The organism is Geomonas sp. RF6 (assembly GCF_021044625.1).
Lineage (GTDB): Bacteria > Desulfobacterota > Desulfuromonadia > Geobacterales > Geobacteraceae > RF6.
Genome location: NZ_CP087999.1, coordinates 897065 through 954735, shown reverse-complemented (window position 1 = coordinate 954735; position 57671 = coordinate 897065). Strand labels below are relative to the sequence as shown.

At 59.1% G+C, this 57671-nt stretch carries 40 protein-coding genes and 1 pseudogene; 22 read left to right on the top strand and 19 right to left on the bottom strand.

The window, feature by feature from the left end:
* Window positions 1–585: 585 nt before the first annotated feature.
* The 5 genes from LPW11_RS04070 to LPW11_RS04050 all read left to right on the top strand — a co-directional run bounded on the left by LPW11_RS04070 (window position 586) and on the right by LPW11_RS04050 (window position 8981).
* Entirely contained in the window at window positions 586–888 is a 303-nt protein-coding gene (locus tag LPW11_RS04070; protein ID WP_230996857.1) for a hypothetical protein, read from the top strand.
* A gap of 735 nt (window positions 889–1623) precedes the next feature.
* Window positions 1624–3786: a S41 family peptidase gene (locus tag LPW11_RS04065; RefSeq protein WP_230996856.1), complete on the top strand. Its 2163-nt coding sequence runs from the start codon at window positions 1624–1626 to the stop codon at window positions 3784–3786.
* Window positions 3787–3813: 27 nt separating this feature from the next.
* On the top strand, window positions 3814–6366 hold the full coding sequence (locus tag LPW11_RS04060; protein WP_230996855.1) for a hypothetical protein: 2553 nt from the start codon (window positions 3814–3816) through the stop codon (window positions 6364–6366).
* Window positions 6363–6833, top strand: coding sequence for a hypothetical protein (locus tag LPW11_RS04055; protein ID WP_230996854.1), 471 nt, complete (start codon window positions 6363–6365; stop codon window positions 6831–6833). The genes LPW11_RS04060 and LPW11_RS04055 overlap by 4 nt, the downstream gene beginning before the upstream one ends.
* A 45-nt stretch (window positions 6834–6878) precedes the next feature.
* The gene (locus tag LPW11_RS04050) at window positions 6879–8981 is read left to right on the top strand and encodes a WD40 repeat domain-containing protein (protein ID WP_230996853.1); all 2103 of its coding nucleotides are present in this window, start codon (window positions 6879–6881) and stop codon (window positions 8979–8981) included.
* Window positions 8982–9526: 545 nt separating this feature from the next.
* On the opposite strand, the gene LPW11_RS04045 is transcribed toward LPW11_RS04050, so the two are convergent.
* From LPW11_RS04045 to LPW11_RS04030, 4 genes and pseudogenes are all read right to left on the bottom strand, one after another.
* Window positions 9527–10006, bottom strand: a complete 480-nt coding sequence (locus LPW11_RS04045; RefSeq protein ID WP_230996852.1) for a YbjN domain-containing protein — start codon at window positions 10004–10006, stop codon at window positions 9527–9529.
* 230 nt (window positions 10007–10236) lie between these two features.
* Window positions 10237–10935: pseudogene (gene istB, locus LPW11_RS04040) on the bottom strand (IS21-like element helper ATPase IstB); the annotation flags it as partial.
* Between the two features lie 21 nt (window positions 10936–10956).
* The gene (gene istA / locus LPW11_RS04035; RefSeq protein ID WP_230996850.1) at window positions 10957–12477 is read right to left on the bottom strand and encodes an IS21 family transposase; all 1521 of its coding nucleotides are present in this window, start codon (window positions 12475–12477) and stop codon (window positions 10957–10959) included.
* Between the two features lie 693 nt (window positions 12478–13170).
* Window positions 13171–14916 carry an MORN repeat-containing protein gene (locus tag LPW11_RS04030; RefSeq protein ID WP_230996849.1) on the bottom strand — a complete coding sequence of 582 codons (1746 nt, stop codon included), beginning with the start codon at window positions 14914–14916 and terminating at the stop codon, window positions 13171–13173.
* A 759-nt stretch (window positions 14917–15675) separates the two neighbouring features.
* Here LPW11_RS04030 and LPW11_RS04025 point away from each other — a divergent pair.
* Window positions 15676–16020 carry a group II intron maturase-specific domain-containing protein gene (locus LPW11_RS04025; protein ID WP_331001595.1) on the top strand — a complete coding sequence of 115 codons (345 nt, stop codon included), beginning with the start codon at window positions 15676–15678 and terminating at the stop codon, window positions 16018–16020.
* A gap of 184 nt (window positions 16021–16204) precedes the next feature.
* Here the strand turns inward: LPW11_RS04025 and LPW11_RS04020 are convergent, their stop codons facing one another.
* The 9 genes from LPW11_RS04020 to shc all read right to left on the bottom strand — a co-directional run bounded on the left by LPW11_RS04020 (window position 16205) and on the right by shc (window position 29022).
* A complete protein-coding gene (locus LPW11_RS04020) occupies window positions 16205–17143 on the bottom strand; it encodes a hypothetical protein (protein ID WP_230996847.1) in 939 nt (312 codons plus the stop codon).
* A 188-nt stretch (window positions 17144–17331) separates the two neighbouring features.
* Window positions 17332–17583 carry a hypothetical protein gene (locus LPW11_RS04015; RefSeq protein WP_230996846.1) on the bottom strand — a complete coding sequence of 84 codons (252 nt, stop codon included), beginning with the start codon at window positions 17581–17583 and terminating at the stop codon, window positions 17332–17334.
* Between the two features lie 72 nt (window positions 17584–17655).
* Window positions 17656–18108 carry an ATP-dependent DNA ligase gene (locus LPW11_RS22470; protein WP_442899815.1) on the bottom strand — a complete coding sequence of 151 codons (453 nt, stop codon included), beginning with the start codon at window positions 18106–18108 and terminating at the stop codon, window positions 17656–17658.
* Window positions 18109–18628: 520 nt separating this feature from the next.
* Complete coding sequence (locus LPW11_RS04005; protein ID WP_230996844.1) at window positions 18629–19114, bottom strand: hypothetical protein; 486 nt, start codon at window positions 19112–19114, stop codon at window positions 18629–18631.
* Window positions 19115–21199: 2085 nt separating this feature from the next.
* Window positions 21200–22453, bottom strand: a complete 1254-nt coding sequence (locus LPW11_RS04000; protein ID WP_230996843.1) for an integrase family protein — start codon at window positions 22451–22453, stop codon at window positions 21200–21202.
* A 192-nt stretch (window positions 22454–22645) separates the two neighbouring features.
* Window positions 22646–23644 (bottom strand): adenosyl-hopene transferase HpnH, encoded by a 999-nt coding sequence (hpnH, locus tag LPW11_RS03995; protein WP_230996842.1) that lies wholly within the window; start codon window positions 23642–23644, stop codon window positions 22646–22648.
* A 155-nt stretch (window positions 23645–23799) separates the two neighbouring features.
* The gene (gene dxs, locus LPW11_RS03990) at window positions 23800–25707 is read right to left on the bottom strand and encodes a 1-deoxy-D-xylulose-5-phosphate synthase (protein ID WP_230996841.1); all 1908 of its coding nucleotides are present in this window, start codon (window positions 25705–25707) and stop codon (window positions 23800–23802) included.
* A 257-nt stretch (window positions 25708–25964) separates the two neighbouring features.
* On the bottom strand, window positions 25965–26951 hold the full coding sequence (gene hpnA / locus LPW11_RS03985) for a hopanoid-associated sugar epimerase (RefSeq protein WP_230996840.1): 987 nt from the start codon (window positions 26949–26951) through the stop codon (window positions 25965–25967).
* A gap of 22 nt (window positions 26952–26973) precedes the next feature.
* On the bottom strand, window positions 26974–29022 hold the full coding sequence (shc, locus tag LPW11_RS03980; protein WP_230996839.1) for a squalene--hopene cyclase: 2049 nt from the start codon (window positions 29020–29022) through the stop codon (window positions 26974–26976).
* A 222-nt stretch (window positions 29023–29244) separates the two neighbouring features.
* On the opposite strand from shc, the gene LPW11_RS03975 reads away from it, so the two are divergent.
* The 3 genes from LPW11_RS03975 (at window position 29245) to hpnI (ending at window position 33816) form a co-directional block, all read left to right on the top strand.
* Complete coding sequence (locus LPW11_RS03975; RefSeq protein WP_230996838.1) at window positions 29245–31902, top strand: MMPL family transporter; 2658 nt, start codon at window positions 29245–29247, stop codon at window positions 31900–31902.
* A 46-nt stretch (window positions 31903–31948) separates the two neighbouring features.
* Complete coding sequence (locus tag LPW11_RS03970; RefSeq protein WP_230996837.1) at window positions 31949–32491, top strand: tRNA (mnm(5)s(2)U34)-methyltransferase; 543 nt, start codon at window positions 31949–31951, stop codon at window positions 32489–32491.
* 185 nt (window positions 32492–32676) lie between these two features.
* Window positions 32677–33816, top strand: a complete 1140-nt coding sequence (gene hpnI, locus LPW11_RS03965; protein ID WP_230996836.1) for a bacteriohopanetetrol glucosamine biosynthesis glycosyltransferase HpnI — start codon at window positions 32677–32679, stop codon at window positions 33814–33816.
* 307 nt (window positions 33817–34123) lie between these two features.
* On the opposite strand, the gene LPW11_RS03960 is transcribed toward hpnI, so the two are convergent.
* From LPW11_RS03960 to LPW11_RS03950, 3 genes are read right to left on the bottom strand one after another with little or no spacing between them, the layout of a single operon-like run.
* Window positions 34124–34336, bottom strand: a complete 213-nt coding sequence (locus LPW11_RS03960; protein WP_230996835.1) for a DUF2905 domain-containing protein — start codon at window positions 34334–34336, stop codon at window positions 34124–34126.
* Between the two features lie 15 nt (window positions 34337–34351).
* The gene (locus tag LPW11_RS03955; RefSeq protein WP_230996834.1) at window positions 34352–34882 is read right to left on the bottom strand and encodes an epoxyqueuosine reductase QueH; all 531 of its coding nucleotides are present in this window, start codon (window positions 34880–34882) and stop codon (window positions 34352–34354) included.
* 12 nt (window positions 34883–34894) lie between these two features.
* Complete coding sequence (locus LPW11_RS03950) at window positions 34895–36721, bottom strand: hypothetical protein (protein WP_230996833.1); 1827 nt, start codon at window positions 36719–36721, stop codon at window positions 34895–34897.
* Window positions 36722–36985: 264 nt separating this feature from the next.
* Between LPW11_RS03950 and LPW11_RS03945 the strand changes: the two genes are divergently transcribed.
* The 13 genes from LPW11_RS03945 to LPW11_RS03885 all read left to right on the top strand — a co-directional run bounded on the left by LPW11_RS03945 (window position 36986) and on the right by LPW11_RS03885 (window position 53135).
* Complete coding sequence (locus LPW11_RS03945) at window positions 36986–38269, top strand: porin (RefSeq protein ID WP_230996832.1); 1284 nt, start codon at window positions 36986–36988, stop codon at window positions 38267–38269.
* Window positions 38270–38361: 92 nt separating this feature from the next.
* Window positions 38362–38721: a cytochrome C gene (locus tag LPW11_RS03940; protein WP_230996831.1), complete on the top strand. Its 360-nt coding sequence runs from the start codon at window positions 38362–38364 to the stop codon at window positions 38719–38721.
* Entirely contained in the window at window positions 38722–40914 is a 2193-nt protein-coding gene (locus LPW11_RS03935; protein WP_230996830.1) for a methyl-accepting chemotaxis protein, read from the top strand. It begins immediately after the preceding gene.
* 230 nt (window positions 40915–41144) lie between these two features.
* The gene (trpA, locus tag LPW11_RS03930) at window positions 41145–41942 is read left to right on the top strand and encodes a tryptophan synthase subunit alpha (protein ID WP_230996829.1); all 798 of its coding nucleotides are present in this window, start codon (window positions 41145–41147) and stop codon (window positions 41940–41942) included.
* Window positions 41943–42137: 195 nt separating this feature from the next.
* Window positions 42138–42986 carry an acetyl-CoA carboxylase, carboxyltransferase subunit beta gene (gene accD / locus LPW11_RS03925; protein ID WP_230996828.1) on the top strand — a complete coding sequence of 283 codons (849 nt, stop codon included), beginning with the start codon at window positions 42138–42140 and terminating at the stop codon, window positions 42984–42986.
* A 60-nt stretch (window positions 42987–43046) separates the two neighbouring features.
* On the top strand, window positions 43047–43670 hold the full coding sequence (locus LPW11_RS03920; protein WP_230996827.1) for a LysE family translocator: 624 nt from the start codon (window positions 43047–43049) through the stop codon (window positions 43668–43670).
* A gap of 260 nt (window positions 43671–43930) precedes the next feature.
* Window positions 43931–45466 carry a sensor histidine kinase gene (locus tag LPW11_RS03915; RefSeq protein WP_230996826.1) on the top strand — a complete coding sequence of 512 codons (1536 nt, stop codon included), beginning with the start codon at window positions 43931–43933 and terminating at the stop codon, window positions 45464–45466.
* Window positions 45467–45522: 56 nt separating this feature from the next.
* Window positions 45523–46797, top strand: coding sequence for a bifunctional folylpolyglutamate synthase/dihydrofolate synthase (locus tag LPW11_RS03910; RefSeq protein ID WP_230996825.1), 1275 nt, complete (start codon window positions 45523–45525; stop codon window positions 46795–46797).
* 2 nt (window positions 46798–46799) lie between these two features.
* A complete protein-coding gene (locus tag LPW11_RS03905; protein WP_230996824.1) occupies window positions 46800–49031 on the top strand; it encodes an LPS-assembly protein LptD in 2232 nt (743 codons plus the stop codon).
* 182 nt (window positions 49032–49213) lie between these two features.
* On the top strand, window positions 49214–50290 hold the full coding sequence (gene rfbB / locus LPW11_RS03900) for a dTDP-glucose 4,6-dehydratase (protein WP_230996823.1): 1077 nt from the start codon (window positions 49214–49216) through the stop codon (window positions 50288–50290).
* Between the two features lie 203 nt (window positions 50291–50493).
* Window positions 50494–51324, top strand: coding sequence for a dTDP-4-dehydrorhamnose reductase (gene rfbD / locus LPW11_RS03895; protein WP_230996822.1), 831 nt, complete (start codon window positions 50494–50496; stop codon window positions 51322–51324).
* A 209-nt stretch (window positions 51325–51533) separates the two neighbouring features.
* Complete coding sequence (locus tag LPW11_RS03890) at window positions 51534–51899, top strand: cupin domain-containing protein (RefSeq protein ID WP_230996821.1); 366 nt, start codon at window positions 51534–51536, stop codon at window positions 51897–51899.
* 162 nt (window positions 51900–52061) lie between these two features.
* On the top strand, window positions 52062–53135 hold the full coding sequence (locus tag LPW11_RS03885; protein ID WP_230996820.1) for a mannose-1-phosphate guanylyltransferase: 1074 nt from the start codon (window positions 52062–52064) through the stop codon (window positions 53133–53135).
* A 270-nt stretch (window positions 53136–53405) separates the two neighbouring features.
* On the opposite strand, the gene ahcY is transcribed toward LPW11_RS03885, so the two are convergent.
* From ahcY to LPW11_RS03870, 3 genes are all read right to left on the bottom strand, one after another.
* Window positions 53406–54803, bottom strand: a complete 1398-nt coding sequence (gene ahcY, locus LPW11_RS03880) for an adenosylhomocysteinase (protein ID WP_230996819.1) — start codon at window positions 54801–54803, stop codon at window positions 53406–53408.
* A 4-nt stretch (window positions 54804–54807) separates the two neighbouring features.
* Entirely contained in the window at window positions 54808–55761 is a 954-nt protein-coding gene (locus tag LPW11_RS03875; protein WP_230996818.1) for an ArsR/SmtB family transcription factor, read from the bottom strand.
* Between the two features lie 122 nt (window positions 55762–55883).
* A complete protein-coding gene (locus LPW11_RS03870) occupies window positions 55884–57467 on the bottom strand; it encodes a putative bifunctional diguanylate cyclase/phosphodiesterase (protein WP_230996817.1) in 1584 nt (527 codons plus the stop codon).
* Between the last annotated feature and the right edge of the window lie 204 nt (window positions 57468–57671).

Genomic DNA, 57671 nt, shown 5'->3' with positions numbered 1-57671 from the left:
ACCTGACGACAACGTCGTTGCCAATCCCCTCTTTTCCGACAAGACCTGGAGCACGGGCCTCATCCCGTCCACCGATCTATACCAGTGCTTCAAGTGGGGAGATCTACCCGCGAAGCAGGGGGGACTTCGCCTACCTGCTGCACATCATCGGCTCCATGAAGAGCAACGGCAAAGGTGGGTGCATCCTGCCGCATTGAGTGCTCTATCGCGGGAATGTGGATGGGGGGACTCGTCAGCAACTGGTGCGGACTGGTTACCCGCAAATGAAGTTAGGAATATGCAGCCTGGCCGGATGTGGCCGGACACGGTATGAATTGTGCTCACTGGTTACCTTCTTCTTCCCACAATGCTGCAGGTTTTGCACCACTCTGGATGCCCGAGATGATGTCTGGAAAGGAAAATATCATAATACTCGCTTTACAAGAAGAAACTAAGGATGGTAAAGTCCCGCTCCCGTAATGTGGTGTTTTGAAGTTTCATGCCCTTGGATAAAGTATGTGTCTATGGCAGGCATCAAAGCCGAAGGCTCCGTCTGTACCCACGCCTTGCATCCACAGGAGCCAACAAAGGAAAGGAGATCGAAAGTTGAAAAGAACAATCGTTTCTGTTGCGTGTCTGCTCAGCCTGCTGTCAATGAGTGCGCCGGTATTTGCTGAGTGCGGATGGAGTGAAGGCGACTACATCCAGGAAGAAGGAAAATACCTCATGGCCGATTCGTGCACTATCTACGGCACAATAGAATTCGTGAACAAGGCATGCAACAAGGTTAAGGTAAATGTCAGCAAGATAACTAACGCTTTCGGAATGCGGGTTGATGCTACCTGCCGTTATGACTTAGGAGAGGCATCTGTTCATGACGTGGTGTGGATGAACGTAAAGCCGAAATAGGCACTCAACTACCTTAAATCACGAAATGGATCATAGGCTTTTTCTTTATCAAAAAAGCCTATGATCCATTTCGCTCTCACCCGCAAGAGCGCTGCTAGATGGCCGACGAAGCATTGGCAGGAATGCACAAATTTTTTAAGCATCGCTGCAGGCTTCTGTCCAGAATCCTCCAACACGCAAAGCACAAGCACCTGTTATCGCAAGAGTACTTCACCGTTGACGGCATGCCTGATCGTCTGTAAATATGCAAAAAAGGTAAACTATAACACACGTTCGTTTCTCCTGGTGTACAGGCCTTCATTATGACTCCATCGTTCTTGGGTTTGGTAACGGCAGAGATCAGGAATAGTTGACTCGTATTACTCAGGCCGTGAGGTGCAGGAGTTAAGCTATAGCGAACCTTAGGATGTCAGGGCTTGGGATCGTTGCTGTTAGGACGGTTCATGGCTCTGTTCCACGGCTACGGATTCAACTGCTCTACTAGGGGCACTTCAAACCGTCCTGGGCGAATGGTTCTTTAGTCCTGGAGGCAATGGTCTTCTTGGGTTCGTTTGTAGCTGCGATAAGCTCAGCTGTGATTTATAATTTGGAACGATCAGTCGTCATCATAGTGGTAAAAGTCACAAAGCTTTGATGAAGCAGAAAGATAGAAATGAACACAATGGGTCCAGGATCTTCTGTCGGGAACTTGTCTATCTCAGCCAACGCTGATCGTGGCACCGGGAGAGGGATCCAATGCTGATAATCCTCTCTGCACTTAGCATCATCTCTACCTTCTGGCTGATGTGGCACCCGATTTATCCGTCAGAACTTGGCATCCTGGCGGCCGGCTCGCTTACGGCGCTTATGGCCGCCATGACAATGCACTGGGGGTGGCGCCGCGGCAGCAATGCCGTTACCATACCCCTTCTGTGTTCGCTCTTTTGTACCGGAATGGCAGTCGCATTTGGCGGGCTTTTTGATCATTTCGAAGTGGTGCTGGCAGATTCGCAGGGAAGCAGCTTTTACGGAGGAATGCTTCTGGGAGAGGCGGTGGCTCTCACCATGTGCCATCGGGCCATGGGCAGAAGCCGCGAAGTAAAACAGCCTGATTTCCCTTTTTGGGAGTGCATAGCGGGGGGGGTACTTTTTGGAACCTGTCTCGCCGCCGGTATGCCACGCCTAACATCCTCCCCCTCCGTGGAGACGTTAGGCGTGGCATCGATGCTCTTCCTTACTGTGCTCGTCTTCTGTCTTCTGTTGAGCGGAGATGGTCTGAAACAGATCGCCCCGCAGAGATACATGCTTTTTCGCTGGTCGATCATTTGCCTTGGAGCTGTTGTGCTCCGATGTTCCTCGATCTCCCCAGTAGATCTTTTGGTTTATCCGTTGTGGTCGACCTTTTCCATCATCATCGCTTGCCGCTTCCTTCGATCGCATGGATGGTTTTCTACGGGGTCTTCATTCGCCTCTATTATTCTCTCCATCGGCTTTCTGGAAGCGTATGCCTCCATCCCCCTGGCTATTGCAACTATTGCTTCCCTCTCCCCAGTGCTATCCGACGCGATCCAGCGAGACCTGAATGACCAACTCAGCCTCCTCACTGGGGTTGTACTGGCACTTTTTTTCATACAAGGACTTGTACGCTTGAAACGGGCGAAACGCCCGACTTTTAGGCTTGTATCGCTGCGGCCGTCATGGAATGTGGTTTCGCATCGACTGCTTGATTCGACACAAGTTGCCGCGGTGCTATTTGCCGGGCTACTACTCCTGGTCTTCAGGACCGCCCCTGCGAAGGATATTCAACTCACACAAACGCTGGCCCCTGCGGCATCACTTCTACCGTCTTCGGAGCGGTTATTAACGGCGCTGGCGTTCAAGGATTACTACCTCTGGAGTGAGAAGGTCCGGCTATCTCCGGGCATCATCTTGTCCGCTGCCAATTCCAATGCTGTCATCAACCGCCTGCGGGCACCTCTTGACCATTACAGTTACTCAGAATCAGCTGCAGAGGCCTACGACGACAAGTTCAAGGGAGAGTATCAGGGATTCGGTTTCCACTGGGTGAAACAGGGCGATAACTGGTGTGTCGGCGAGGTGCATCCCGGGTCGCCTGCAGAAAAGGCCGGAGTCCTCAGGGGGGACAAGGTAGTAACGGTAAATGGGCACTCGGTCGGAGTGAAAGAGCATCCCGGTGATTACTTTAAGCGGGGAAGGCAGGAGATGGTCTTCTCCCGCGGTCGTGGGACCTTCACGGCCGCCCTTGCTCGCGGGAAGGTGACTTCTCGCCGCCCGACATACTTCTTCTTTAAAGATCATGGCAAACGAATCGGGTACCTGCGTTTTGACAATTTTTATCCGTGCTTCGCACCAGAGGTTCTACGGTTTCAGCGTGAGGCTGAAAAGAGCGGTGCTCGTCAGCTGATAATTGATCTTCGCTACAATGGCGGCGGGAGTGTTTTCCAGGCGGCAGAACTGGCCTCCTGGTTGATAGGGAGCAGGCACAAGGGTGAGGTGGTGATGCGTATGGTCCCTCCCGTCAAGTATGCACGAATGGGAGAAACGTATAGAGTTCCCAAGAGCACTCTGTATCCGGGTGCGAAACGGGTGGCGTATATAACCAGTGAAGAGAGTTGTTCCGCTTCCGAATCCCTGATCTACGCAACTGCACCATACCTGCCTGTAACGGTGATTGGAGAGAAGACCTGTGGAAAGCCATGGTTCATGAGTGAGGTCCGCCTTGGTGATAAAACCCTCGACATCCTGTCAGGCGAGGTTGAGAACTCCAGGGGCATGCTGATCCCCATTACCGGCATCCGTCCCGATATATCCGTCAAAGAGGATTTGACTGTGCCCGCTGCGTCTCCCGGCGATCCCCTCTTCCATGCGGCCGTCAAGGCTGTAGCAGCTCCAATGTGATTTTTTGATATAGGAAGAGGAATCCCCATGAATGTACGACTTGCATCCCGGCGCACCCTTTTCCAGGTCCTCGCTATGATACTGTGCAGCGGATCTCCAGCTCTGTCCACTGACACCTCTGAACCACGCATCGTCACCTGGGACTTAGGCACCTACTACAACGGATGCGCAGGAACCGCAAAACTGGACAACGGTGCACGTTTCGTGACTGCCGGCGGCGACCGGGTGATTCGCATTCACAACAGCGCCACAGGCAAGGTCGAGCGGACGATAACCGCCTATGCTGACAATGGGGATGGTGGCGATTTCTGGTCCATAACCGCCTCTCCGGACGGGAAACAGATCATCGCTGGGGTCAACTTCGGTGGGGTGGGGGAGATCATTGTTGATCGTCTGTTGCACAAGGATAAGGCCACAGTCGGCGCCGCGGTGTTCGACCGTGAGAGCGGCAAATTGCTTCGCCAATTGGACGGCCACCGGATGCCGGCTTCCCGCGCCTTCTTCACGCGTGACAATCGCTACCTCATTACTGCTTCGCAAGAGGTACTGGCGTGGGATCAGGGCACAGTGGCGGGGAACGGTGAACCGAAGGTGGTGATTCCCTCTTTGAGCAAGGAGGTGCGGGAGAGCCGCCTCATCTGGGCCGCCCCCGCGGGAAATAACACTCAGTCCCGCATCCTGATGTCTCTTATCGACAACAGGCAGACCATCAATCTGCTGGAGATCCCCACAGGGCGATATCTTGCCTCAACGCGGCTACCGAGCAAAGCCGTAAATGTTGAGACCACCGAGGACCGTGTGGCGTTTGCTCTCGAGCAGGGCGGAATCTTTCTTGTCGATGCCGATTTGAGACAGGTAGCGACCCTCGCCCCTGATACCAAATTCTTTGATGTCTCCTTTTCCCCTGACGCGCAGCATATCTTGGCCTGTGTTGGCGAAAAGCCGTATGGGTGTTTCGCGGGCCGGCGATCTGCCGGATACGCTTTGGACCCGAGCAAGGTCACCATCGCGACGAAGGAACCGGTCCGAGCCTCCTTTCTGAGCGCGCAGCGTGTCCTTCTGGTATCGGCGGATGGTGAAATGCACATCCATGACCTTGCAAGCGGCAAGGACGAAGTGGACATCATTCCCCGAGCTCCAGTCTACATGGGCGCGGGGTTCTCGGGTTCATCCGTCGTACTCGGTTCCGACACGACAGAGTGCAGCCGCGCCGTCGACCTTGTCACAGGCGGCGTGTCAAAGTGCTCGAGCGGACAGATCATCGGCGCCGCGCTTCCCTCCACATGGAAGGAATACCGGCTCAAGCGCGTGAGCAATTCCAAGGGAGAGACGGTGTATGCCGTGGCCAAGGGGGACACCGTTTCGGCAGTCCTCGATACCGTCAACGAGGAGACTGATGCTGGATTCCTCGACTCAGGGCTTGTAGCCTCTAAGTATCTTGACGGGGTCATCCTGATCACTACATTGAGCGGGCGAAACGTAGCTTCCATGCAGGGGCATGTAGGAACAGTCGTCTCCATGCGCCAACGCGGCGACTTGCTGATCACCACAGGCAGCGACCACACCATCCGTTTCTGGGATATCTCACCTTTGCGCAATTCCCAACTGAAGCCGTTTCGCATCCGGATAGAAAACGTTCTCCTTGCCAGTGACGCCGCAAGGGCCGGTCTCCAGGCAGGCTGGGAAATCGCCTCGGTAAACGGTAAGGGCTTCGCCTCGATCGCCGATTTTCGAGACATGATCGCCATGCCGGGCACCTACACCTTCCAAGTCGCAAAGAAGAAAGGTGGGCACACCGACGACGTCGCTTTTTCCAAAAGCCGGGCGACCCTTGGGATTGAGCTCGCCGCGAGCGGGGAGCTTGACCCCACTTTCCACCTGATCAAGATTTACCCCCTTGCCAGTTTGATCGTCACCAACGACGCCGAGTGGGCCCTCTGGTCGGAAAAAAAGGACCAGCAGGTAAACGATACCCGTCCGCTTCGCACGGCTTGCTACGCTGCATCCTCCCAGGCGCACAACATACTCTCGTGGAGGATGAACCAGGGGAATGGCAAGGAGTCGATTCTGGTCCCGTTTGACCGGGTCAAGGAGTATGACGCTGCCCTGCCTAAGCAGGTAGCCCAATATCTGCGCGAGCTCGCTTCTCCGTCTACTGCGGATCTCAAACCGGCACGATTCGAGCGCGCGGGGCAAGAGCTCATCGACCGTAAGAGCGAGTTGGTGTGGCTCCGGGACGCGAGAGCTATCATCGGAACCCCGATTGGCGGAATGGCACGTTCTCTTCAAGCCGTGAATGCGGAGACGCCCGCCGGCCATGACGATTGGCGATATCCCACCGAAGCGGAGGCTCGGGATTTTTTCGCTGCGATTGATGGAGAGAAGCGGCGGGTCGGAAGTTTTCTGGAGGAAAGTCGTATCGACGTCTTGCGCCGTTTCGGCTTTTTGGGTAGCGACCTGTTCAAGGCGATTGCGCTTCAGTCCCCGGCAGGGAGCGCCTGGTCCCTGAAGACCAACTCTCCTTTCGTCCCGGGCGAGAAGGAATACCTGGACGTGCTGCTGGTCAGGAGAGGCGAATGATCAAACGAATTGTTTTTTTTCTCAGTCTCGTCATCCTCGTGCTCAATCTCGCAGGTTGCCTTGGAGTTGGTTACGACCAGTTTAATCGGAGAGAGGAAACTGAAACCAATGTTGAGTCGCTGAAGAAACAATATGGCATCGAGACTGAGGGGGCGGTTACTAAGGAAGTCTTTCTCCAGGGGCGCACACCTGACAAGGTGGAGCCGTCGGGTGAGTACGAGCGGCTGATTTTTTACGACGAGGGGGATTGGCGGGGAGGAGTATTCTGGCTCGATGTTGTGGTCGTTCCCATCCCGATCCCTTTTATGATGTACTTTGGCAAGGAGAGGGCGGAATGGGTTTTCCGAAACGGGGAACTGATACAGCGCCGCTACATCGGATCCCACATGAGCACCTCGTGCTTCTGCGGGTTCTTCTATGAGTTTGAGCGGACCGGTGACATCCAACCCGCCTGCGGGTGCGAGTAATTTAGGGCAGATGTAGTCTACCTTAACAACTTCAAGAGGTTCCTGATGCTGCGCATTATTGCTTTGTTTTTGATGCTATTTGTCATGCCAGGATGTCTTTACGCCGGCACCACGAGGTACGCGCCAATTGAACCCCATCATGACAACGTCTATGCAGCCCGCTTCACTTCGGACGGCAATCGCGTTGTCTCCGTTGATACCTCTGACGGCGTACTGATCGAATGGGACTTTCTTGCCAACCGCATCCTGCGCAGGGTAAAGGCTCCTTTTACCACCGCAGATATGGGTGTGGCTCTCACTCGCGATGCAGCCAAGGCCGCCTTTGTCGCCGCGGATGGCCGAGTTGTCACATACGACCTCGCCAGCGGCAAATTCCGCGATATCCCCCTGCACATCCCGCGCGATAAGGATCCAAAACGGGAGGCATGCTGTATTGCCATCTCTGATGACGGCAGCGCTCTCTTTGTCGGCGATAGCTATGGCGTGCTTTACCGCTCCGAGGGCGGGAAGCCGTTCGTTCCCTTTGCCAGCGAAGGGAAGATCAACATCAAGAACGAGCAGGTCACAGCTCTTTCCGTCTCCCCCGACAGCAGGAGGCTGGCCGTCGGGCGGATCGGGATGATCAGGGTGATCGATGCAGGTACCGGCGCCCCCGTCTGGATGATCCCACACGATGAGATCAGCTTCAGCGCCAGCATTTCTTTTTCCCCTGACGGCAGGTTCATCTCTGCCGGCATCCCCGGCCGCATCACTCTGGATCATGCCAATCAGGACTTGCTGGTGTGGGAAGTCGAAGGCGGGGGGATCCGCCACAATTTCAGGATGGTCGATGGCATGGCGTTCTTCGGAGGGTTCTCGCGGGACGGTAAAACGGTGCTGGCAGCCTCTAGTCGCAGTTCCTACCTCTTCGACTTCGACTCCGGGAAGCAGATAGGCTATGCCTTTCGCCCCAGCGAGGTCAACAACTCCCGATTCCAGATGGATATGTCACCAGACGGCCGTTACCTCCTCATCACCGGAGTCTCCGGTCTGTTGAAGGTCTACGAGGTAGCAAAAATCCTCGTAGAAAAGGAACCCGAAGCACTTGTTTCCCTAGAAAGCCGTGTATCCAAGGTGGAAGCTCTCGAGTTCTCCCCCGACGGGATGGCATTGCTCATTAGCCACGAAACGGCTATGCCCCAAGTGTTCGATCTTCAGAGTAAAAAGATGCTCGAGCGTCTGGATGATCGGCACAACATTTCGTCTTTTCGTTTTTCCAACGGAGGGCAAAAAGTCGTAGCTGTCGGTAAGTACCATCTGGGCCAATGGATGTGGCCATCACTGACCGCTCTTCCCGGAATCGAATTTGAAGATGGCAACGTGCAGTTGGGAGTTTCCGCCGATGGGACAACTGGGGTATCGCTCGCACGAGACGTCCTCAAATATGAGGACGGCATCAACTGGAGGATCCCTGAGTTGCAGATGCTTGACCTCACGACTGGCAAGACCACCAAGAAATTCCTGCTGCGGGACCTGCAGGACACCATTGCCCGTTTCTACGAGCTCCGCTGTATCGACTTTGTTGCCGAAACCGCCACAGTGCTCGATACGGACGGTCGCGGGCGTGACCCGGAAGGCCACAGGCCGAGCACCTGGAACTCTCCCGACCGCGCGCTGGTGTACTCGCTAGTCGACGGATCACGACTGCGAGAAATAGCCGCTGGATCGCACGCGGGATCATGTAGCTGTGAGAAAGGAGCCTTTGAAGGCGCCATAGAGGGGAAAGCGGAGAAGGAGGAGCCTCTGCACCATTACAAGTTGTTTGTCAGTGGACGCTACTCTATGCGATCGGACAACGGACTTATCATCGTCAAGGACAATCAAGGCCAAACGAGTTGGAGAGTAGAGACTTTCGCCACCCCCTTCGAGTCATGGGAGCATAGCAATCAGATAGAAGCAATGGCAATTTCTTCCGATGGCAAGATGCTCGCAATCGGCACGAACAAGGGTGACGTCGGATTGTACAACGTGCATGAAGGACGTTGGATCGGGACTTACCTCTACCTCGGGTACAAGGAATGGATCTGGTACACCAGGAAGGGGATCGCCAATTCCAGTGCACACGGCATGAATCTAGTCCAAAAAGAAGTCAACGCCTCGCTTCGCTGAGTTGGCAGTTTGCTTAACCAAAAAGCAAGAAAAAGTTGAGGTCTTTTACCTGCAGCACATGCCTTCCAACATTAGTGATGTATGTCATCTGTAACTGTCAATGTGATAAGTGTGAATTTTCGAGGGAAATACCTGCAGACAAACTACCGACGAAAGCAACGAATGTAACTTGTTCTCGCTAGAGGAATGTATTCGTTGCTCGATCCTGTGCGTGCACAGCAGGGTTCCGTATTCGCTGATACCTCTGAAGAGGGTATGCCGGGGTCAAGCGAAACCAGACACTTCACGGCTTTAGTGCCCCTTTGTGGCGGCTTATTTCTTCTCGTATTGACAGACTCGAATAATAATGCAACTGCAAAAGCAGCAATGACCGAGTGATTTTTTATATAGACTGCAAGGATTTGTAAATAAGCTATGCCTTAAGGTAAATTCTGTGGCATCTATGGACATTGACACCGAAAAAAAAGCTGGTGCATGTTTGCACCAGCTTTTGGATTCAACATCTTCTCTTAGCTTAGGGCTGAAGGCTTTAGTAGAGCGGACGGTTAGTCAATGAACTCCTTGACGAATGAGCGCAGCGTCGCCCGGTAGGTTATGAGCGCCTCTTCAAGCTGTGATGCCGCCTCAGATTTCATGATGTCGACGTCATATTCGACAACAACTGCATTACTGTCTGATATGTACACCTTAGCGTAACGAGTGATCGCGTTCCACTTGTTGATCCGCGCCAGGTCGATAGTTTTGCTAGTCTCGAAACCTGAATGAAACTGAACGCTGCTGCATGTGCCGGCCTGGCAGTCGTACGCGATCACGAATGCCTTATATCCATCGACCTTGAAGGAAGCGCGAGGAGACCCATCTGAATCCAGCTTCACCTCTGCTTCGGTACCGAAACGTCCGAAGGCCTTCTTCAGGCTCTCCTTTGAAACCGGGCGTTTCGACGTCGACGCCGCTGACGCAATACCGGATAAACTTACTGTCCCTATAAGGACTGCCGCAATAAGAACGCCCATCTTGAACCGCATGAAAACCCTCCATTTGAAATTTGAGATAACATCGTTAGCTACTGGGCGAAGATACTAATCATAAGCATCTGCTCACGTCAAGAAATTGTGTGTGACGGCAACTCTTTTGATGGCGGAGATCGCCTTATAAAAACATCGCCATCCTTCAAGAATTGAATTTGTGTGTCAATCGGCTTTGAAAATTGACCCACCATCGGCGTCCAAAATTTACCCACCCCAGGTAGCGTTTTTCAGTTCTTGATTCTGGTCTTGATTCTCCAGCTGTAGTTCCCCGTTTCGATGATCTCGCAGTGATGTGTGACCCTGTCGAGGAGTGCCGTGGTCATCTTGCCGTCGCCGAAAACCTGTGGCCATTCTCCAAACGTGAGGTTCGTGGTGATGATCAGCGACGTCCTCTCGTAGAGCTTAGAGATCAGGTGAAACAGGAGTTGCCCGCCGTTTTTCGAGAACGGCAGGTATCCCAGTTCATCGAGTACGACCAGATCGTGTCTGGCGAGCTGTTCAGCCAGCCTGCCGCCGTGGTTGTCGAGCTTCTCCTGCTCCAGCTGGTTCACCAGGTCCAGCACGTTGAAGAAACGGGCTTTCCTGCCGTCACGGATGCTCTGTTTGGCCACCGCAATGGCGAGATGCGTCTTGCCGGTGCCGGTGCCGCCGACCATGATGACGTTGGTATGATCGGCAAGGAAGCTCCCCTCAAACAACCGCCTCACCTGCATTTCATTGACGGGCGAGTCGGTGAAGTCGAACTTGTCCAAATCCTTATCGACCGGGAACTTAGCCAGACCCATTCGGTAGCGGATGCTTCTTGCTTTGCGCTCGGCCATCTCCGCTTGCAGAAGATCGTAGACGATCTTCTCCGGCGTAGCTCGGCTCTTGATCCCTGCGGCGACGATCTCGTCAAAGGTGACCTTCATTCCGTAAAGCCCGAGATCTCCCCCCCCATGATACGGCTACGCAGTGCCATGGGGGCCTCCTGAGAGAAGGAGATCGTAGCGGTGGCAGTCCACAATCGGCTGCAGGGTCAGGCGCGGCAGTTTGACCGTCTCATGGACCGGTTCCGGCTGCGGCTCGTCGTGCTGGCGCGAGAGGATGGCGAGGATCACGTCGGAACTCACCGTCTTGTCCAATAACGCCTGAGCGCATGCTTCTGCTACCGCATCGAGGCTGTAACGACGGACGACGCTCAAGATTGCTACGAACTGGCGGTCGCCGTCGGCATGCCCCTCCAGTCTGCCCCTCACCTCATGAAGAGGGACTGGCAGGTCCCACCGCTTGAACGGGGCGCCGTTTCGCAAAGCGCCCGGTTTTTGCTCCAGCACGGCCACGTAGTGCCAAGGATCATAGATCACTTTGTCCCGGCCAAGGTGACGCCGGTGCACGCCGACCACCCTGTTGTTGAGAACCCTGATGAGCCGGTCGGCGTAGGACCGTACCGCAACAGTCTTGCCTACAGCCATGGCGTTCACGCTATAGCGGTTGCGGTCGAAGCTGACCAGCAACTGGGTCCACACTCGGGCCACAGTCTCCTGGTAGCCGTCGAACGGAGAGGTCGGCGGCGATAGCAGATGCCCCTTCTCCTCGGCGAATACCTCATCTATGGTCCGGTCCTTACGCTCAGGATGGGAAGCGGTTGCCGCATGGTTGCGGCATTCGGCTTCGAGCCATTCGTTCAGATCCTCGAGGTTGGCAAAGCGTCTGCGCTTGACGAAGAAGCGGCTCCTTACCACGCTGACCTGGTTCTCCACCTGTCCCTTCTCCCAGTCGGCGGCCGGAGTGCACGCAACAGGCTCGAAGAGGTAATGAGAGGCAAGGTTCTGGAATCTACGGTTGAAGACGCGATCCTTACCCATCAGCACCTTGGTTACTACCGTTTTGAGGTTGTCATAGATACCACGGCGGCAGACGCCGCCGAAGACCTCGAAAGCAGGCGCATGGGCGTCAAGCACAATCTCCAGGCTTTCGCGGGTATAGGCGACACAGTAGGGCTTGCGGCTGTGGCAGAGACGAAACTGGGCGACCTTTACCTCGACCGGGACCCCACCCAACTCCACCTGCTCGTAACTCCAGTCGAACTGAAAAGCCTCGCCTGGGTCAAATTCCAGAGGGATGAAGGCTTTGGACGGTGCGGCATCCTCGGACTTTTTCCAGGCGCTCACATAACGTCTGATGGCGTCATACCCGCCTTCGTACCCTTCCCGCTGCAACTGCTCAAAGAGAATCTGCGCACTGCGGCGATGCCGCACCGGCTTCGCGCTGTCCTCCTTCAGCAGCTTTGACAGCAGGTCGGCAAACGTCCCGAGCTTTGGCCGGGGCTGGATGCTCCGCTGGTACTTCTGGTCGGTCTTGCCGCTGCGGATGATCTCGCGGACGGTGTTCCGGGCAATGTTGAAATCGCGGGCTATCTGGCGAATTCCCTTGCCGTCAACAAAATGGGCTTTCCGGACTTTACGGATGGTCTCCACGTTCAGCATCTCCTTTGAGTTCTCCCCCTCTCTGGTCAGGTCCAGGGAGTATGGAGAAGGATGCTGAGGTGGGTCAATTTTGGATGCCGATTACGGCCAAAGGTGGGTCATTTTTGCACGCCGATTCACAAAAAAGGCTGCAGCGAGATTGCGCTGCAGCCCTTGGTAGCAGAGTAGGCGCCCGCATAACGCACTTTTCAAGGGCGTCCCCCTCTTTGCCTTCAGTTATAGGATGCCATTAGCCTTAGCACAATCAATGCCCACCTCTACAGGCCTTACGTAAGCTTGCGTCCGGTCCTATTCCTACATCACAACCAGCTTTAGAACCAGAATATCCTCCGCCACCCCAACAGTACACATTCGAGTCGGCCAGGCTTACCCACGAATAACCGCCTTCCGTACAGGAGGCGCTCCAGGTTAATCTTCCGTTTTCATACTTAGGAGTACCGGCGTGATAGCGAAAACCGCCACTCCTAAGCCCCGCCTTCCGATTGGCCTCATACTCGGCGGCCCGACGTCTGGCCGCTTCTTCGGAGAAATCACTCTTATGCCGCTGTAGTGCATGGTCCGATACCTCAGCACTGTCTTCAATTGCATATTCTCCAGCCTTGGCGCCGAGACAGGCGCAAATAGAGAAGAAAATTGACATACCAAAGATGAGATACAGATTCCTCATCAAATCCTCCGAACTTAAAATAAGTCTTACATGGCAGACACTTCAGTTATGTTAAAGTTCACCTTTGCCCGGCCTTTCAACTTCATTTCCCGCTCCATGAATCCACCAAGAGCTTGAGTCTTCGCTGAAACCGCAACGCTGTCGAATTTGAGTTCATGGGCGTCCAATTTGTTTTTTGGAGGCTGTACAACAAAATACAAAGACTTGTCCATTTTTACCGTAGTCTCTTTAGTGTTACTGGTTGCCGCTCGTACGACTCCCCAAAAAACGTCACCCAATGCTGAACCCGTCGATTCTCTACTGATTCCAGTGTATGTTTCTGTGGTTACTTTCAGGCTATAGTCGACCTTTAGCCTGTATTTCCGGGAAAGAGGCACTAAGGAGTCTGGCTTGACGGCTACCGATGTGCTGCAGACAAAATCGGCAGTTGATGATTTATTTTCCATGTTGAATAACAAAAAATTGTCCGAACTGCTTTTGTCGTCACTTGCGGAGTTCATGCTATCGCATTTGATTTTTATGTCGAAAACGTCCTTTTCGAGATTCACAACCTTAAGAGCGTCTTGTTCCAGCCCCAACCGCTGTTCTTTCGTGATTGCGTACTCAAACGCCTTGCCAATGTCACTTCTGTGTTTGGACAGCTTAAACGCACTGAAATAGCCATTAGCCGTCTTGAAACTCCTATATTCGTCAAGAATATAGCTTAGGATTTTAGGATCATTAGTGTATTTGTAAACGGTAACAGCACTATCTATGGGAAGAAGTTTTACGCTGCCCATGAAATCACCTGCTTCGCCACGGTAATATTTTATGAGGAAGTCTACGGCCGCCTTGTCGCACGCTATCTCAGAGGGAACCAGTTTGCTGTCAAGAAAGATGCCTTCTTCCACGGTGCCGCTCTTGTGGACATATTTCCCATGCCCCAATCTGCCTCCCTTAAAAAATTCACCGATGTATTCGTCGCCGTTGCTCCAACTAATAGCACCGTCTCCTGTAATGTAGCCGTCTACGAATTCGCCGACATATCTGTCACCGTTCTTCCACAGGTATTCTCCTTTTCCGTTCAGTTTGCCATGAGAAAAGGAACCTGAATATGTGTCGTCTCCTTTTGCTATGCCCTCTCCATCTGCGTATCCGCCGCTGCAGGTACCCTGGTACCAAACCGACAGTTTGGGATCGTCAACTGTACATTTCTCTTGGAGGTGTTTCAATAGCTTTCCGTTAGCTTCTGCGCCAACTGCATAAAGGGCTTCGATGTCAAAAACTCCGGTTATGGCATTTGCATAAGGGTTGAACGGCTGAAAAAAGACAGTGGCAACTACGTCGACAGGCAATAAAAAAGCGGTGTCGAAAACAAAGGCGAAGGCATCGAAGTTGGTTTTCCTGAATAAGGTATAATCATTCTTTCCTGCAGTCGAGCATGTTTCAAATCTATCCGGGAATATAGAGACACAGTCAATTACCTTGTTGTGCTTCTCATACAGGTCAGTGTTTTTTCTATAGACATCATTCATGTCGAAGCTACCGCTTCCGTTAACAATGACATCTTTCACTGCTATTTCGTTTACAGGCTTGGAATACTCCAGCAGGACGTCAATTCTCTGCTTTCCCGTTTCATTCAGTATCTTGAAATGATTATCTTCATCATGTTGAAAGCTACCCACACCGACCGTTTTTACACAACCCGTCATACTGAAGGTGATGAGAAGTGCCATCACAATAAAAACTAACCTTTTGGCTGAGAAGATGGAGACATCCCCGGATATGTTCACGTTAACCCCCTTTTGCTGACCTGAATGTAGATATATGAAAATGTTAAAAAGACAAAACCAGAGAAAATACGACTCTCTGTTTGGTTTCAGTAGGACAGAAGCGCGAGATGCGTCAATATCTCTGTCTCCCTCCAATCCGGCTTTTACGCTCGGACGCCGATTTGGCGTAACAGCTAACAAAAGCGGCGACACACTAATGTATTTTCATCATATTTGCAAGCGCAAACGAAAAAAGTGGTCTTTTCTCGCGGTCGAATGGTTAACCGACATCCCCAAAGGTGTTAGCGCCACGTCCTGAATTGCTTGATCAAGGGGAAGCCGACCAGTAAGGTGCAGACTTACTATTCGCTCCATAACGGTCTGTCAGGATGGGTTTGCCAGTTGGGGCATCGGATCGCCTTGCGAGAGTCGCTGCAGGTATTACTGAAAGAACTCCTCGGAGAGCTGCTACCATGTCACCGTGGTTTTAGTATGTTTCCCAAGGGAAAGGAGAGTTCTCCCAGTGCAATTTTGTAATTTGCGACCTTAGCACCGTAGAGGAACAGTGCTTTCTAGTAATCTTTGGTGGAGAAATGTTCTAATGTAATTTTTTGTTCTGATTGCAACGCAATCGGTATTAACTTAAGAATTTCATAGAAAGAGTGGCGAACGTGTGATGGCCTCGGCACTGCCTTCCTTGAGGGTGAACTCAAACTGTAGGTAAACCGCAGCAAGAGCGCGGTTGACCGACCGTGGAACAGGACGTTCCTGAGCTTCGACATGACCCGTCACCGCACACCTGGGGGAAAAGCGGCGGAGAGGGTGAAAAGTCGAATCCGAATGTCCAGTCGGAGGGGGCGGGGAAAGAGTATTGCGGCCACAATCGAAGAACTGCAACCTAAGCTGCGGGGACGGATGAACTACTTCCGACATGCCGAGGTAAGGGGAGTCTTCGAAGAGCTGGACGGCTGGATACGGCGGAAGCTGCGCTGCATAATGTTGCTGCAGTGGAAGCGGCCCCGCGCCCGAGAGAAGAACCTGCTGAAGTTGGGATTATCAAAGAAGACAGCGAGTCCGCCGGAAACGGACACGGCCCCTGGTGGAACTCAGGGGCCGCGCAGATGAACCTTGCTGTTCGGAAAACCTACTTTGATGAGCTGGGTCTCGTAAGCCTGATGGACCAACTCAACCGTTTCCAGAGGGCTATATGAACCGCCGTCGCCGTGTACGGAACCGTACGCACGGTGGTGTGGGAGGACGGCGAGGGTAACCTCGCCTCCTACCCGATCACTATGTCTGTGTTGGCGCGCTACTGATTCTCATTCTCTTGGATGGCCGGTTGCCGGGTTAACCGCTGCCAGACTGCGAAGCTCGCCGCAATGCCAACTGCTTGAGTGGTAGCGTAGAACCCGTAAAAGTCATCTTCGCACCACGCCCAGAAGGATGCCACAACTTCCCCCATCTCCGGGTGAGTCTCCTCGATGAAAGCCAGCACAAGGAATGCTGCCGACACAGCTACGAGAGACAGCAGCACCTTCCGGTGGGCAGACACCTTATCGCCATTCCCTTTCAACTGCTTTACGCAGTAGATCATGTTCATGATCAGCAGCCCCGCCATGATGAGAAGGGTGAGGACAACGACTGAAATCCCGCCTTCGCTCTCCAGCACCACCAACGCCACATACATGAGGGACAGAAGAGATCCGCTCAGCATGACGGCAATACAGGAACGCACTTTCCACGGCTTCGTAACTGATTCAGCTCTCTCTTTCAAGTCGGTCCCAGGACGGTATTGCGCAAAAGTTGCGCGCCAGATACCATACCCGGCGGTGAACACGGCGAAGGAGATCATGTACAGGTAAGAGGGAAAGACGTCCTCGTCAATGATCCAGTCAGACAGATCCCAGAAGCCGGGAAACCCTATTAACCCTAAAAACTTCACCATTGCGAGCAGGAACAAAATAGTCATAAGCAGGAGTCCAGCGGCGTTGTGACGCGAAAGCGTAACAGACGAAAAGCGTCCGAAGAACTCCTTTATGCAGTACCCCCCGCAGGTAAGGCCCGCCAGGAGGGGCAACACATGCAGAAGTAAAGGCCCGAGTTGACTCACCTCTCCATCCACGACGTCGAGGATGGATATGGCGGCGCCGACACCCACCAAGAGCATTGGCAGGATCAGACTCACTATCATCACAGCTGTCCCCGTCCGCACCTTCCAAGTTACTGCCACTTTCTCAGCCCCTGCCATCAACCCTCCCCTTTTACCTTCATCATGTATTTGATAGACCACTACACCCCACAGTGCATTAGGGTTGGATTATAAGGAGGTGTAAACACGAATACAATACCGTAAACAAGGAAAGGGCTTAAATGCTGCTTACTGCGGTGAGACCAACTTGTCCGTTGCCGGGAAGACGATGTTGTAGAGGAACAACTTTAGAAGGAAGGCAGAGCCAATTTAGGAGTTTCCCCCCAGGCATGGATAGAGGGGAAGAGGTACATGAGGAGATATAGGAGGAAGACGCTGACGCCAGCGCTGATCACGATCCGGTTGCAGTCCGCAACAAACCAGTAAAGGCGGCGCCCGGCGGTAGATACTACGAGGCGCAGGATAAGCGCCAGGATCAAAATGGGGAGCATCAGTGGCGCGAGCAGTATACCGAAAAAGATTTGAAAGAGATCCTTCACAGACGCCCCCTCCCTTCCCGCCACCACTCCCAAGCGACTTCCCGCACGTCCTTATAGCCGCTCCATTGGATTTCAGCCAGGTGCGCGATCGCCGGGGGAGATACCGGGAAGATGCTTTCTCTGAGATGATACCTTCCAACTGACTGGCGCACGCGAGGTCGAAAAAAGCGGCACCCTGCCCCTTGATATGGTCGACGTACCGGAGATTCCGTCACCAGCCCCAATGAGCTCGTAGAGAAGGCGCTTTCGGGCCTTGAGCGGATCATCGCATAGGTTGCGATCGTCCAGGTGCATGAGGTCGAAAGTGGAGTAAATGGGGACTGCCTGATCGCGTCGCGCGACTGCGTGCTGCAGCGACCCGAAGCAGGAGCGCCCATCATCGCGCAACACTACGAGCTCGCGATCGAGCCACAGACTGTGCGCCGACAGGCGCCGGATCTCCTCGGCTATCGCCGGGAAGCGATCGCTCCAGTCGTGGCCGTTTCGGGTGTAGAAGGAAACTCGCTCACTGTCCTTCTTCGACAGGAGACGGAACCCGTCGTACTTGATCTCGTGAAGCCAGTCATCTCCATCAGGGACTGGTTCGCCTTTTGGGAGGAACGATGCGAGTTGGGGATCTATCCGGGAGGGGAAATTGGATTTGACTGAGGAGTCGGCAGGGGGAGCGGCCCGTCACTCCTGACCACACCCCTGCCGCCCCTGACTGAAGCGCTTCAGCATTCTCGAACATGCGAAGAGTCTAGCTGATTTTGCCACTTGATGTCAAAGAAGCCTCGGCAGCAACGGCCAAGGCAACGAAGTTCGCCCACCTCCTGAGTTTATCTAGGGGGCAGACTCGATCAGTGTCCTCAGCCCAGGCACCTGTGCGACCTGCCCGGGCGTCATGACACCTTCGCACTTCTTGATTGCGTCCAGAGCCGGCCCAATCCGTTCCTGGGGGGGGGGATGAGTTCACTACCTTCTTTCACTGTAGCCTCCGGTGCAGCAAGGGGTGAATGAGCTTATCGGCCAGGAGGGGCCACTTGAGGTTGCCCCTCTTGCACCCTTACTTTCCGGGTGCCGGAGCCGGGGCTGAAACCGGTTCCGGAGCCGGCGCCGGGGCCCCTTCTTCCGGCGGAGCCGGCGGCAGTGCCGCGCATATCTGTTTGTCGATCTTGATAGTCTGGAAGACCTTGTGGTCGGAGGTTAGAATATTAAAGATGAAAGAGATACCAAGGGCAGTCTCTTCTTTGAATTCGCGGCAGTACCCCGCCTGCTCCTTAGTTTGTGTTTCTTTCATCTCAGCCTTGGCCTTTTCAAACTGTGCCGGCGAAATAGATGTACTGGCCATAGGCATTGTCGCGTTCATGGTCACATTATCACCTTCAACAACGACGGATTTGTCTTGGCCAGCCTCGGCTGGAATCTTTGTCTTTAATTCGGCCAACAGGGCTTTTTTCTTCTCCATCTGTTCAGGCGTGAGTGCCTCTTTCTTGGTACAACCCGCGGCGATGACACACACCATCAACAGACATGCGATTCTACGTTTCACAGATCCTCCCCTATTGCATTAAAGGTTGAAGTATCGTGGTGGCTAGAGCCTCCCACGTGGAAAATGTCAGACGCTACAGCGCCTCAGAACCTGAGCCGGATGCGAGCGAGGATGTCGCTACTGTGCTACTCGAATATCCTGATAACTCATCTGCGGCACCGACGAACCTGTAGGTGAGATACAGATTGACGTTCTGTGACTGACGCTTTATAGGTGAATCCCGGCCATAGCCTGGTAGCCCGCAATCGCCGTTTTGGGCTCTGCATGAGCCATTCCACAGCTGAAAGGAGTCGCAGTGTCATGCCCTCAACCTCCTCACCTTCGGTTGGTGTACAACGTCATCAGCCGGCGTTGCATTTTTCGGGTACCCCTCTTTCTCCTCCATCTGGATACAGTCTACATACTGCACGGCTTCTCCTTCCTTGAGGGTTGAAGACTTTGGAGAACACGTAGAACTTCCTCGTGACGGTGAACCGGTCTCTGCATTCCCCGCGGAGCATGATGAAGGGTACCGATTCCATCGACAGCATCCACGCAGGGTCTTACATCCAGGCCGCTTCATGCAGACCTTTGGGTTATTACGCATTCACCGTGCGGTACAAAAGTTAGTTCTGGTTCCATTTTCGTTCCTTTCAGCCGTTTTCGTCTTTATGGTTTGAATGTGCTGAGACTCAGGGTACGCACCGGTCGCTTTCGGATAGTGTAAATGTAGCCGATGAGACCGGGGCCAATGTGCGCTGTATTCGCTGTACTTTCGCCGCATGGCTGGACATAGCCAAAGTTCTTCTCCGGTTTTGGCTGCTTGAGGTAGAGCTTGCTCGGACTACAAAAAAACCTCCCTGAAATCGAGAGGCTTCTTTGCCGGTCATCTTCGTGCTAGTTGCACTTCTGTCGCACATTCAGCAGGTACATCGTCGCCCACTCGGTTCCACCACCACACGACTTGCAGGCATTGCGATCTTCCCAGTTTTCGAGGGAGTCGCAGTCTCCTTTGCAGGCATTGCGGATACGCCAGTCTTCGAGGGACGAGCAATCTCCTTTACATGCATTGCGAGTGCGCCAGTTCTCGATAGACGAACAATCCCCATTGCACGCGTTCCGTGCTCTCCAGTCCCTAAGCTGGGAACAGTCTGCCCAAGTCAACTGTGACATCAACATTGTCGAGAGCAGTACAACCAAAACAACTACTTTTTGAAACATGACTTCTCCCCCTGTTTGGTAAATTGAACGGTGCAAATTTACAAGATATAGTTAAAAAAGACCAGTTATTTCAATTCCTGTTTTTCAGGCTCAGTACTCGACAATGCAGCCGACGAACTGATACCCCTCCGGGAGTCGGAGAAGACATGCAGCTCATCATGCAGCCCACACAGCACTACTGGCCAAACGTGTTTGGCAAGGGTCACAGGAAAACCAACCAGTTACGGTAATCATGGGGTTCCTCAGGCGCACCGGAAGGCGAGCGAAAAAGACCTTTGCTGCGGCCTCACCATTTTCGGTAGATTAATGGGGCCTGGCGGCTGCATCGTCAAAAGGATTCCCTCCGTGAAACCTGCATCGCGCGCCTTCGAGTCCGCGAATGAAGGGTGCCACTGGACAGTTCATGATTGTGGGCGCTTCTATGACCCCGCCTAATGTCGAATCGGCGGTTGGGAAATTTGCTAAGAAGGCATCTTTGTTGTCGATGCCGGTTTACCCCTTGTGGCCACTTTCCGCAGAAGATTGTAGAGGGAATAAATTGAGGAGAAATTCAAGATGGCTCTGGCCGCCGGAGCGATCGGCTTTAGGAGGCCTTTCAGCTTAACGCATTCTAAACGGTGGCGAAACGGTGGCCGTCGAAGGAGAACTGCAATCGCCGGACGCACTCCATCCCGCTCACAAATAGTTGGTGGAAAAACGAAAGGAACTCCTCCGTATGGTGGGACCTCGATTACTATCCCACCTAGGGAGAGCCTCGCAGAGCTAGGCACGCTATCGCTGTCAGCGTAGCACGGGAATCATGGGGGCAGGATATAGCGCTCTGGGGGGGCAGTGAGTTTGACGAGGAGGGCCGGTACAAAGGTTCATCGTGGCGCCGCGAACCGCCTACATGACGGGGCGGAGATGGATAACCTTTGCTGTAGCCCCAAAAACCTGGCGCTCGATTTCGTCGGCTATGCGTTGCAGGGTAGGGCGGAGGTCGTCTATCGCTAGTCTGGAGTAGTGCTTTCCGGTAACGCTTCCATCGACGTGTCCCGTTAGCAGGTTTATGTCCTCACGCCGAAGTCGTAACCGCTCGCCTGTGGTGATAAATGTCCGCCGCAAGCCGTGCACCGTCAGATCCAGTCCCGTACGCTGCTTGAGCTTTTCCGCCCTCAGCGTGATATGCCCCCGCTTGTTTGTCCGCCAGTCGGATGAAAAAACGTAGGGAGCCCCCGCCTCTCTCGCCTCTTTCCGCCGTTCCAGGATCTCCACCGTTTGTCGACATATAGGAATAGTGTAGCTCCGCTTGGAAGCTTCGGTCTCGTGCCGAATGAAGGCTGTTCTCTTCTCAAGATTCACATCGGCCCACTCCAGGCTTTGCGCCTCGTTCGGGCGGAGCCCCTGGTATAGGGCAAGTAGGAATGCATCCCGGTGGATCGGGGTGAACTGCAGCAGACCATCATAAAACGCCTGAAACTGACCGGCTTCGATGCAGTCCTCTCGTGCTTGCCGTTCCCCCCAAAGTTTGGCTTGAGAAATGACCTTCACAGGGTTCTTGGTCACGAATTGAGGGTAAATTATGGCCCCATAGCTGAATAGGGCCTGGAGGCACTTGAAGGCGTTCTTCGCGGCGCCAGGACCGCTGCCAGTGCGGACCTGCTGGTATCGGTCGATGACCACTGTGGGGGTGAGGGTAACGTCGAGTTCGGGGAGAGGCACGTCGAGCCAGCTTTGGAACTTGCCTAGGATGTGGATACGGTACTGCTCGATGGTGCCCCTGGCCCGAACATTGTCCTTGGTGTATCGGTCGTAGACGTCTCGAAGGGTAGGGGGAGCCGCTGGCGAAAGCGGCTTTCCTTCCCGCAGTTGCTTGATGATCTCCGGCGCCTTCTGTCGCGCCTGTTCCGGAGTGTACTCGCCATAGAGGCCGATCTTTCCCTTCATCGTCTTGTAGGCTTTTGCCCCAGGAACCTGCACGTCGATCTGAACGAAGAAGGTCCTGGCACCCTTCATCTGCTTCCCGGTCTTCTTGTCCGAGTAGTCCGCCGACACCCGCAGGCCTAATCCCTTAAGCTCGGTATCGAAGTAGTCAACCTGCCTCTTCTCCGGAGACGGAATCTTGTCGATGTTCGCCTTCGTCAGTTTGAGCTTCGGCATCGGCACCCCCAATTTTCCTACCTATGGGTATCGAGGAGGTCCATAGGTAGGCCATAGGTAGGACGGGAATTAAAAAACCCGCTTAATCTTTCTCGAAGATTAGCGGGTTTTTTTGTGCTCGTCAAGTGCTAAATACGCTCAATAGTTCAGGTTTTCTTAAGGGTTCAAAACTGGTATTAAAGAATAAAAAGCCTAGGTGAGGTTCCAGATCATCATTTCCCAGATGTCTTTCCAGCTCTTCCCTATCTCTTCCACGACGGTCGGCTCGAAGCCGCAGTGCATCATGCACTGGGCGCAGCGCGGGTCTTTCCCTACGCCGTACTTGTCCCACTCGGTCTTCGCCATCATTTCCTTGAAGGTCGGATAGTGCGCGTCGGTGATGAGGTAGCAGGGGGCCTTCCAGCCGCGGGTGTTCCTCGTCGGATTCCCCCACGGGGTGCACTCGAGCTGCTTCTCACCCTTCAGGAAGCGCAGGTACATCGGGGTGGAGAAGAAGCGGAAGCGCTTGCTCATCTCGTAGACCTGCTCGAATTTCCTCTCGATGTCGCGCCGCTCCAGAAAGAGACTCTCCCCGACCGCTTCGTACCCGAACCCGGGCGCCACCAGGAAGCCGTCGACGCCGGCCTCCGTCAGCTGGCTGAAGAGCATCTCGATCTCCAGGAGATCGGTCTCCTTGAAGATGGTGGTGTTGGTGCACACGCGGAATCCAAGATCCTTCGCCTTCTTGATGGCGGCCATGGCGATCTTGAAGGTGCCTTTCCGCTCAAGTATCCGGTCGTGGGTCTCCTCCATCCCGTCCATGTGCACGTTGAGGACGAAGTTCGGGTGCGGCTTCATGCTCTCCAGCGCCTTCTCCAGAAGGAGCGCGTTGGTGCAGAGATAGATGTGCTTGCCGCGGGCGAGCACCCCTTCGATGAGGGGGAAGATGTCGGGGTAGAGGAACGGCTCGCCACCGGTGATGGTGACGACCGGTGCCGGACACTCGTCCACCGAGTCGAGGCACTCCTTCAGGGAGAGCATCTCGGTGATCGTGTCGGCATACTCCCTGATCCTGCCGCAGCCGGAGCAGGCCAGGTTGCAAAGATGGGTCGGCTCCAGCATCAGCACGAGCGGGTACTTCTCCACCTTCTTCATCTTGTTGCCCATGATGTATCTGGTCAGGTCGTAATTGAGTCTCATTGGGAAGCGCATGTAGATTCCATTCCTTTTCGCTGCATGTTATTCGATCGCAATAAAAACAACGCGGACGACGCGGTGGACCGATCGGCGCGGATCAAAGTGGGGTGAAACCTCCGCGTCATCCGTACAGCTCGCGTTCATCCGCGTTCCGCTACTTCATCTTGCCGTTACTTCACCCGGGCGAGCGCGGTCTTCCTGCCGCCGAGGAAAGCCTCGCACGTCGCCGCGATTCCTTCGGCGTCGAGCCCCAGGTCTGCGCGGAGCTGCTTCTGGCTCCCGTGCTCCACGAAATGATCGGGTATCCCGATCCTCTTCACGCGCACCTCGGTCAGCCCTTCGTCCGCAAGAAGCTCCAGCACTGCGGAGCCGAATCCCCCCTGCAGCGCGTTCTCCTCGACCGTGACGACGGCGCCTGTCTTCTCCGCCTGCTCGAGGATGAGCTCACGGTCGAGGGGCTTCACGAAGCGGGCGTTGATGACGCCGACCGACAGTCCCTTTTGCGCCAGGGCCTTTGCCGCCTCGACGGCGGCGTACACTACGGAGCCGATGGCGACGATGGTGAGGTCGCTCCCCTCGCACAGAAGCTCGCCGGTCCCGATGGGGATCTCCGCCGGTTCCTTGTCCATGGGGACGCCGTACCCTGCGCCGCGCGGGTAGCGAAGGGCGATGGGAGCGCCGGCATAGAGGGCGGTCTTCACCATGTGCTGCAGCTCGTTTTCGTCCTTCGGGGCCATCACCGTCATCTCCGGCAGGTGACGCAGGAAGGAGTAGTCGAAGGCGCCGTGGTGCGTCGGGCCGTCGTCCCCGACGAGGCCGGCGCGGTCGAGCGCCAGGATCACCGGGAGCTTCTGCAGGCAGATGTCGTGAAACACCTGGTCGTAGGCGCGCTGCAGGAAGGTGGAGTAGATCGCCGCCACCGGGCGGAAACCTTCCGCCGCGAGTCCCGCCGCAAAGGTCAGCGCATGCTGCTCGGCGATGCCGACGTCGAAGAAGCGGTCGGGGAAGCGTTTGGCAAAGGGGGTGAGCCCGGTGCCGTCCGGCATCGCGGCGGTGATGGCGAGGATCTTCTCGTCCTTCGCGGCGAGCTTCACCATCGTTTCACCAAAGACCGCGGTGTAGGAGGGGGGAGCCGCAACCTTCGCCTTCGGCGCCGCCTCGGGCTTTACCGCGAAGGGGGCGACACCGTGAAACTTGTCGGGGGTGAGCTCCGCCGGGGTGTACCCCTTTCCCTTCTTCGTCATCACGTGGACGAGCACCGGTCCCTCGATCTCGCGCACCTCCTGCAGCACCTCTATGAGCGTCGGGAGGTCGTGCCCCTGGATCGGGCCTACGTAGTCGAAACCGAGGGCCTCGAAGAGGGTGCCGGGGGTGAGGAACCCCTTCAGGGAGTTCTCCGCCTTCTTCGCGAAGTGCAGGATGTTTCCGCCGATCGCCGGGATGTTGGTGAGGAGCGACTGTATCTCCTTCTTGAGACTGCGGAAATAGCCGCCGGTCATCTTGCGGGAGATGAAGGAGGAGAGGGCGCCCACGTTTTTGGAGATGGACATCTCGTTGTCGTTTAGCACCACCACCAGGTTCTTCTTCAGGTGCCCCGCCTGGTTCAGCGCCTCGAACGCCATACCGCCGGTGAGCGACCCGTCCCCGATCACGGAGATGACCCTGCTGGCGTCGCTGTTCAGCGCGCTCGCCACAGCCATCCCCAGCCCCGCTGAGATGGAGGTGGAGGAGTGGCCGACACCGAAGGCGTCGTGCTCCGACTCGGAGCGCTTCGGGAAGCCGGAGAGCCCCTTGTAGCTTCTCTGGGTGTGGAATGCGTCCCGCCTGCCGGTGAGGATCTTGTGGGTGTACGCCTGGTGCCCCACGTCGAAGATGATCTTGTCCTTCGGCGACTGGAAACAGTAGTGCAGCGCGATGGTGAGCTCGACGCACCCGAGGTTCGAGGCGAGGTGGCCACCGGTCTTCGACACCGTCTCCAGAAGGAAGGCGCGGATCTCCTCTGCCAGAGGGGAAAGCTCCTCCACGCTTAGTTTTTTCAGGTCCGAGGGGCTGTCGATGCCCTTGAGAAGCTTGTACATGACACTCCTTGAGATCATGCAGCGTGTTGAACTCACTGCGAAAGCGCAAAGTCACAAGGAAGAGGAGGAGTTTGCTTTGCCTTTACCGGATGAGGGGCTAACCCCATCCCCACCCTGTCCCTCCCCTTGAAAGGGAGGGGACGCTGTGGTGTATCGTGTCGCGAGCGCTCCCCTGCCCGGAGGGGGCGCTGGCTTGCCGGGAACGCCTGCGGCTTATCCCGGCCTACATTAACATATCTGTCGCGGGCTTCCGCCTTTTACTTCGCGTAGCCGTTCTGGCGAAACCAGGTCACTGCCTTTTCCAGCGACTCGCGCACGGGGGTGTGGGGGAGGCCCAGATCCCTGATCGCCTTCCCCGGGTCGAAGTACATGAACTTCGCCGCCATCTGCACCCCGGCGAGGGGTATCATCGGCTCCTTCCCGGTAACCGCCGCTATCGCCTCGTTCACGTGGGCGGCAAGGAGGATCGGGTAGTAGGGGAGCCGCACCTTCGGTGCCTTCAGCCCGGTGATCTCGGAGAGAAGCGCGAAGATCCGTTCCAGCGTCAGGTTCTCGTTGCCGAGGATGTACTTCTCGCCGACCTTTCCCTTCTGCGCTGCGAGGACGTGGCCGCGCGCGCAGGCGCTGACGTCGATGAGGTTTAGCCCGGTGTTCAGGTACGCGGGCATCTTGCCGTTCAGGAAGTCGACGATGATCTTCCCGGTCGGGGTAGGCTTCACGTCGCGCGGCCCCACCGGTGTGGAGGGGTTCACGATGACGAGGGGGAGCCCCTTTGCCAGGAACTCCTCCGCGGCCCGCTCTGCCAGGAACTTGCTCTTTTTGTAGTCACCGACCATCTCGCCGAAGGTGACGGGGGTCGCCTCCGTGCCGGGGGTGCCGTCCCCGGGATTTCCGAGGGTGCCGACGCTGCTCGTGTACACCACCCGACTCGTGCCGGTGGCAAGGGCGGCGCCGAGGATGTTCCTCGTCCCGCCGACGTTGATATCGTACATGTCGGCAGGGGTACGCGTCCAGAGGCGATAGTCCGCAGCGGCGTGGAAGAGGGTGTCGCACCCCTTCAGCCCCCGCTCTAGCCCTTCCCGGTCCCTCAGGTCCCCCTCGAAAATCTCGATGTCGAGCCCTTCCAGGTTTCGCCGGTCGCTCCCCTTGCGCGCCAGCGCACGCACCTCCACGCCGTCGGCGAGAAGCTCGCGCGCTATGCTGGCGCCTATGAATCCGGTAGCTCCGGTGACAAATGCCTTCATCTCGTTAAACCTTCTTTTGCCCTTACTGCAGGGTCTTCCCGCCGGTGAGCGTGCGGTAGGTGCCGAGCGCCATGAGGGGGAAGCAGTTCCTGTAGATGTGGTACTTGATCATGAAGAACTTGGGGAAACCGGTGCCGGTGAACTGCGTCTCGTCCCAGGTGCCGTCCTGCTTCTGGGTGGCGAGCAGATACTGGACGCCGCGGCTCACCGCGGAGCTCTCCGCCTCCCCCACCGCCATGAGGGCGAGTAGCGCCCAGCTGGTCTGGCTTGCGGTGCTCTCGCCGATACCGGCCAGTGTGGCGTCTACGTACGACTCGCACGTCTCGCCCCAGCCGCCGTCGATGTTCTGGCGCGACTTGATCCAGTTCACCGCCCGCTTTATGTACTGCTGGTTCGGGTCCTCGCCGATGGCGGAGAGGCCGCAAAGGACCGACCAGGTGCCGTACAGGTAGTTGACCCCCCAGCGTCCCCACCAGCCGCCGTCCGGCTCCTGGATCTCCTTCAGGAATGCGATGGCGCGCTGCGCGGCGGGAAAGTCGATGGGGTAGCCGAAGTTCCCCATGAGCTCCAGCATACGCCCGGTGAGGTCCGCGGTGGGCGGGTCGATGAGCGCTTCCAGGTCGGCGAAGGGTATCTTGTTCAGGAGGTGCTTCGTGTTGTCCTTGTCAAAGGCCCCCCAGCCGCCGTTCTTGCTCTGCATCCCGAGGCACCAGTTGATGCCGCGCTTGATGGCGCCGTCCATGGACTTTCTGTCCTTCACCTGGATGTCTTTCAGCGCGAGCATGACGAAGCCGGAGTCGTCGACGTCCGGATACCAGTCGTTCAGGAATTCGAAGGCCCAGCCCCCTGCCTCCAGCTCCGGAGACTTGATCTTCCAGTCCCCCGGCTTGCGGACTTCCTTGTCCAGGAGCCACTGCGCGCCGCGCACGAGGGAGGGGTGGTCCGTCGGCACACCCGCGTCCACGAGCGCCTTCAGGGCGAGGGCCGTGTCCCACACCGGAGAGACGCACGACTGCAGCACGATCTCCTCTTCCGTCTCGATGGCGAAGTTCGCCAGCGCCTCGAGGCCGAGGGCGACGGTCGGGTGGTCGTTGCCGTACCCCAGAAGGTGCAGGCACAGAATCGAGTTCAGCATGGCAGGCTGGATCCCGCCCCAGTCGCCGGTCGGCTCCTGGTGGTCGAGCACCCACTTCTCGGCGACCTTCAGCGCCTTCTTGCGGAAGGGGCGGACCGGGCTCGACTCGTACACCTTCAGCATGTGGTCGACGCCGATGAAGAAGTTCTTCCAGGTGAAGATCCCGTCTTCCTTCGTGAAGGTGTAGTCGATCGGGCGCGGCGGGCGCACGTACAGCTCCTGAACCCGCATGGCGGGGGGGAGCCGGCGCACCGGGCGCGCGTCCATGACGACCGAGAGGGGAATCATGGTGGCTCTCGACCAGCTGGAGAGCTCGTACATGTTGAAATAGGCCCAGTTGGGGAGGAGGATCAGCTCCACCGGCATGGAGGGGACGCCGAACCAGGCGAACTCGCCAAAGAGTGCCAGGAAGATCTTCGTGAAGACCCTTGCCTTTATGATCCCCCCCTGCTCCAGGATGAAGGCGCGCGCCTTCACCATGGCGGGGTGCTCAGCCGGGTAGCCGGCGAGCTTCAGCGCGAAGTACGCCTCGATGGTGGTGGAAAGATCGCCGGGGCCGCCGTAGTAGATGCACCAGTACCCTTCCTCCGTCTGCTTGTTGAGGAGGTACTTCGCCATCTTCCGCTCTTTGGCATGGTCCACCATTCCCATGAAATGGTGTAGCATGACATATTCGGCGGTGATGGTGACGTTCGACTCGAGCTCTGCCCACCAGTACCCCTTCGGGAGCTGCTCACGGAAGAAGAAGTCGCGGGTCCCCTCGATGGCGCGGTCAAGGCGGTTCGGAGTGCTGCCGTGCTTCTTTTTCCAGATGGAGGGGGGGAGGTGGTGTACGGTGGCGCCGTGCTTTACTGCCGGCTCTTTTTCGGTTTCTGCGGGATTTCCGTTAAATGACGTAAGTGCATGGGAGATGGGGTGTTTGACGGGAATCGTCACAGCACGCTCCTTATTCATTGTATTAATGCATTGTAATTTTAAGCGTTTTTGCCGCCATGATACAAGTGTTGACCGATACCACATTTTTGGCGAAAGGTACATCATTTTTTCCGGGCTCACGCCCCTTTTCCCTGTAAAAACCGGACCTTGCTCCTGAATGTTGATTTTGTCTCTTTGGGTGTGCTAGGTATAGGTCCCGACATAGCTGAACAAAGGAGTAATATGAAAAATCAGGCTCAAAGCCGCGGCGTGCTCTTCGGCATGGCCAAGGAGCACCCGAAGCTGATATTGTGCCTTGCGCTGCTTCTTTCCGCTCTTTCCCTCTTCTATACCTGGCGCTCCATGGAGTTTCTCACCGGGCGCGACGACCTGATGCCGAAGAATACCTCCTTCCACCGCGACTATCGCGCCTGGCACGCGGAGTTCGGGGACACGGAGGATATCGTCGTCGTCATCGAGGGATCCGACTCCGAGCGTGTCGGCGCCTTCGGCACCCGCCTCTTTGAAACCCTCTCCAAGGACAAGGCGCACTTCAGCGACGTCTTCTACCCGTACGGGCTCCCCTTCTTCCGCAAGAACGGGCTCATGTTCATGCCGCTGGAGGACCTGAAGGCGCTGCACCGCAGCCTGTCCCTCGCCGGCCCCGTCCTCACCGACCTCTCCCGCGCCCCCTCCGTGCAGACCCTCTTCACCCATCTGACCGGGAGAATGGAGAAGTACGTAGCAGGTGACAGCGCGCAGCTCCCGGGGATCGTCTTCATGCTGGAGAAGCTCGGCGTGGGCTTCGAGACGTTCGGGTCGGGGAAGGGGGAGCAGGGGATTTCCCTGGAGAGCTTCATGATGGACGGGGACTCAGCCTTCGCCAGGGCGGGACGTCAGCAGGTCCTTACGGTCCTCCCGGTGAAGCAGGCGCAGAGTTTCGTCCCGGCCGAGGCGGCGATCGCCACCGTCCGGCAGGAAGTGGCGAAGCTGAAAAAACTTCCCGAGTTCAAAACGGTGACCGTCGGCCTCACCGGCACTCCGGTTCTGGAGCATGAGGAGATGGCGACGAGCCAGAAGGACATCGCCCTTGCCACCGTCGTCTCTCTCGCTCTCACTGTAATCCTGCTCCTGATCGCTTTCCGCGGTGTCCTGAACGTCATCGCGGCGATGGTGTCGCTCCTTGTGGCGGTGGCTCTCTCCTTCGGATTCGCCACCGCGGCGGTCGGGCACCTGAACATCCTTTCCATGGTCTTTGCCATCATGCTGATCGGCATCGGCATCGAGTACGGCATCCAGCTCGTCCTGCGCTACCAGGAGGAGCTGGTGCTCGGAGAGGCGGAGCTCCCCGCCATCGCCATCGGGCTCAACCGGAACATCTGGGCCATCGTCATGGCAGCGGCGACGGTGGCCGCCGCCTTCATCACCTTTATCTTCACCGACTTCAAGGGGATCTCCGAGCTCGGCATCATCGCCGCCGGCGGTGTGGCGATCTGCGTCCTCGTCACCTTCACGGTCCTTCCCGCCATGCTGGTGCTCCTGGCCCGCTACCGCAAGGCGCGTCCGCTGCCGGTGACCCCGGAGGCGCGCGAGCACCTGAAGCGGAGGGAGTTCGCACTCTACCGCCACCCGAAGGCGATCGTCGCGGCAACCGCCGTCCTCTGTATCGCATCCCTTTACCCCCTCTCCCGCATCGCCTTCGACTACAACCTGATGAACCTGCAGGCGAAGGGGCTGGAGTCGGTGACCTACGCCTACAAGCTCATGAGGAGCTCCGAGAACGCCGGGTACTTCGCGGTGTCCACCGCAAATTCCGCGGCGGAGGCTGCGGCGAAGACGAAGGCGCTGGAGGCGCTCCCCACGGTGGACCACGTGGTGAGCTTTGCCACCTTTGTGCCCGATCACCAGGAGGAGAAGCTCGCCGAGCTCGCGGCGATGCGAAAGGAGCTCGCCTCGGTCAATCCCGGGGCGTACGAGGAAGACCTCTCCCTCATGGAGCTCCCGACCGTCTTTGAGAACTTCCGCAACGCCACCGTGAAGCTGGCGGCGAAGCTGAAGGACGAGAGGAACCCCGACGCGCCGAAGGTGCAGAAGTTTCTCGGGATACTCGATGCCTTCTTTGCGAAGCTTGAGAAGGAGAAGGACCGCAATGCGGTGGGGATGCTGCAGGATTTCCAGGGTGGCATGTTCCGGGAGCTCCCGGAGAAGATCGGGGTGCTGAAGGAGAGCCTTCAGGCGTCTCCGGTCACCGAGGGGGACATCCCGGCGGAGCTGAAGAGCCGCTTCATCGGTAAGAGCGGGAAGTACCAGCTGCAGATCGCGCCGAAAGGGGAGATCTTCGATTTCGCGCCGCTGAAGCGTTTCCTCGATGACGTGCGCCGCGTCGATCCTCATGCGACGGGGGAGCCGGTGATGGTGTACGAATCGATGACCATCATGCGCGACGCCTACCAGCGCGCCTTCCTGTACGCCTTCGGCGCCATCGTCCTGATACTTCTTGTGGCATTCAGGAGCGTGAAGTTCGCCGTCATCGGGCTCATCCCGCTGGTGGTGGGGGTGCTATTCATGGTGGCCGGCATGTATATATGCGGCATCAGCTTCAACTCGGCAAACATCATCGTCATGCCTCTGGTGCTGGGGATTGCCGTGGACTCGGGCATCTATATGATCAACCGTTACCGGCGCGAGGAGGGGAGCGCAGGGTCGGTGGTGACCTCCAGCACCGGGGTGGGCGTCTTCCTGAACACACTCACCATCATGGCGAGCTTCGGCGCGCTGATGGTGGCGCACCACCAGGGGGTCTTCAGCATCGGCGCCGTCATGTCTCTCGGGATGGTCGCCTGCCAGATCGCCTTCATGGTGACTCTGCCGGCGGTGCTGACGCTCTCCGGGAGGAAGTAGGCTGGCGGCGGGACGTGGCAATGAAAAGGGGTCGCTGCGGGGGGCGGTGCCGCTGGCGCACTTCTTCCTGAGGGAGCGGCTGCGCTCAGGCGACGTCGCCGTGGACGCCACCTGCGGCAACGGGCAGGACACGCTGCTCCTGGCGCGACTGGTGGGCGCGAGGGGGCGGGTGTGGGGTTTCGACGTGCAAGCCTCCGCCATTGCGGCCACCCACGCCTTGCTGGAGGTGCACGGTGTCAGCTCCTGTGTCGAGCTGATCCACGGCGGGCACGAGCGCCTCGCGCAGTTCGTGCCTCCGGGAGTCCGTGCGGTCGTCTTCAACCTCGGTTACCTCCCCGGGAGCGAGACCCCTCTCACCACCACACCTGAAAACACCATCGCTGCCCTCGGGCAGGCGGCGGAGCTGCTGGCTCGCGGCGGCTTTATCCTCATCTGCGTCTATACAGGCCATGAGGGGGGACCCGAAGAGGCCGAGGCGGTGGAGGAGTGGTGCCGGGCGCTGTCGCCGAAACTCTTCAACGCCTGGAGCAGCAGGCAATTGAATCGTCCCGCTGTCGCGCCGTATCTTGTGGTGGTGGAGAAAGTTTGAAAACCCTTTTTGTCCGCAGATTACGCAGATTTACGCAGATTAAGGCAAAAGCATAATGGATGAAAGCACACTCCAGACTGAAGAAATCTGCGGAATCTGCGTAATCTGCGGATAAAGCTTTTTGGCTGTTAAAAATCTGCGTTCATCTGCGTAATCTGCGGATAGACAAGGTTGTAAGGAGTTTCATGCTGCAGGAATTGCTGCCCTTTCTTATCTGTGCGCCGGCTACTGCCTACGCTGCTATCACCTACTTTTGCGGGCGCTCCTTCTTTGGGGCGGATCCCGCTCTTCCTCCCTTCACTCCGCCTGTCTCCATCCTGAAACCGGTGAAGGGGATGGACGGGGAGAGCTTCCAGAATTTCGCCTCTTTCTGCTGCCAGGACTACCCCGCCTACCAGATCGTCTTCGCCGTCGCCTCGGACAGTGACCCGGTCATCCCGGTCATAAAGGAGGTCATGGCGGCTTTCCCCGAAACGGATATCGAGCTCGTCGTCGACGGCGCCATCCACGGCGCGAACTACAAGGTGTGCAACCTCATGCACGCCTTCGCGGCTGCCAAGCACGACTTCCTTATCGTCTGCGACAGCGACATCCGGGTGCGCAAAACCTACCTGCGCGAGGTGTGCGCCCCCTTTGCGGACCCGCAGGTCGGTCTCGTTACCTCCCTGTACCGCACCTCAGGCGTTGCCGGGGCCGGGTGCGCCATCGAGGCGCTCGGCTTCTCATGCGAGATGGTGCCAAACGTCATGGCGGCGCTGAAGCTGGAGGGGCTGTCCTTTGCTCTCGGCGCTTCCATGGCGGTGCGCCGCGACGCCTTGAGAAAGATCGGCGGATTCGAGGCGCTCGTCGACTACCTCGCCGACGACTACCAGCTCGGGCACATGATCTTCAAGGCGGGGTATCGCCTGGAGCTCTCCCCCTTCTACGTCGAGAGCATCATGAAAGGGGAGAAGGTGCCGGAGGTCCTTTCCCGGCAGCTGCGCTGGGCGCGGACCATGCGCGTCTCCCGCCCCGGCGGGTACTTCGCCTCGGGGATCACCTTCCCCTTCCCGGCGGCACTCCTGGCCCTCCTGATCTCCGGCTTTTCCGCGGGCGGCATATGCGCCGCGGCGTTTCTTTATGCGGTGCGCGCTGCTACCTGTCTTTCCTACAGCCGCTCGTTCGTGAGGGACAAGCTGCTGCCGCGCTGGCTCTGGCTGCTGCCGATTCGCGATGGTTTTTCCTTTGCGGTGTGGGGGCTGTCGTTTCTGGGGAACCGGGTGCGCTGGAGGGGTCACCTCTTTGAGCTTTCCCCGGGGGGGAAGATTGCGGAGATTGCGGAGTGAGAATGAGAAAAGGGCTAGCCGTGAAAGCTAGCCCTTTTTTACTAGGGGCTGGTGGCGTGTCCATGTAGGCCGGAATAAGCGAAGCGTTTCCGGCAGAAAGGTTGCAGCGCTGAGAGGCCGGCATATCGCCGGGAACGCCTGCGGCTTATCCCGGCCTACATTTCTGCTCCCCCTTCACATCTGCTCATGTAGGCCGGAATAAGCGAAGCGTTTCCGGCAGAAAGGTGGCAGCTCAGATCGCCGCCCGAGGTGCCGGGAACGCCTGCGGCTTATCCCGGCCTACATTTCCTACGGCTTCGGCAGCACTCTACCGCCGCAGCAGCCAGAGGATGAAGGAGAGAACCACCGAGACGATGATGCTGGTGGCAAGGGGGAAGTAGAAGGTGACGTTCTCCTTCTTGATGTAGATGTCCCCCGGAAGCCGCCCGAGCCACGGCACCTTCCCGGCGAGGGTGAAGAGGACGCCTACCAGGGCTATCAGGAGCCCCATCACGATAAGACTCTTTCCGAATCCCGGCATGATCAACCTCTCGCGCTACTTCTTCAGATAGCGCTCCTTTTCGCTGTAGATACACCCGCAGTACTTCTGGCGGTAGAGCCCCATCTCCTTCGAGAGGTTGATCCCTTCCTGCCAGCCACGCCTGTAGTCGTCATAGTGAAATCTTACCCCGTAGCGCTCCCCCAGCTCAATCCCCGCCTCGCGTATGGCGTCGTGATTCTGGTACCTGCTGTAGAGAAGGGTGCTGGTGAAGGCGGGGAATCCCTTTTCCGCGGCGGTCCGCGCCGTCTCCTCCATCCTCGAGCGATAACAGTAGGTACAGCGGCTTTTCGGCTCCTGCGCCACGGCCGCTAGGAATTCCTCCAGGAGATACTCGTCCCTCATCACCACCGGCAGCTCCACCATCGCCGCGTAGCTCTGAAGCGCCTCCTTGCGCAGCCGGAACTCCGTGTACGGGTGAATGTTGTGGTTGTAGAAGAAGCCGGTCACCTCCAGCCCCGATGACCGGAGCTCCTTTACAGGGTAGATGGCGCACGGCGCGCAGCAGATGTGCAGCAGCACTTGCATCGCTTTCCTCGTCTAGGGACGCTCGACGGCGTTCCACTTCCCGGTGCTGCGGCTCCACCCGATGAGGTAGAGCATCGCCTCGGAGGTGTTGCCGTAAATGGTGCTGATCGTCCCGCCGGCTGTATTGTAGGCGGAATCATCCTTCACGTACACCGGCGTCACATGGTCCCCCATGGTGAGGCCGGAGGCGAGCGCGGTCGCTCCGGTGGAGCCGTTCATGATGCCGTCGTCCAGAAAGTCGATGCTATCATAGATGAGCCTGCGTGAATAGGAGCGGGCATGGGCGTAGGCGGCAGGCTCGCGCTTCAGGAGATTGAAGTTGAAGCAGGCGCCCATCATCTTCTTGCCGTTCACCGTCCCGCCGCGCGTCCAGTCCCTCACAGCCTGCTTCTTGCCGTTCACCGGCAGGATCTTCTCGTCGTAGAAATAGGGGTAGACGGCCTTGTTGAAGCTGATCTCGTACTTCGTGAGAAGAAGGTGCTCCATGAGGCGTAGCGCTTCCTCGTACGCTTCGGCCTGCGGCTCGAGGAAGATCCTCGCGAAGTCCGAGCCGTCCGCCGCGAGGGGGACCGTGTTTTCCGAGGTGTGGCAGTTGATGCACACCTGGCGGTAGGCGTTGGCGTCGATCTTCATGGAGTGCCCAGATGCCTCGCGTTTCGCGACTCCGCTTCCATTCAGGTGGCACGTGACGCACGGACCGTTCTTGTCCAGCACGCCGGGGACGAAGAAGGACAGGTTATGCCTGTCCCCGTTGATGAGGGGGGTGCCGAGGTTCCTGTGCGCACTGGTGGTGGCCTTCAACATCCCGCCCGGGGTCGAGTCGCTGTCGGGCGAGAGGGACTGCCCGTAGGTCGAGCTCCCGAATGGCGCGCTGGCGGAGGTGAAGTTCGTGAAGCCGATCTTCATGTACATGAGCCCCGCAGCCGCCAGGTAGTGCGAGTTTTCGAAACCCGCATTGCCGAAAGCCCCGTCCGCGAGCGCGTTGATGGTAGCACCGCTCTCCAGCCCCGCGTGGCAGGGGAGGCAGAGGTTACTCTCACCCACATCGGGGAAGCGCGCCGCGGCGACTCCCTTGTACGGAGCCGACACTGCAGCGAGCTGGCGCAGGCTGCTTTTGTAGTTGTAGCTTTCATGGCAGGTGTCGCAGCCGAGTACCCCGCGGGTCGTATCTCCGACGCCGAAGGCGGGAGTCGGAGTGGCGAAGTCGGTGACGTACTTCTTGAATCCTGTGCTGGTGTGGCAACGATTGCAGCCGTCGGTCCTGCTCTTGAAGTCGTAGTGGTTGAACGCTTCCGCGTCGGTCTTGCCGTGGCCGGAAAGGGCGAAGGCGCGGTGCTGCGGCGTCAGGGTGTTCTGGTGCGGGTTGTGGCAGGAGCGGCATTTTCCCTGGTTCGCCACATTGACGTAGGAGGCGCCCACTACTCCGGTTCCGGAGACGCTTCCGAAGTGCTGCGGGGCGTTTTTCATCAGGACGTCTTCGGAGTGACTTACTCCGTGGCACTTCAGGCACTTCCCGTCGGTGTCCGGATTGCGGGTCACCTCGTACCCGGTGGGGGATCCACCGCCGCCGTGGCAGGTGCTGCAGACGTTCGGGTGTCCTATGGCGGGCTCGTGGCAGTCCGCACACCCTGCGCCGTTGGCCAGAGCATGGCTCGATCCCTGCCACTCGCTTATCAGGGAGACTTTCGTGCCGGGAGAGACTGCATCTTCGTGGCAGCGGATGCACTCCCGGGAAAGCGCCTCCTTGGAGACCGCTGTCGTCGTAGTCCCACCCCCGCCGCAGCCGGAGAGAAGCAGGGTGGCAGATATCGCGAGAGTGGCGAGACTTCTAAGCTGCATACTGTACAGTCCTCCAAATTTTGCTGGTAGCCTTATAGCATTTCCCCGGGCAAAAATGTAGGAAAAAGTAAACAATATCTCACCGTATTTTTCCCAACAAATGTGCGGCACGTATACTTTGTTAAGTTGACTTCACGTCGGCAATACTGTAATAATCGTCCCCCGATGTGGTATCTTGAGTACCTTCTGTGCTGCATCATCCATAAAGTGATGAGTTTTCGCTAATTCAGCTTCAGGTTCAATGCATTCGCAGGAGGATTGTTAGTGTTTTCTAAAAGCCGTCTCGCTCTGGCAGCACTGTCCCTCACCGCCGCTGCCCTTTTGCCGCTCGTCGCTCCGTCCCCGTCGCACGCTATCCCGGCCTATGCCCGCCAGCACAAGACCGAGTGCTCCACATGCCATACGATCTATCCGGAACTCAATGAATTCGGCGAGGCGTACCTGCGAAACAGCTACGTCTGGCCAAGCGGCGCCCATGCCGCACCGGCGGGGAAGGGTGAGGCGCAGCGCACCGAGGGGCTGTGGCTTTCCGGGATCCCGGAGATGCTCCCGGTCTCCTTCACCGCGACGATCGACGCAGCCTACAACAGCCGCGCCGTGGACGAGCTCGACCTCTCCAGCCGCTCCATCAGGCTCCAGGCAAGTAGCGCCTTCCGCGACGTCGCCGCCTTCTACCTCACCTACAACCTCTACGCGCAGGACCTGCAGACCGGCGCGCACAACAACCCGAACAACGCCTCGCCGGACATAAACGAGCTCTTCGCGATCTGGCGCCATGCATTGAAGACGCCGGTGAACGTGCGGATCGGCCGCATGGAACCGAAGCTCTCCCTGTGGAAAAAGTCGAACCGCGTCATCACCGTCCCCTCCTTCGCTTCCACGACCTACACCCAGGGGCAGGGGGGCTCCCAGTGGAGCGTCGACACTCCCCAGGACGCCCTGGAGGTGAACTCCCTCATAGGGGACCGCGTCCTCGTTTCCGCTGGGGTGGCGAACCGGAAAGGGCAAAACAGCAAGGACTACTACGGGCACATCTCCGGGAGGTTCGGCGGCACCGACTTCAGCGGTCACGAGCCGGAGGTCGACCTGGAAAAGGAAGCGACCGTCTGGGACTACCTCGGGATCACCGTCGGCGCTTTCGGCTACTCCGGTCATAACGGCGTCATCGACGCCTTTGGTGTCGCGCAGGAGCGAAACAACTTCTACCGCGCTGGCGCGGAGATCGACCTCCTGTACAAGAGGCTGCACCTGAAGGGAAGCGGCGTCCTCGGCAGGGACACCAATCCCGACCTCTCCGCGGGTGGGAGCGCGCTGCACAGCCATGCCGTCACGGTCGAAGGTGAGTATATGTTCGGCGCGCCGGTCGACGTGGTTGCCCTCATGCGCTACGACTACTTCTACAACCTGCAGGGAGCAACCCGCCGCTATATTCCGGCGGTCGCGTACACGCCGCTGCAGAACACGAAGCTGTCGCTCGAGTACATCTACGAAGACGGGGCGCAGGCGATCAACAGGACGACTCTGGCTTCGCTCGCTTTCAGCTTCTAAGGCTTTCCCTTAAAGGGAAAAGAGGATTCGCCGATACGTTTGTCACCGGACTGCCGGCATGCAATAACCCAACATCCGTGGAGGATATCTACATGAAGAAGACTCTCCTTACGCTCCTTGTTCTGGCCCTTTCCGTCAGCGCCGCCCATGCAGGACTGAAGGTTGTCGGTAAAGGCGATGCCATGCGCCTCGACCCCTCCGCCTTCCCACCGGCGATGAAGGCGAACTACGACATCATGAAGGTGCGGTGCGTAAAGTGCCACACGCTGGAGCGCACCATCGTGGCGATCCAGACCGGCATCGCCCCGATCTCCGGGCAGCCCTTCGACCGTAACGCCACGAAGGCGTACGGCGTGAAGATGCTCCGGAAGCCGGACTCCAACATGTCCAAGCCCGAGATCAAGGCAACCGTCGACCTCATGAACTACCTTCTGGTTGAAGCGGAACACTAAATGGCACTCAAAGATGTGAAGATCGGCTCCCGCCTGATAGGCTCCTTCATGGTGATGGCGCTCCTCGTCGCCATCACCGGCGCCTTCGGTGCCCTCACCATGAAAAGGGTGGGGGGGCAGATCCAGGACATTCTCGAACAGCTTTCGAAGCAGCAAAAGCAGGTCCTTTTGATGGCGGTGACTCAGAAGTACTGTCACGTGAGCCTCATGCAGGCTGCGCTGGTGCGCAGCGAGAAGGACAAGTTCGAGGAGTATGTCGACGACTACCGGATGAAGCGGGACCTCCTGGTGAGCCAGGCGCAGACCCTGCTGGACGGCAACGCAAAGATGCACCTGAAGCCCGCGGTGAAGGGGAGCGTCATCGAGAAGCGCACCAGGGACTTCCAGGCAAGCTGGGGGGAGTTCGAGAGGGTCGCGGACGAGCTTATCGCACAAAAGGAGAAGCTGCTGGCCCAGGGCGGGCAGGCTTCCCTCTCCGATCCGAAGCTGCACCAGCTCGCCAACGACGACATCACCATGGCGAGCGACAAATCAAAGGGTGAGCTGGACGACATCCTCGTGGAGGTCGGCAACCGCATGACCGATGCCGGCGCCCACGTGACGCAGATCCAGCGCACGGCCGGCTTCACCTTTGTCGCCGTCATCATCGGTGCGATTCTTCTCGCCGTCGCCATGGGCGCCCTTATTACCCGCAACATCGTGAGCCGCATCAACGTCATGGTCGCCGCGGTAAACCGCGGGGCGGAAGGGGATCTCTCCGCCACGGTCGCCACCGACTCGGCCGACGAGCTCGGAAAGCTCGGCGGCGACTTCAACGAGATGGTCGGGAAGCTCTCCGGGATGATCGGGAACGTCTCCCGCTCCTCCTCCGAGCTCGCCGTCATCTCCGACGTCATGGCGAAGGCCTCCCAGAGCGTGGTGGAGTCGGCGAAGACCCAGGCGGAAAGCGTGTCGCGCACCTCCGCCGCCATCGTGGAGATAAACGCCTCCGTGCGCGGGGTCGGAAGCAGCGTCGACTCCCTCTCCATCTCCGCGGCGGAGAGCGCCTCGTCGGTGCTGGAGATGGCCTCCTCCGTCGAGGAGGTCGTGCAGAACATGGAGGATCTCTCCCAGTCGGTCGGTGAGGTGAGCTCCTCCATCGGGGAGATGGCAGCCTCCATCCGCCAGGTCGGAAATGGCGTGGTGAGCCTCATGGAGGTCTCCACCGCTACCGCCTCCTCTGTCATGCAGATGGACAGCTCGATCAAGCAGGTCGAGAGAAACGCGAACGAAACGGCGGCGATCTCCAACACGGTGCGGGTCGACGCCGAGACGGGGAAAGAGGCGGTACAGGCGGTGATCCAGGGGATGCAGGAGATCAAGCGCTCCTCCCGCATCACCAGTGAAGTCATCAGCACCCTCTCCGATCGTGCCGCCGACATCGGCGACATCCTCTCCGTCATCGACGAGGTGGCGGAGCAGACGAACCTCCTTGCGCTGAACGCGGCGATCATAGCCGCCCAGGCAGGAGAGCACGGAAAGGGATTCGCCGTCGTGGCGGACGAGATAAAGGATCTCTCCGAGCGCACCTCTTCCTCCACCCGCGAGATCGCTCTCGTCATCAGGGGGGTCCAGGAGGAGACGCGCAGGGCTGTGGAGGCGATCGAGCAGGCGCAGGCGGCGATCGCCGACGGCGAGCTCCTCAGTCACAAGTCGGGTGAGGCGCTCTCCAAGATCGTGATCGGCGTCAGCGAGGCGACTGCGCAGGTAGGGGAGATTGCCCGCACCACGGTCGAGCAGGCGAAGGGGAGCCAGATGATCCGGGAGGCGATGGAGCAGGTCTCGGAGATGGTGACCCAGATCGCCAAGGCGACGCGGGAGCAGGGGATGGGTAGCGAGCTCATCATGGGGGCGGTGGAGAACATGAAGGTCCTCACCTCCCAGGTCCTCTCCTCGACGCGCGAGCAGAACAAGGTGGGGACGCTGATGGCGAAGTCCACCGAGAGCATCACCGAGATGATCCGGCACATAAAGAGGGCGTGCGACGAGCAGGGGCGCGGCTCCGAGCAGATCGTCGCCTCCGTCGAGGACATCCAGCAGGCGACCGACGGGAACCTGGAGGCGAGCCGCACGCTGGACGACGCGGCCTCCCGGCTCTTCAGGCAGACAGAGATTCTCAAGAAGGAGCTCGGCGCCTTCAAGACCGCCGGGTAGGATTCTGGAGAAAGACCGGGGCAGCACGCCCCACGGTTACAGGAAAGCAGTCACGGCGCGTTCGACGAACGCGCCGTAACTATTTTGTGAAGAACAAACACCATCCCCCCCCCTGTCCCTCCCCTTGAAAGGGAGGGGACGCCATCCGGGCGGCTCGCCGTGTAACGGGAGCCTTCGGGTGCCGGAAGCTCTTTCGCTCCCGGGAGGGGTACCAGAGGAGATAACGGACCATGAGCAGGATTACCGAGAAATTTGCCTCGCTGCGAAGCGCCGGAGAAAAAGCACTTATCACCTTCATCACCGCAGGGGACCCCGATCTGTCGGTCACCGAGGAGGCGGTGCTCGAACTGGAGCGCTCCGGAGCGGACCTCATCGAGCTCGGCATCCCCTTCTCCGACCCGATGGCGGACGGCCCGACCATACAGCTCTCCTCCGAGCGGGCCCTGGCAGCCGGCACCACGCTCCCGAAGATCCTCGACATGGTGCGGTCGCTGAGGGCGAAGACCCAGATCCCCATTGTCCTTATGGGGTATTTCAATCCGATCTTCCGGTACGGTGCCGAGCGTTTCGCTGCTGATGCGGCCGCTGCAGGGGTCGACGGCGTTCTGGTTGTCGACCTTCCCCCCGAGGAGGCGCCGGAGCTTAAGGTTGCCACCGATGCCCACGGGCTGGACCTCATTTTCCTCCTGACCCCGACTTCCGACCCCACGCGCGTGGAACTCGTCTCCAGGCTCGGCAGCGGCTTCATTTACTACGTCTCAGTGACCGGGGTGACCGGTGCCCGCACCACGATGGCGGACACCCTGGGGGAGCGCGTGGCGCAGGTGAGAGAACAGCTCAACCTGCCGCTGGTGGTGGGCTTTGGCATCTCCGACGCCGTACAGGCAGGGCGGATGGCGAAAGTCGCCGACGGCGTCGTCGTGGGGAGCGCGCTGGTGAAGCACTTCGAGGCGAAAAGTGGCGCCCCGCTTCTGGAGTCGGTCGGGGAGTTCGTCTCCACCCTGAAGCAGGGCGTGGCGGCGAAATAGTCAGTTACGCGACGATGGATCAACTGGTTGGGACGAGGGTTTCAGCCGTGGGAGAGAGAGTTTCCGCGTACTTGGACGTGGCGGTTTTTCCCTTTCCAGATTTTGCTTTGACATGGCTGCGCCTTTCTGGTAACAATCGGCCGTTCGTTTCATAGAATAAAAGGACCGAGGAATCGAGTCTTTAAGAGGGAAAATATGGCCTGGTTCAAAAGAGACAATCCACCGCAGGCGAAGGGTGGAAACCCGAGGGTTCGGGTCCCCGAGGGACTGTGGACGAAGTGCGTCGGCTGCGGCGAGACGATCTACACGAAAGACATCGAGAAAAACCTGAACGTCTGCCCGAAGTGCAACCACCACTATCGCATCCCCGCGATGAAGAGGCTGGAGCTTCTGCTCGACGAGGGGAGTTTCGTGGAATTCGACGCCGGGATGACCGCGACCGACTTCCTGAAGTTCAAGGACTCCAAGAGCTACCAGGACCGCATCGACGCGGCGATCGCCAAGGGTGGCAGCAAGGACGCCATCATCTGCGGCAAGGGTGCGGTGGAAGAGACTCCGGTCCATATCTGCGTCTTCGACTTCTCCTTCATGGGGGGGAGCATGGGGAGCGTCGTCGGCGAGAAGATCACCCGGGCGATCGAGCGCGGCATCGCGGAGCGCACCCCGGTGGTGATCGTCTCCGCTTCCGGCGGCGCACGTATGCAGGAGAGTATCTTAAGCCTCATGCAGATGGCGAAGACCTCCGCTGCACTCGCCAAGCTGCGGGAAGCTGGGCTGCCGTACGTCTCCATTCTCACCGACCCCACCACCGGTGGAGTTACCGCGAGCTTCGCCATGCTCGGTGACGTGAACATCTCCGAGCCGAAGGCGCTCATCGGCTTTGCCGGTCCGCGCGTCATCGAGCAGACGATCCGCCAGAAACTCCCGGTGGGCTTTCAGCGTGCCGAGTATCTCCTCGATCACGGCATGGTGGACGTCATCGCCAGCCGCCACCAGCTGAAATCGCAGCTCTCCAGGATACTGAAGATGCTGTACCGGCAGTAGGTACATCGGGAGAGGGGGCCAATTCGGCCCCCTCTGTCTATCCGGCACCTCTATCTTCCTATGATCTCCTTCTCGCAGCTCGGCACCTTCTCCGGCACATCCCTTCTCCTCATATTCACCCCGGGCCCCGACATCATCTACGTCCTCACCCGCGGGATTGCACAGGGGAAGAGAGTCGCCCTTTCCGCCGCCGCCGGCTTTGCACTCGGAAACTTCGCCCACACCTTCTTCGCCGTCATCGGACTCTCCGCCCTTATCACCTCGTCCCCCCTTGCCTTCAGCGCCGTACGATACGCGGGCGCCCTCTACCTCGGTTACCTCGGCTGGGGACTCCTGAAAAGCGGCGCCTCCTTCGTCCCCGACGGCGGGGGTGGGAGCCTCCAGTGCCGCACCGTCTTTCGGCAGAGCGTGCTGGCCAACATCATGAACCCGAAGGTCGCCCTCTTCTTTCTCGCCTTCTTCCCCCAGTTTCTCGAGCGCGGGCGCGGCGAGGTGCCGCTCCAGATCATCACCCTCGGCACGGTCTTTGTCATCCTCACCTTGTTCTCCTTCGGCCTTGTCGCCATCTGTTCCGGTTCGGTCGGAACGCTCCTGAACCGCCGCCCCGGCGTCGCTCCCCGCATCGGCAGGTGCGCGGGGATCGTCCTCATGGCCCTCGCCCTGCGTCTTGCCCTCCCGTTCTAGAGCCTCATGATTTGGCAGGATAAAATTTTTTTTCTCTAATTGTGCCCCGCGCCGTTCCCGTACAGCACCCCCTCCTAATGGTAACTCTGCCTAAAAATATAAACATTTCGTATGCTTGCCTTTTCTGCCTCACCAATCACCCCTTCAAACTCTTTTTTGTCATGATTAGAGCCTTCCACTAAATATTATGCAACTCGCTCCGATAACCCATCTTATTGATTGCGTTGCTGTTTTGTGCCGCTATGCTATGGGGTGCGTTTATGGGCGGATTAACAGAGGCCCATCCGCTGCCGAGATCGGAGTGGATGGCGCTGGTGGACGAGGATCTTTTCATGCCGGAAAGAAGGGTCAAGAAAGAGTCGGTGCGCACCCAGGCGCTTGTCATCGTCGTCTGGTACCTCGTGGCCGGCGCCGGCTGGATCCTCTTCTCCGACATGCTGCTGGGCGACATGGTGCACGACAACGCCCTCCTGACCCGCCTCCAGATCGTGAAGGGGTGGCTCTTCCTCGCCGTCACCGGCACCCTCCTTTTCCTTCTGATCCGCAGGGGCTTTGCCATGATAGCCAGCAAGAACGAGCTGCTGGCGCAAAGCGAGGCTCACTACCGGATGCTCTTCGAGAAGATGCAGAACGGTTTCGCGCTGTACGAGGCGATCTACGACGACGCGGGCAACCCCGTCGACTACCGGTTCGCCCAGTTCAACCCCGGCTACGAAGAGATCACCGGCCTCAAGTCCTGCCAGGTGGTGGGAAGGACTGTGCGAGAGGTGCTCCCCGAAATCGAATCGGCTTGGCTCGAGATGTACGCTGACGTGGTGCGGACGGGGCGTCCCGCGCACTTCGGCGGCTACTCCCGCGACCTCGGAAGGCACTACGAGGTGCACGCCTACTGTACCGGCCCGGGCACCTTCGCGGTGGTATGCATCGACGTGACGGAGAAGCGCCTGGCGGAGGAGGAGGTGGCGCGCCTCACCAAGGATCTGGAGAACAGGGTCGAGGAGAGGACCGCGCAGTACGTGCAGGCGAACGAGGAGATTTCCTGGCTGAACGCCGACCTCCTGCGGCAGAAGACGGAGCTGGAGGCTGCCAACGCCGAACTGGAGGCTTTCAGCTTCTCCGTCTCCCACGACCTGCGCGCCCCCGTCCGCAACGTCTGCTCCTTTGCCCAGCTTCTGCAGGAGGACTACGGCGACCGGCTGGACAGGGCGGGGCAGGACTATCTTGAGCGGATAAACACTTCCTGCAGGCGTGCGGAAGCCCTCATCGACGAGCTTTTGCAGCTGGCGCGCATCAGCCGCTCCTCCATAAACGTGAAGAGGCTCGACCTCTCCGCCATGGGGGAGGAGATCGCCGCGGAGCTCCTGACGATCGATCCGGAGCGCCAGGTGAACTTCACCATCCCACCGGGGATCGAGGCGCAGGGGGACGAGACCCTCATGCGCACCGTTCTCACCAACCTTTTGGGAAACGCCTACAAGTACTCCGGGAAGAGGGTGGTGGCCGCCATCGAGCTCGGGGTCGAGGAGCAGGAGTTCGGGCCCGTCTACTACGTGCGGGACAACGGCGCCGGGTTCGACATGGAGAAGGCGGCGCAGCTCTTCGCACCGTTCCACAGGCTGCACCGGAGCTCGGAGTTCGAGGGGAACGGAGTCGGGCTCGCCATCGTGCAGAGGGTGATCCGCCGCCACGGCGGAGATGTCTGGGCAAGGGCGGAAGTCGCAAAGGGGGCGACCTTCTACTTCACCCTCGGCGCGCTCCCGAAAACGCCGTATCAGCAGCATCTCGCGGCGATGTGAGAGCCCCCCTATTAGCTAGACTTTTCCCTCCTCTTTACCTATAATCCCCCGCTGTCATGACCTATGAAGAAACCCTTGCCCATATCTACGCCCTCGGGCGCTTCGGCATAAAACCCGGACTCGACAGGATCACCCGCCTTCTCCAAAGCCTCGGAAACCCGCAGGACGCCTACAGGGTCGTTCACGTCGCTGGGACCAACGGCAAAGGGTCTACAGCCTCTTTCCTCTCCTCCATCATGAGCGCCGACGGCTACCGCACCGGGCTTTTCACCTCGCCGCATCTCATCTCCTTCACCGAGCGAATCCGCGTCGACGGCGCGGAGATTGCGCGGGAGCGGGTGGCGGGGCTGGCGCAGACCGTCATGGATGCGGCTCCGGAGGGGAGCACCTTCTTCGAGATAGTCACCGCCATGGCGGCGCTCTACTTTGCACAGGAGAACGCGGATCTCGCCGTCTTCGAGGTGGGGATGGGGGGGCGCCTCGACGCGAGTAACGCGCTGCAAAGCATCCTCTCGGTCATCACGCCGGTGTCGATGGACCACCGTGAATACCTCGGCGACTCCCTCGACAAGATAGCCGCCGAAAAGGCGGGGATCTGCCGGCGCGGTGTGCCGCTGGTGTGCGCGCGCCAGCATCCGGCGGCACTGCGGATCATCATGGACCACGCGAGGGTAACCGGCTCCCCCCTCTACCTCTCCCCCGACGCCTTCGATGCGCGATGGGAAGGGAAGACCCTCACCTACCGCGGATTGCACGGCGTGTACGAGGGGATCGTCCCCGGCTCCCCGGGCCGCTACCAGAGCGGCAACGTCGCCTGCGCGGTTGCTGCGGCGGAGCTCCTCTCCGAGCTCGGTTTCCCCCTCCTTCCGGAGGCGGTGTACAGCGGTGTGGCGGGGGCTGTGTGGCCGGGGCGCATGGAGCTCTTCCCCGGCCCTCCGAGGGTCCTTCTCGACGGAGCGCACAACCCGGCCGGGACCGCAGCCCTTGCGGACGCGCTCGGGGAGATGGAGCGGGACCGCCTTTTCCTGGTCCTCGGTGTCATGGGGGACAAGGACCTCATCGGGATGCTGGAGCCGCTGCTGCCGCTGGCGGATGGAGTGTTCACCGTCGCCCCGGCGCTGGAGCGCGCCTCCGACCCGGCGATTCTGGCCGAGTTCTGCAGGGAAAGGGGGGTGGCTGCCCAGGCCTGCTCCTCTGTGGCCGACGGCATCAGCGAGGCGCGTGCCACCGCCCGCGAAGGTGATCTTATCGTTATCTGTGGCTCCCTCTTCACCGTCGGGGAGGCCAGAGGAATTCTCCTCTCCCGCCGCTTCGAGCCTTTCCGGGGGTAGCCGTGCGCAGTAAAAAGTCTTTCAAATCGAAATGGAAGGGAGCCCTCCCGCTCCCCGGTGCCGTGACCGCTTCCGGCCCGGCCGTGACTCCGCTGAGGAAAAAGGGCTCCCGAGCCCTTCTCGCCTGCACGCTCCTTCTCCCCCTCTGCGCCCTCTCCGCCCGCGCCGAGGAGCCCGCACGGGGGGCTGCGGAAGTGGCTCCCGCAGCGGCTGGCGCTGCGGCTCCCGCACCTGCCACCGGCGCTGCCGGAGTCGGCGCGGCGAACGGCGATGTCGTGCGGCTGAGCGCCGATTCCCTCTCCTTCGATCTCCCCACCGAGACGTATGAGGCAAAGGGATCGGTGCGGCTGCAGCGCTACGGCGCCTCCCTCTTTGCCGACCGCATGACCTTCAACACCCTCTCCCAGGATGCTGTCGCCGAGGGATCGGTGCGGCTGGAGCGCGGCGACGATGTCCTGAGGGGACAGAGGATCTGGCTGAACCTCCTGAGCCGTCAGGGCGAGCTTCTAAACGGCGATCTCTTCGTGAAGAAATCGAATTTCCGCCTCAGGGGGGACCGGCTCCAGAAGACCGGCGACGAAGATTACCACCTCGACCGCGGGACCTTCACCACCTGCGAAGGGGAGCATCCGAGCTGGCACTTCGAGGTCACAGACCTCGACGTCACGCTGAACCAGTATGCCACGGGGCGTCACGCGGTGTTCTACGCCGGCGACGTGCCGCTCTTCTACACCCCGTACCTCCTTTTCCCGGTCCTTACCGAGCGCTCCTCGGGGCTTCTCTTCCCGAAGTTCGGGAGGTCCACCAAGAAGGGGACGTACTTCTACCAGCCGTTTTACTGGGCGATCTCCCCGAGCCAGGACCTGACGGTCGGCCTCGACCTGCAGAGCGCGAGGGGGGTCGGCACCGGATTCGAGTACCGCTACATCCGCAAGGAAGGGAGCCAGGGGATGCTCCTTGGCAACGGCCTCTACGATACCAACGAGCGCCGCTTCCGTGGGGAGGTGGTGCAGAAGCACCTGGAGATGCTCACCCCGAGGACGACCTTTGCCTCCGACATCGCCCTCGTCTCGGACCGCGCCTACTATCGCGACTTCGGGGAGACGGCGGGGCAGTACAACAGGCAGCTGCACGAGTCCTCCGCCTACCTCTCCCACCGCTGGGACCGCTACGAGGCTCTGGGGGGGCTGCGCTACGTGCAGAGTCTGCAGCCCTCCGAAAACGACCCGGTGGACAACACGACCACTCTGCAGCGCCTCCCCCTCCTGAGCTTCGTGGGGACCGGGGACAGGATCGGGCCGCTGTACTTCTCTCTTGATTCCAGCGCGGTTCACTTCGAGCGCGAGTCCGGCGGCACCGGCGAGAGGGTGGAACTGCACCCGCGCCTCTCCTACTATGCAAAGCCCGGGGGGATGGTCGACTTCTCCCTCTACGGCGGGTATCACCAGCGCTTCTACCATACCTTCGGTGCCGACACCGTCAGCACGGGAGAGGGGGAAGGTGAGGCCGATGCCGGCGCTACCGTGGGGCTGCCGCTGGAGAAGATCTACGGCGGGACGCTTCGCCACCTGCTGGTGCCGCAGCTGAACTACACCTTCGTGCAGCAGAAGTACCAGGAGGATCTCCCCTTCTTCGACTACGGCGACCGGGTCGTCGGGCAGAGTATCCTCGGCTGGGCCCTCTCCAACGTCTTCACCACGAAGAGGTTCGACGACGACGGCACCCCCCGGTATCGCGAGCTGATGAACTTCACCCTCTCCCAGGGGTACCAGTTCAGCGGCGACCGCCGCGATCTCCTCACCTTCGTGGACGAGAAGCACCACTGGACGGATCTCATGCTGGAGGGACGCCTCTCGCCGTGGGAACGGGTGACTCTTGCAGTGGACAGCCGCTACAATCCGGTGGACAACAACCTCTCCACCGGCAATCTCTCCCTGGAGGCGAAGGGGGACGAGGGGAAGGAGGCGCTGGTGGCGTACCGCTACTCCCGCGAGCACGTCAACTACCTCGAGGCGCACCTCGGCTTCCCCATCGGGAAACCTTTCTTCGCTACCGTCCTTGCCCGCTACTCCCTCGACGGCGGCGGTTTCCTGGAGTCCCGCTACGCGCTGGAGTACCGGCGCCAGTGCTGGAGCATCACCACCGCCTACATCGATCGCACCGGGAACCGGGAGGTCATGGTGAACTTCACGCTCGCCGGGATCGGCCTTGTCGGCGGAGGAAAGGTTTTCTAGAGCTGGCGCCCCCTGGGGCGGGAGGAGACCGCCCCTCCCAGGCTGCACCTTCCTTGCCTCCCGGCGCGGTGCGTGTCAAACTGGAGCGACGCGACCTATTGACACTTCTCCCGGCGCCGGTGTATCTAAGACCGTCTTGATCATTCCGTTGCCATCATGGGAGCCACTTCCGGAGGTGTCCATTGCCAGGTAAGTTCCAGCCGACCTCTATCCTCGTCACCGGCGGCGCCGGGTTCATAGGCTCCAATTTCATCAACCACTTCCTTCCCGCCAACCCCGGCTGCCGCGTCGTCAACCTCGACCTCCTTACCTACGCCGGAAATCTGAAGAACCTGACTGCAGTGGAAAAAAAAACGGACTACCGCTTCGTGCACGGCGATGTCTGCGACGGCGAACTGGTGCGGCGCATCCTCGACGAGGAGCGGATCGACGCGGTGCTCCACTTTGCGGCGGAGTCGCATGTGGACCGCTCCATCACCGGCCCGGAGATTTTTGTGCGCACGAACGTCCTCGGAACGCAGATTCTTCTGGAGGCGAGCCGCGAGCACGCAGGTAAAGTCCGCAACTTCCGCTATCTGCAGGTTTCCACCGACGAGGTCTACGGCTCCCTCGGGGCGGAAGGGTACTTCACCGAGGAGACGCCGCTGGCGCCGAACTCTCCCTATTCCGCGAGCAAGGCAGGTGCAGACCTCCTGGTGCGTGCCTATTTCGAGACCTTCGGGCTCCCCACCCTCAATACCCGCTGCTCCAACAACTACGGCCCATACCATTTCCCGGAGAAGCTGATCCCTCTCATGATCCACAACATCATGGAGGAAAAGCCTCTTCCGGTGTACGGCGACGGGCTTAACGTGCGCGACTGGCTCCACGTGAAGGATCATTCGGCGGCGATCGAGACGGTCCTCAAGGGGGGGAAGCCGGGGGAGATCTTCAATATCGGCGGGAACAACGAGTGGCGAAACATCGACATCGTGAACCTCGTGTGCGATCTCATGGACGACCGGCTGAAGCGCACCCCCGGGACGAGCAGGAAGCTGATCCGCTTTGTGAAGGACCGCCCGGGACACGACCGGCGCTACGCCATAGATGCCTCGAAGCTGAAAAGGGAGCTCGGCTGGGAGCCTTCCTATACCTTCGAGCGCGGCATCGCGGAGACGATCGACTGGTACCTGTCGCACCAGGAGTGGGTCGCTGAGGTCGTCTCGGGCGCCTACCGGCAGTACTACAGGGAGCAGTACGCAGAAGTGGGAGAGCAGTAGACCCCTCGGTTCCTGGTTCTTCAGGGAATTCCGGGGGGAGCGCCGGTACATTGCCACGAAGCACTGCAAAAAGGCCTAACCTTCCCCCCTTGCGAAGGGGGACAGGGGGGATTTCGTTAGGGGCCGCCCCCACCGTATCCCTCCCCGCAAGAGGGGCCGGGACTAAACTAATCTTTAATAAAATACATAGAGGGAGGTGGAGGATGATACTTGTCGTCGGTGCCAACGGGATGCTTGGGCAGGAGCTGATGGCCGTACTTGGTGGCAGCGCCAGGGGGGTGGACGTCGGCGAGATCGACATTACCTCCCTTGAATCGGTGCAGAGAGTGCTGCGGACCCTGAAGCCGCGGGCGGTGATAAACTGCGCCGCCTATACCGATGTGGACGGCTGCGAGACGAAACGTGAGCTGGCGATGGCGGTGAACGGCACCGGTGTCGGGCATCTGGCGGCCGTGACGGAAGAAATCGGCGCAAAGCTCGTGCAGCTGAGCACCGATTATGTCTTTGACGGCGGAAAGGGCTCCCCGTACCTGGAGGATGATCCGGTCGGGCCGCTGAGCGCGTACGGCGAGTCGAAGCTCCTCGGGGAGGAGAATGCGAGGAAGAACCCGCAGCACCTCATCGTGAGGACCCAGTGGCTCTACGGGCACGCCGGGAAGAATTTCGTGGAGACGATGCTGAAACTCGGCGCCGAGAAGGATGAGCTTTCGGTGGTCGATGACCAGATCGGCTCGCCGACCTGGACCGGCGACCTCTCCCTCGCCATCAAGGCGCTCCTGGAGAAGGGGTGCACCGGCACCTACCATGCGGCGAATGCCGGATTCGTCTCCTGGAACGGCTTTGCCAAAGAGATCTTCAAGGAGGCGGGGCTTTCGGTGACGGTGAAGCCGATGACCACGGTGGAGTTGAACCGGCCGGCGAACAGGCCGCTTTATTCGACGCTCGACTGCGGAAAGCTCCTGCGCGACACCGGCTTCCAGGCGCAGCCGTGGCAGGAAGCGTTGAAGCGCTACCTGGAACTGCGCAAGAAGTGATGGATTTCCGCTGAAGGAAGTGGAGGGGCTTTCACGGGGTTTTGTGACATCTTCCTTCGACAACCTCTGCTGGAACGTGTATCATGACGACTTTCAATACGCCGGAACTCCCGGCGTCTCCGGCACTACAGGAGGGATCTGATGGCGGCGCCTGGCGCTGCATGCCTTGAATGAGGGGGGCGATCCCAAAAATCGAAACGGAGGCAGTAATGGAGCGAGGAGAGCGTCCCTGGGGGACCTATACGGTTCTTGATGAACACCAGGGGTACAAGATCAAGAGAATAGAGGTAAAGCCGGGAGAAAGACTTTCCCTGCAGAGGCACCACCACAGGAGCGAGCACTGGATCGTGGTATCCGGCACCGCACGGGTGACGTGCAACGACAGGGAACTCACCGTCAACATCAACGAGTCGACCTTCATCCCGATGGGGGCGGTGCACCGTCTGGAGAATCCTGGCGTGATTCCCCTGGTCATCATCGAAGTCCAGAGCGGCGAGTACCTCGGCGAGGACGACATCGTCCGTCTGCAGGACGACTACCATCGCACAGAGAAGGCTGTAGACGCCGGCCACTAGCGACATCGCAGGCCAAGGGGAGATGCTGGCAAAGCTCCTCGACCATACGCGGGCGCGTCATAAACGACGCGCCCGTTCTTTTGCCGGAAAAGGGGTTATCATTTTCGATAGGGGGTCTCTCCCTGTCGCTGCACGCTTGTCACTGAAGGAGGTACGTCAGAGATGTATATAGTCATTCTTGCCGGTGGTTCAGGAACGCGCTTTTGGCCCCTCTCGAGAAAGAGCACGCCGAAGCAGCTCATGTCGGTCTTTGGCGGCAAATCGATGCTGCAGCGCACCGTGGAGCGGGTGCTGCCGTTGCGTCCGCAGCGGGTGCTGGTGGTGACAAATGCCCTGCAGGCCGCCGAGACACGGGCCCAGCTCGAGTACCTGGAAGGGGTGCCGGTCGATGTGATAGAGGAGCCGGTAGGGCGCAATACCGCCCCCGCCATAGGACTTGCGGCCTCGATCATAGCCCGCTTTGATCCGGACGGCGTCATGGCGGTCCTCCCCGCGGATCATTACATACTGGACGAGGAGCGCTTCCGGGAGGTCCTGGAGGAAGGGGAGAAGGTCGCCCAGACCGGCGTGCTGGTGACCCTCGGCATCACCCCGACGCGCCCCGAAACGGGCTTCGGCTACATCGAGGCGCTTCCGCAAGAGGGTGGGGGGGCGCGCTCCGTGGTGCGCTTCGTGGAGAAGCCGACGCTGGAACGTGCGCTGGAATTCCTGCAGACCGGGCGCTTTTTCTGGAACAGCGGGATGTTCATCTGGCAGGCGTGCACGATCCTCGACCAGATCAGCACCCTGATGCCGGAGCTCTCGAGGTCGCTGGCGCGGCTGGCGTTCGAGCGTGATGTGTGGGAACTCGCCGATCTGAAGCCGCAGATCGCGGAGATCTACAACGAGATCAGGGGGGAGTCGATCGACTTCGGCGTCATGGAGCGGGCGATCGGGGTGCAGGTCATCCCCGCGTCCTTCGGCTGGAGCGATGTCGGCTCCTGGAGTGCGCTTCCCGAGGTCATGGAGGCGGACGAAGCGGGGCACGTGGTGATCGAAGGAGTGGGGACCGTCTCTGTTGCCTCCTCGAACTGCCTTGGCTATGCCAGGGGAAAGGTCGTCGCCTTTGTGGGTGTGCAGGATCTTGTAGTGGTCGATACGCCGGATGCGCTTCTCGTGTGCGCGAAGGATAGCGCGCAGGATGTGAAGAAGGTGGTGGAGGAGCTGGAGAAGAATGGGCGGACGGATCTGCTGTAAGGGGGGCTTTCACCGCAATGTAGCATTGTAGGCCGGCGATAAGCCGCAGGCGTTCCCGGCACTCGCCTCTCAGGCGAGCCATGCAACTGCGGTTCTGGAATATTCCCGCGGTGCGAACAAAGAGCAAATCCCCCCTGTCCCCCCTTCGCAAAGGGGGGAACGTAGCCTCGCCTGCTCCCTTGAAACCTTGCTGCCGGTACTGCCGGAAGAGCCAAAAAAAATGCTGGGGGCATCCGCCCCCAGCATTTTTTTATTCTTCCGCCGAACCTTCTAGTAACGGTAGTGGTTCGACTTGTACGGCCCTTCCTTCTTCACGCCGATGTACTCTGCCTGTGCGTCGGTCAGTTCGGTCAGCATCGCCCCCAGCGTCTTCAGCTGCAGCCTTGCGACCTTCTCGTCCAGTTCCTTCGGCAGGGTGTACACGCCGATCGGATACTTCTCCGGGTTGCAGAAGAGCTCGATCTGCGCCAGCGTCTGGTTCGCGAAGGAGGAGGACATGACGAAGGAGGGGTGGCCGGTGGCGCACCCGAGGTTCACCAGTCGCCCTTCCGCGAGCAGGATGATCCTCTTGCCGTCCGGGAAGATGATGTGGTCGACCTGCGGCTTGATGTTCTCCCACTGGTACTGCTTGAGCTTCGCCACCTCGATCTCGTTGTCGAAGTGCCCGATGTTGCACACGATGGCGTTGTGCTTCATCGCCTTCATGTGGTCGTGGGTGATGACGTCGATGTTGCCGGTGGTGGTGACAAAGATGTCCGCCTTGTCCGCGGCGTACTCCATGGTCACGACCTTGTACCCTTCCATCGCAGCCTGCAGCGCGCAGATCGGGTCTACCTCGGTGACCCACACCTGTGCCTGGAGACCGCGCATCGCCTGGGCGCACCCTTTGCCGACGTCACCGTAGCCGCAGATGACGGCCACCTTGCCGGCCACCATGACGTCGGTTGCCCGCTTGATCCCGTCCATGAGCGATTCGCGGCAGCCATAGATGTTGTCGAACTTCGACTTCGTCACGGAGTCGTTCACGTTGATCGCCGGGAACTTCAGCGTACCCTTCGCCTGCATCTGGTACAGGCGGTGCACGCCGGTCGTCGTCTCCTCGGTGACCCCCTTGATGCTCGCCGCGGTCTTCGAGTACCACCCCGGCTGCTCGGAGAGGCGCTTCTTGATGGCGGCAAAGAGGACCTGCTCCTCCTCGCAGGTGGGATTTTCCACCACGGAGGGATCCTTCTCCGCATCGCTTCCGAGGTGCAGCAGGAGCGTTGCGTCGCCGCCGTCGTCGAGGATCATGTTCGGAGCGCCGCCGTCGTGCCACTCGAAGATCTTGTGGGTGTAGTTCCAGTACTCCTCCAGCGTCTCACCCTTGTGGGCGAAGACCGGGATCCCGGCCGCGGCGATCGCCGCAGCGGCGTGGTCCTGGGTGGAGAAGATGTTGCACGATGCCCAGCGGACTTCCGCTCCGAGCGCGGTGAGTGTCTCGATGAGCATGGCGGTCTGGATCGTCATGTGCAACGACCCCGCGATGCGCGCGCCCTTGAGCGGCTGGGACTTCGAGTACTCCTCGCGGATCGCCATGAGACCGGGCATCTCGGTCTCTGCTATGATCATTTCCTTGCGTCCCCAGGCTGCCTGGGACATGTCCTTCACGATGTAATCGTTCTCTGCCATCGTCTTAGTCTCCTTTGCTTTTTGATGACTTCCTTTTCGGTCTTCCACTCTTGATGCCGCGCACCAGGAGGACCCCCTCCCGCCCCTCGGCTCCCATATGCTCCATCCGGACCTTCTCCAGCCCGGCCGTCTCCATCCACCCCACAAGCTCCTCTTCTTCGAATCCGAGCCACTGGTCTGCCAGCTGTTCCCTCACCCACTCCCGCTCGTGCCGTGCCAGGTCCGCGAGGACAACGCTCCCCCCCGCCCTCGTCACCCGCACCATCTCCACGAGCACCTTCAGCGGGTCGGCGGCGTGGTGCAGCACCATGTTCGCCACCGCGCAGTCGGCGCCGCCATCCTCCAGCGGCAGGTGCGTCATCTCGCCGAGGCGCAGCTCCACACCGGGGACTCCGTCCGCCGCGATGCGCCGCCGCGCCTCCTCCAGCATGGCGGGGGAGTGGTCCACGCCGATGACCCGGCTGCTGTGGCTCGCCAGTTGCGGCAGGAAAGCGCCTGTGCCGACACCTATCTCCACCACCGTCGCGTCGGCGGGAATCAGCGAGAGGAGGCGGTCGTGATACCCCGGGACCGGCAGGAGGGTGCGGGACAGGGTGTCCCACTGGCGGGCGTGCCTGTCGAAAAAAAGGAGGCTTTTCTGGCGCCGCTCCTCCAGTACCTTCCCGAGCTCCGCAAGGTCGCGATTGCGCTGGGGGAGCTTTTCGAGCTCCCGCTCAAAGGCGGGACGGATCGCGGTAAAGAAAACGTTTTCGTCGCCGACGCGGTAGTAGCTCCAGGTCCCCTGGCGCTTCACCGAGAGGACCCCGGCCTCGGCGAGGATCTTCAGGTGCCTGGAGATGCGGGACTGCCCCATCCCCATGATGCGGGTCAGTTCCTGCACCGTATATTCCCCCGCCAGCAGCACCGCCACGAGGCGAAGCCGGCAGGGGTCGGCCAATGATTTTAGAAGATCGAGCATAGTGAGAGAGTATCAAGAAATTGTGGTGGGTTAAATCAACTTTTCTTGATATACCATGGTGACTCTTCGGTGGCAAGGCGAAACTCTTTAGAAAGTTTCGGGAGAGTGGAGGGGACCAGCGGCTAGCCACGCCCCTCCGGATCCTTCCGGTTGTAGCGTCGTACAAAGGCAGTGGCCGCTTCGGCGCTCAGGGGGCGGGCGAAAAAGTACCCCTGCATGTGCCGGCAGTCGATGGAGTCGAGAAAATCCTTCTGCGCCTGCGATTCGACCCCTTCCGCGATCGCCTCCATGTTGAGGCATTTGGCCATGAACATGATGGTGGTGGCGATCGCCGCATCATCGGAGGAGGCCACCACGTCGCGCACGAGGGAGCGGTCGATCTTCAGCGCCTGGAAGTGGTAGTTCTTGAGGGACGCCAGCGACGAGTAGCCGGTGCCGAAGTCGTCCATATGGATGCTTATCCCCATACGGCCGAACTTGTCGAGCATGGCGAGCGCCTGCTCCTCGTAGTGCATGAGGGTCCCCTCGGTGATCTCCAGGGTGAGCCGGTCCGGCGGCAGGCCGCTGTCCTGGAGAATCTTCTCGATCATCCCGACCAGGTCATGATGCCCGAAGAGAATGGGGGAGACGTTCACCGCCACATTGAGATCGAGTCCCTCCTCGCGAAACCAGAGCGCCGCCTGGCGGCACGCTTCCTTCAGCACCCACTGCGTCAGCTGCCATATGAGCCCCGACTGCTCCGCAAGGGTTATGAAGCTCCCCGCCGAGACCTCGCCGAGGAACGGGTGGCGCCAGCGCAGGAGCGCCTCCACGCCGACGACGTTCATCCTGCTCGTGTCCAGTTTCGGCTGGTACAGAAGGTAAAGCTCGTCGTTCATGATGGCGCGCCGCAGCCCGTGCTCCAGGCGCATCCTTTCGTGCATCCTCTCCTGCCACGACCCGCTGTAGAAGCAGAAGCGCCCGCGCCCTTCCTGTTTTGCCTGGTAGAGCGCCTCGTCCGCCATCTTCACGAGCTGCGTCGCGTCCTCGCTGTCCACAGGGTAGAGGGAGATCCCGAGGCTCGCGGAGGTGTTCAGCTCCTTCCCCTGTGCGTGGAAGGGATGTTCGATGGCAGCGAGAACCCGCTCCGCCACTATGCGCGGAGCCTCCGGCATTTCCGGCGCGCGCAGGATCATGACGAACTCGTCTCCTCCCAGCCGCGCCACCACATCGTCGCCGACCCTGCCGCAGCAGGCGGTGAGGCGTCGTGCGGTCTCCCGAAGGACCTCGTCGCCGGCCAGGTGCCCGTGGGTGTCGTTGATGCTCTTGAAGCGGTCCAGGTCGAGAAAGAGTACGGCGACAGCTTCCTGGTGGCGCCTCGCGTGCTCGACGGACTGCAGCAGGAGCTCGTCGAATGCCTGCCTGTTGTAAAGGCCGGTCAGCCCGTCGCGGGAGGCCTGCTCCCGTATCCGCTTCTCTGTCGCCACATGGCGTGCGTCCAGCCGGTCGCAGAGGTAGTAGACGATGATGGCGGTGCACAGGACCCCGAGGGCGTCTACCAGGAGCGATACCCACCCCCAGAGCGGTCGAGGGTAGAGTGTCCGCCTGATCATGGTATGCACCAGCATGAGCCAGAGCGAACTGCAGATAAGGTACGCCGCGGTGATTTTTGCTGGGGTAAGGCGGCTGAAACAGCGAGCTGCTGGAGAGGTCTTGCCGAAAATCATCCCGTTCCCGCCTGCATGCAAGCCCTTCTGGCCGCTGTTCCGTAAAGGGGCAGCGGTGCAACGGTCGGATAAAGTGGCGGATTGCTGAGTTAATTATAGTCTATGGGACGGGGGAAATGGGATCTTTGCCAATATGAGGCTCAAATTGCTTGCACCCTCATGAAGCTTTGCTACAATGGGGGCACTTTTGTCCAAATCTAAAGC

What these genes read in the sequence shown, in the direction of transcription:
- LPW11_RS03885 (WP_230996820.1), top strand. Translation starts at nt 52,062, where the DNA reads ATGTATATAGTCATTCTTGCCGGTGGTTCAGGAACGCGCTTTTGGCCC.
- LPW11_RS03935 (WP_230996830.1), top strand. Translation starts at nt 38,722, where the DNA reads ATGGCACTCAAAGATGTGAAGATCGGCTCCCGCCTGATAGGCTCCTTC.
- LPW11_RS04000 (WP_230996843.1), bottom strand. Translation starts at nt 22,453, where the DNA reads ATGCCGAAGCTCAAACTGACGAAGGCGAACATCGACAAGATTCCGTCT.
- LPW11_RS03960 (WP_230996835.1), bottom strand. Translation starts at nt 34,336, where the DNA reads ATGCCGGGATTCGGAAAGAGTCTTATCGTGATGGGGCTCCTGATAGCC.
- LPW11_RS04060 (WP_230996855.1), top strand. Translation starts at nt 3,814, where the DNA reads ATGAATGTACGACTTGCATCCCGGCGCACCCTTTTCCAGGTCCTCGCT.
- trpA (WP_230996829.1), top strand. Translation starts at nt 41,145, where the DNA reads ATGAGCAGGATTACCGAGAAATTTGCCTCGCTGCGAAGCGCCGGAGAA.
- LPW11_RS04020 (WP_230996847.1), bottom strand. Translation starts at nt 17,143, where the DNA reads ATGGCAGGGGCTGAGAAAGTGGCAGTAACTTGGAAGGTGCGGACGGGG.
- LPW11_RS03870 (WP_230996817.1), bottom strand. Translation starts at nt 57,467, where the DNA reads ATGATTTTCGGCAAGACCTCTCCAGCAGCTCGCTGTTTCAGCCGCCTT.
- LPW11_RS03920 (WP_230996827.1), top strand. Translation starts at nt 43,047, where the DNA reads ATGATCTCCTTCTCGCAGCTCGGCACCTTCTCCGGCACATCCCTTCTC.
- LPW11_RS03940 (WP_230996831.1), top strand. Translation starts at nt 38,362, where the DNA reads ATGAAGAAGACTCTCCTTACGCTCCTTGTTCTGGCCCTTTCCGTCAGC.
- hpnH (WP_230996842.1), bottom strand. Translation starts at nt 23,644, where the DNA reads ATGCGCTTCCCAATGAGACTCAATTACGACCTGACCAGATACATCATG.
- dxs (WP_230996841.1), bottom strand. Translation starts at nt 25,707, where the DNA reads ATGTACAAGCTTCTCAAGGGCATCGACAGCCCCTCGGACCTGAAAAAA.
- LPW11_RS03890 (WP_230996821.1), top strand. Translation starts at nt 51,534, where the DNA reads ATGGAGCGAGGAGAGCGTCCCTGGGGGACCTATACGGTTCTTGATGAA.
- LPW11_RS03950 (WP_230996833.1), bottom strand. Translation starts at nt 36,721, where the DNA reads ATGCAGCTTAGAAGTCTCGCCACTCTCGCGATATCTGCCACCCTGCTT.
- rfbD (WP_230996822.1), top strand. Translation starts at nt 50,494, where the DNA reads ATGATACTTGTCGTCGGTGCCAACGGGATGCTTGGGCAGGAGCTGATG.
- LPW11_RS04055 (WP_230996854.1), top strand. Translation starts at nt 6,363, where the DNA reads ATGATCAAACGAATTGTTTTTTTTCTCAGTCTCGTCATCCTCGTGCTC.
- LPW11_RS04025 (WP_331001595.1), top strand. Translation starts at nt 15,676, where the DNA reads ATGACCCGTCACCGCACACCTGGGGGAAAAGCGGCGGAGAGGGTGAAA.
- LPW11_RS03955 (WP_230996834.1), bottom strand. Translation starts at nt 34,882, where the DNA reads ATGCAAGTGCTGCTGCACATCTGCTGCGCGCCGTGCGCCATCTACCCT.
- istA (WP_230996850.1), bottom strand. Translation starts at nt 12,477, where the DNA reads ATGCTGAACGTGGAGACCATCCGTAAAGTCCGGAAAGCCCATTTTGTT.
- LPW11_RS04045 (WP_230996852.1), bottom strand. Translation starts at nt 10,006, where the DNA reads ATGCGGTTCAAGATGGGCGTTCTTATTGCGGCAGTCCTTATAGGGACA.
- accD (WP_230996828.1), top strand. Translation starts at nt 42,138, where the DNA reads ATGGCCTGGTTCAAAAGAGACAATCCACCGCAGGCGAAGGGTGGAAAC.
- LPW11_RS03915 (WP_230996826.1), top strand. Translation starts at nt 43,931, where the DNA reads ATGGGCGGATTAACAGAGGCCCATCCGCTGCCGAGATCGGAGTGGATG.
- ahcY (WP_230996819.1), bottom strand. Translation starts at nt 54,803, where the DNA reads ATGGCAGAGAACGATTACATCGTGAAGGACATGTCCCAGGCAGCCTGG.
- LPW11_RS04065 (WP_230996856.1), top strand. Translation starts at nt 1,624, where the DNA reads ATGCTGATAATCCTCTCTGCACTTAGCATCATCTCTACCTTCTGGCTG.
- hpnI (WP_230996836.1), top strand. Translation starts at nt 32,677, where the DNA reads ATGCTGCAGGAATTGCTGCCCTTTCTTATCTGTGCGCCGGCTACTGCC.
- LPW11_RS03875 (WP_230996818.1), bottom strand. Translation starts at nt 55,761, where the DNA reads ATGCTCGATCTTCTAAAATCATTGGCCGACCCCTGCCGGCTTCGCCTC.
- LPW11_RS03975 (WP_230996838.1), top strand. Translation starts at nt 29,245, where the DNA reads ATGAAAAATCAGGCTCAAAGCCGCGGCGTGCTCTTCGGCATGGCCAAG.
- LPW11_RS04050 (WP_230996853.1), top strand. Translation starts at nt 6,879, where the DNA reads ATGCTGCGCATTATTGCTTTGTTTTTGATGCTATTTGTCATGCCAGGA.
- LPW11_RS03910 (WP_230996825.1), top strand. Translation starts at nt 45,523, where the DNA reads ATGACCTATGAAGAAACCCTTGCCCATATCTACGCCCTCGGGCGCTTC.
- hpnA (WP_230996840.1), bottom strand. Translation starts at nt 26,951, where the DNA reads ATGAAGGCATTTGTCACCGGAGCTACCGGATTCATAGGCGCCAGCATA.